The organism is Frateuria defendens, from assembly GCF_001182895.1.
GTDB classification, from domain to species: Bacteria; Pseudomonadota; Gammaproteobacteria; order Xanthomonadales; family Rhodanobacteraceae; genus Frateuria_B; species Frateuria_B defendens.
Genome location: NZ_LFQR01000082.1, coordinates 1 through 55778, shown reverse-complemented (window position 1 = coordinate 55778; position 55778 = coordinate 1). Strand labels below are relative to the sequence as shown.

The following is a 55778-nucleotide window of genomic DNA, read 5'->3' as shown; positions in this document are numbered from 1 at the left end:
GTGAGCTCTACGCCTGGCTGCGCGAGGGCGCCCACCTCTACGTCTGCGGCGACGCCAAGCACATGGCCAGGGACGTCCATGCCGCGCTGATCGAGGTGATCGCCACCCACGGCGCTCTCTCGTCCGAGGACGCCTCCGCCTGGCTCGCCGAACTGCTGCAACAGGGCCGCTACGCCCGCGACGTCTACTGAAGAACGCCATGACCGCCCCCCTTTCCGATTTCGAACGCATCAAGGCCGCGAGCCGCTACCTGCGCGGCACCCTCGAGCAGGGGCTGGCCGACCCGGTCACCGGCGCGATCAGCGAGGACGACAACAAGCTGCTCAAGTTCCACGGCAGCTACCAGCAGGACGACCGCGACCTGCGCGAGGAGCGCCGCAAGCAGAAGCTGGAGCCCGCGTTCTCCTTCATGCTGCGCGCGCGCCTGCCGGGCGGCGTGGTGACGCCGGCGCAGTGGCTGGCCTTCGACCGCATCGCGCGCGAGTACGCCAACGGCAGCCTGCGCATCACCACGCGGCAGACTTTCCAATGGCACGGCGTGATCAAGCGCCGGCTCAAGCCCACCATCGCGGCGATCCACCACGCGCTCGCCACCACCATCGGCGCCTGCGGCGACGTGGTGCGCACGGTGGTGAGCACGCCCAACCCGGTGGAATCCGCCGCGCACGCGCACGCCTACGCCTGGGCGGCGCGCCTGTCCGAGCATCTGGCGCCGCGGACGCGCGCCTACCACGAGATCTGGCTGGACGGCGAGAAGCTCGCCGGCGAGGCGGAGGAGGAGCCGCTGTACGGCGCCACCTACCTGCCGCGCAAGTTCAAGATCGGGCTGGCGATCCCGCCGCTCAACGACATCGACGTGTTCGCCCAGGACCTGGGGCTGATCGCGGTGATCGAGCAGGGCGAGCTGCTCGGCTTCAACGTGGCGATCGGCGGCGGCATGGGCGCCGCGCACGGCGATCCCACTACCTATCCGCGGCTGGGCAGCGTGATCGGCTTCGCCACGCCCGACCAGCTGATCGCGGTGGCCGAGGGCGTGGTGGCGGTGCAGCGCGACTGGGGCAACCGCAGCGAGCGCAAGCACGCGCGGCTCAAGTACACGCTGGACCACCGCGGCCTCGACGCCTTCAAGGCCGAGCTGGAGGCGCGCCTGGGCTTTGCGCTGGAGCCGGCGCGCGCCTTCCGTTTCGACCACAACGGCGACCGCTACGGCTGGACGCAGGGGCAGGACGGTCGCTGGCACCTCACCCTGCACATCGAGGCCGGGCGCCTGGCCGACGTGGGCGCGCGGCGCTGGCTCACCGGCCTGCGCGAGCTGGCGCAGGTGCACCGGGGCGACTTCCGCCTCACCTGCAACCAGAACGTGATCGTGGCCAACGTGGCGGAGCCGGACCGCGCGGGCATCGACGCCCTCGTGCGCGAGCACGGCCTGGACGGCGGCGAGCGCTACAGCGGCATCCGCCGCCACGCGGTGGCCTGCGTGGCGCTGCCCACCTGCGGCCTGGCGATGGCCGAGAGCGAGCGCTACCTGCCGGCGCTGCTGCCGCGGCTCGAAGCCGCGCTGGCACGGCACGGCCTGCGCGAGGCGCCGATCCTGCTGCGCCTGTCCGGCTGCCCCAACGGCTGCTCGCGGCCGTACCTGGGCGAGATCGCCCTGGTCGGGCGCGGCCCGGGCCGCTACGACCTGCGCCTGGGCGCCGACTTCACCGGCCAGCGGCTCAACCGGGTCTACCGCGAGAACGTGGACGAGGACGCCATCCTCGCCGCGCTGGAGCCGCTGTTCGCGCGCTACGCGGTCGAGCGCGACGAAGAGGAGCGCTTCGGCGATTTCCTGCTGCGCGCGGGCGTGCTCGAGCCGGCGCCGTCGCGGGCCATCCCCCTGGAGGTGACGCCATGAGCCGGGCCCTGCTGGAAAGCGCGCGCCACGACACGGCCGCGCGCGCCGAACTCAACCGCTGGCTGGCCGGCCGCCCGGCCGAGGCGCGGGCGGCCTGGGCGCTGGAACAGCTGCCGGGGCCGCAGGTGCTGTCCTCCAGCTTCGGCGCCCAGGCGGCGGTGTCGCTGCACCTGCTGACCCAGCTGCAGCCGGACCTGCCGGTGGTGCTGATCGACACCGGCTACCTGTTCCCGGAAACCTACCGTTTCATCGACGAGCTGGCCGAGCGGCTCTCGCTCAACCTCAAGGTGTACCAGTCGCCGCTCAGCCCGGCCCGCATGGAGGCGCGCTACGGCCGGCTGTGGGAGCAGGGCGTGGCCGGCATCGAGCGCTACAACCGCCTGCGCAAGGTGGAGCCGATGCGCCGTGCGCTGGAGGAGCTGGGCGCCGCCGGCTGGTTCGCCGGCCTGCGCCGAGGGCAGGCCAGGACCCGCGCCGCCATCGACTTCGCCGAATGGCGCGAGGGCCGCTGGAAGTGGCACCCGCTGGCCGACTGGAGCGACCGCGACGTGGGGCTCTACCTCAAGCGCCACGGCCTGCCGTACCACCCGCTGTGGGAGCAGGGCTACCTCTCCATCGGCGACGTCCACACCACCCGGCGCTGGGAACCGGGCATGGACCTCGAAGACACCCGTTTCTTCGGCCTGAAACGCGAGTGTGGCCTGCACGAGTTCGCTTGAGTCCGCTTTAGCCGTATCGTTGCCGCCATGTGCGGCGCTACCCCCGACCAACAAAAGAAAACAGCCATGACCCGTACTGCCCTTGCCGAGGTAATCGGCGACCCGCTCGTCGCGCCGCACGGCGGCGTACTGAAGGAACTCTACCTGCCGAAGGCCGAGGCCGAGGCGCTCAAGCGCCGCAGCGCCGAGCTGCCCGGCCTCGACCTCAACGCCCGCCAGCTGTGCGACCTGGAGCTGCTGCTCAACGGCGCCTTCTCGCCGCTGGAGGGCTTCCTGACCCGGCGCGACTACGACCGCGTGGTGGCCGAGTCGCGTCTGGCCGACGGCACGCTGTGGCCGATGCCGATCACCCTGGACGTGAGCGAGGCCTTCGCCGCCCGGCTCGAGGCCGGCAGCGAGATCGCCCTGCGCGACAGCCAGGGCGTGCCGCTGGCGGTGCTGGAGGTGAGCGACATCTACTGGCCCGACCGCCTGCACGAGGCGCAGCAGGTGTTCGGCACCACCGACCGCCTGCACCCGGGCGTGGCCGAGCTGCTCGACCGCACCGGCCCGGCCTACGTGGGCGGGCGCGTGCGCGGCGTGCAGCCGCCGGCGCACTATGACTTCGGCGAACTGCGCGACACCCCGCGCGGCCTGCGCGAGTGGTTCGCGGCCAACGGCTGGGACCGCATCGTGGCCTTCCAGACCCGCAACCCGATGCACCGCGCGCACCGCGAGCTGACCCTGCGCGCTGCCGAGCTGGCCGGTGCCCGGCTGCTGCTGCAGCCGGTGGTGGGCCGCACCAAGCCGGGCGACGTGGACCACTACACCCGCGTGCGCTGCTACCAGGCGCTGCTGCCGCATTACCCCGAGGACAGCGTGAAGCTCTCGCTGCTGCCGCTGGCGATGCGCATGGGCGGCCCGCGCGAGGCGCTGTGGCACGCGATCATCCGCAAGAACTACGGCGCCAGCCACTTCATCGTGGGCCGCGACCACGCCGGCCCCGGCAAGGACGCCAGCGGCAAGCCGTTCTACGACCCGTTCGAGGCGCAGGCGCTGCTGGAGCGCCACCAGCACGAGCTGGGCATCGCCATCGTGCCGTTCCCGGCGATGGTCTACGCGGCCAACCGCGACGCCTACCTGCCTTCCACCGAAGTGACGCCGCAGGACGAGGTGCGCGACATCTCCGGCACCGAGCTGCGCCGCCGCCTGCACGCGGGCGAGGCGATCCCGGAGTGGTTCACCTTCCCGGAGGTGGTGCGGATCCTGCGCGAGCGGCACCCGGCGCAGGCGCAGCGCGGCTTCGCGCTGTTCTTCACCGGGTTTTCCGGCGCCGGCAAGTCCACCCTGGCGCAGGCGGTGATCGCCCAGCTGCTGGAGCAGGGCAGCCGGCCGGTGACGGTGCTGGACGGCGACGAGGTGCGCAAGCACCTCTCGCGCGGCCTGGGCTTCTCGCGCGAGGACCGCGCCGCCAACGTCACCCGCATCGGCTACGTGGCCAGCGAGATCGTGCGCCACGGCGGCATCGCGGTGTGCGCGCCGATCGCGCCCTATGCCGACGCCCGCGCCGAGGCGCGCGCGCTGGTGGAGGCGCACGGCGACTTCGTGGAGGTCCACGTGGAGACGCCGCTGGAAGTGTGCGAGGCGCGTGACCGCAAGGGCCTCTACGCGCAGGCGCGGGCGGGCAAGATCGCCGGCTTCACCGGCATCAGCGACCCCTACGAGGTGCCCGAGCAGCCGGAGCTGCGCGTGGACGCCAGCAGCGCCGAGCCGGTGACGCTGGCGCGGCACATCCTCACCCTGCTGCGCAACCGCGGCCTGATCGGGGCGTGAGGGCGGGCGGCGTCATGCCGTGCCGCAGGGCATGGGGTGCGCCGCCGGTACACGCTGGCGATGTCGTCGGCACGGAGCGCAAAGGAAAGGCCCGGCATGGCCGGGCCTTTTTGCGGGCGGGCTTCGTGGCGGCGGCTGGTGCGCCGTCGGCGAACTTTAGGCCGCAACCGACAGCGTCGGGCCCGAGCGCTCGCGCCAGTGCGGCACCGCCGGCCAGTCGCGCGGCTCGGCGTCGGCCAGGGCGCGGGCCACGTCGCGGCGGTCCAGATGCGGGGCGAAGCGGGCGATGAACTCCAGCACGTATTCGCGCAGCACCGCGTCCCGCCGCAGCACCAGCCAGGTGGTGCAGGCCGGCAGCAGGTGCTCGGCCGGCAGCCGGCGCAGGTCGGTGTCTTCCGCCTGCAGGGCCATCTCGGCCAGCACGCCGACGCCGAGGCCGGCGCGCACGTAGGTCTTGATGAGGTCGGCGTCGCCGGCGGTCATGGCGATCTGCGGGTGCAGGCCCACGGCCTCGAAGGCGCGCCGCAACGAGGATTCGGGCCGGCGCGAGGAGTCGTAGCTGACCAGCGGATGCGCGGCCAGGTCGTCCAGCGTGAGCGGGCGCTTGAGCGCGGCGAGCGGGTGGCCCTGCGGCGCCACGATCAGGCGCTGCCAGCGGTAGGCGGGCAGGGCGATGCCGCCGCTGGGCGGGGCGCCGACGGTGCTGATCACGGCGAGGTCGGCGCGGCCGGCTTCCAGCTGGGCCAGGATCTCCGCGTCGCGCGCCGGCTGCAGGTGCACGCTCACTTCCGGGTACAGCGTATTGAGCGCCGCGATGGCGGTGGGCAGCGCGAAGCGCGCCTGGGTGTGGGTAGTGGCGATGCGCAGCTCGCCGCGCGCTTCGTTGCGCAGGTTGGCCGCCAGCGAGCGGATGTTGCCGACCTCGCCGAGCACGGTGCGGGCGCGCGCCAGCACGTGCTGGCCGGCGTGGGTCACCGCGTCGAGGCTCTTGCCCTTGCGGACGAACAGCAGGAAACCGAGCTCGTCCTCAAGCTGCCGCAGCTGCTTGCTGAGTCCGGGCTGGGTGGCGTGGACACGCTCGGCGGCGAGCGTGATGTTGAGGCCGGCGTCGGCGATGGCGACCAGGTATCGCAATTGGGTCAGGGTCATGGCGAGGTTCTCGTGGACGGTCGTGGGTGGCGATGGAAACGCGGCAACCGGCCCGGGTACATCGCTTGCGGATCTGGCACGCCAGTGCCTCGAGGGCATAAGCCTCGAGGCGACGGCTCTGACGTGTCCGGATCGGCGAAAACATAAGTAGACGTCTATACGTCCGTAACACTTTTTTGTCAAATCCAACGGACGACATAACCCAGAGGCATATGGCCGCAGGCACAAATCATTTGTGGCGCCGCGGCGTGCGGTCTAGCGTGAAGATGTCCCCGCTCATGCCGCGCAGTACCCGATGAAGCTCTATCCGTTGTTCGCCGACCTCTCCCGACGCGCCGTCCTGGTGGTCGGCGGCGGTGCCGTGGCCGAGCGCAAGGTGGCCGCGCTGCTCGAGGCGGGGGCGCAGGTGACGGTGAACGCGCCCGAACTCACCGCCACGCTGCGGCGCTGGGTGGCCGAACGGCGTATCGCGCATGCCGACGAAGCCTTCCGCGAGAGCTGGCTGGATCGGGTATGGCTGGTGGTGGCCGCCACCGACGATGCCGAGACCAACCGCCTGGTGGCCTCGCTGGCCGGGCTGCGGCGGATCTTCGTCAACGTGGTGGACGACGCGGCGCTCTCCAGCTTCCACGTGCCGGCGGTGATCGACCGCGCGCCGCTCACCATCGCCATCTCCAGCGGCGGCGAGGCGCCAATGCTGGCACGGCTGCTGCGCGAGCGGCTGGAGGCGCTGCTCGATCACTCGCTCGGCGCGCTGGCCGCGCTCGCGGCGCGCCTGCGCGGGCGCATCCGCGCGCAGCTGCCGGCGCCGGCGGCGCGGCGGCGCTTCTACGAGCGGCTGTTTGCCGGCGAGGTCGCCGAGTTGCTGCGCCAGAACCAGCCGCAGGCCGCGCAGGCCGCGGCGGAGCGCGCGCTGGCGCAGGAGCCGGGCGAGCGGCGGGGTTCCGTGGTGCTGGTCGGCGCCGGCCCCGGCGATCCGGGCCTGCTCACCCTGCGCGCGCTGCGCGCCCTGAACGAGGCGGACGTGATCCTGCACGACCGGCTGGTGAGCGAGGCGGTGCTGGCGCTGGCGCGGCGCGACGCCGAGCGCATCGAGGTCGGCAAGCAGGCCGGCAACCATCACACCACGCAGGAGCGCATCCACGCGCTGCTGCTCGAACACGCGCGCGCCGGCAAGCGCGTGGTGCGGCTCAAGGGCGGCGACCCGTTCGTGTTCGGGCGCGGCGGCGAGGAGCTGGAATACCTGCGCGCCCACGGCATTCCCTACGAGGTGGTGCCCGGCATCACTGCCGCGCTCGCTTGCGCGGCCTATGCCGGCGTGCCGCTGACCCACCGCGACCACGCGCAGTCGGTGCGCCTGGTCACCGCGCACTGCCGCGATTCGCTCGACACGCTGGACTGGCCCGCGCTGGCGCAGGAGCGCCAGACCCTGGCCGTGTACATGGGTGTGGGCGAGCTGGACGGCTTGCGCGCGCGCCTGCTGGCCCATGGCCGCGCGCCTTCGACGCCGTTCGCCCTGGTGGAGAACGGCTCGCGCGCCGGTCAGCGCGTGGTGACCGGCACGCTGGCCGAGCTGCCCGAGCGCGCCGCGGCGCACATGGTGCGCTCGCCGGCGCTGCTGATCCTGGGCGAGGTGGCCGCGCTGGCCGAGACGCTGGCCTGGTTCGGCCAGCCGCCGCTGGGCGCCGCCGCGCCGGCGCACGAACTGTCGCCTCCCCGGCGCGGCCGCAAGCCGGTATCGTCGCCGGATGTGCTGGCCGCGCTGCACCGCGCTTGACGAAATCATCAGCCGGGCCCGCGCATCATCGCCGGGCCCGCTTCCCCCTTCCGTCCAAGGAGTGACCATGATCTACGACAGCATCCTCGACACCATCGGCAACACCCCGGTGGTGAAGCTGCACCGGCTGGCGCCCAAGCACGTCGAGCTCTACGTGAAGGTGGAAGCCTTCAACCCCGCAGGCTCCGTGAAGGACCGCCTGGCGCTGGCGATCATTCTCGACGCCGAGCAGCGCGGCACGCTCAAGCCCGGCCAGACCGTGGTGGAGGCCACCTCGGGCAATACCGGCGTGGCGCTGGCGGCGGTGTGCGCGGCGCGCGGCTACCCCTTTGTGGCAGTGATGACGGAGACCTTCTCGATCGAGCGGCGCAAGCTGATCCGCGCCTACGGCGGCAAGGTGCTGCTGACTCCGGCGGCCGAACGCGGCTCCGGCATGGTGCGCAAGGCCAAGGAGCTGGCCGACAAGCACGGCTGGTTCCTGGCCCGCCAGTTCGAGAACCCGGCCAACCCGGCCTACCACCGCAACACCACCGCGGCGGAGATCCTGCGCGACTTCGCCGGCCGGCGGCTGGACTACTTCGTCACCGGCTGGGGCACCGGCGGCACGCTCACCGGCGTGGGCGAGGTGCTCAAGGTGGCGCGCCCGGAAGTGAAGGTGATCGCCAGCGAGCCGGCCGGCGCCGCGCTGCTCTCCGGCAAGGAGTGGCAGCCGCACAAGATCCAGGGCTGGACGCCGGACTTCGTGCCGGCCGTGCTCAACCGCGAGGTGGCACACGAGATCCTGCCGATCGACGACGTGCTGGCCCGCGACACCTCGCGCGCGCTGGCCCAGCAGGAGGGCATCTTCGTCGGCATCTCCGCCGGCGCCACGCTGGCCGCCGCGTTGCACACCGCCTCCACGGCGCCGGAGGGCTCGGTGCTGCTGGCGATGCTGCCGGACACCGGCGAGCGTTACCTCTCCACCTTCCTGTTCGAGGGCGTCAACGAAGGGTCGGACGAGGTGGAGTGAAGCCACGTCACGTTGCGCCGGATACGACAGGGCCCGCTCGCGCGGGCCCTGTCGCAAGAGGGCGGCGTGGCTTCAGATATCGTTCGCCAGCGACTCGGCCAGGCCGGTATAGCCGCCGGGGGTGAGGTCGAGCAGGCGCTGCTTGGCGTCGGCGGGCAGGGCCAGCCCTTCGATGAAGCTGCGCATCGAGGCGCGCGTGATGCCCTGGCCGCGGGTGAGCGCCTTGAGCTGCTCGTAGGGCTCGGGCAGGCCGTAGCGGCGCATCACCGTCTGCACGGCCTCGGCCAGCACTTCCCAGCTGGCGTCGAGGTCGGCGGCGAGGCGCTCGGGGTTCACGTTGAGCTTGCCCAGGCCCTTCTGCAGCGACTCCAGCGCCACCAGCGCGTGGCCGAAGGCGGTGCCCAGCGCGCGCAGCACGGTGGAGTCGGTGAGGTCGCGCTGCCAGCGGCTGATCGGCAGCTTCTCGGCGAAATGGCCCAGCAGCGCATTGGCGAGGCCGAAGTTGCCCTCGGCGTTCTCGAAGTCGATCGGGTTGACCTTGTGCGGCATGGTGGAGGAGCCCACCTCGCCGGCCTCCAGCGCCTGCTTGAAATAGCCCAGCGAGATGTAGCCCCACACGTCGCGCGCCAGGTCGATCAGGATGATGCCGGCGCGGCGCACCGCGTCGCAGTACTCGGCCACGCCGTCGTGCGGCTCGATCTGCGTGGTGTAGGCGTTGTAGTCGAGGCCCAGGCTCTCGACGAAGCGGCGGGAGAACGCGCGCCAGTCCACCTCCGGATAGGCGATGGCGTGCGCATTGTAGTTGCCCACCGCGCCGTTGATCTTGCCGGAGATTTCCACCGCCGCCAGCTGCGCGCGCTGGCGCTCCAGCCGCGCCACCACGTTGGCCAGCTCCTTGCCCAGCGTGCTCGGCGAGGCGGTCTGGCCGTGCGTGCGCGAGAGCATCGGCACCGCGGCATTGGCGTGGGCGAGGTCGCGCAGGGTGGTGATCACCTTGTCCAGCGCCGGCAGCAGCACCTGCCCGCGGGCGTCGCGCAGCATCAGCGCGTAGGAGAGGTTGTTGATGTCCTCGCTGGTGCAGGCGAAGTGCACGAACTCCTTGGCCTGGGCCAGCGCGGCGTCGTTGCCGATGCGCTCCTTGATGAAGTACTCCACCGCCTTGACGTCGTGGTTGGTGGTGGCCTCGATGGCCTTGATGCGGCTGCCGTCCTCCACCGAGAACTCCGCGGCGATGGCGCGCAGCCGCTCCACCTGTTCGGCCGTGAACGGCGGCAGCTCGGCCACGCCCGGCTCGGCCGCCAGCGCCAGCAGCCACTCGATCTCCACGTGCACGCGCCGGTGCATCAGGCCGAATTCGCTGAAGATCGGGCGCAGCGCGCCGGTCTTGCCGGCATAGCGGCCGTCCAGCGGCGACAGGGCGGTGAGGGCGTGGGTGGACATCGGCGCGTTCCGTGAAGCGGGCAAACGCGCATTCTACAACGGCCGGGCGGCCATCCGCCCCGGCCCTTGATTCGCGCCGGGGCGGCGCCCATCGTGGCCCGGGTACGCCGGCGCACGGCCGGCTTCCCCGCAACGCGAAGGAGTCCGGCCGATGAGCGGTTTCCGTATCGAGCACGACAGCATGGGCGAGCTGAAGGTGCCCGCCGACGCCCTCTACGGCGCGCAGACGCAGCGCGCCATCGACAATTTCCCCATCTCCGGCCGGCCGCTGCCGCGCGCCTTCATCCGCGCGCTGGGGCTGATCAAGGCCGCCGCCGCCGAGGCCAACCTGCTGCTCGGGCACCTGAAGAAGGGCCAGGCCGCGGCGATCCGCAAGGCCGCGTTGGCGGTGGCGGAGGGCGAGCACGATAAGCAGTTCCCCATCGACGTGTTCCAGACCGGCTCGGGCACCAGCAGCAACATGAACGCCAACGAGGTGATCGCCCACCTCGCCTCCCGGGGTGGCGCCAAGGTGCACCCGAACGACCACGTCAACTACGGGCAGAGCTCCAACGACGTGATCCCCACCGCCATCCACGTCGGCGCCACCCTGAGCGCCACGGAAGACCTGCTGCCCGCGCTCAAGCACCTGAAGAAGGTCATCGACAAGCGCGCCCGCGAACTGCGCAACGTGCCCAAGACCGGCCGCACGCACCTGATGGACGCGATGCCGGTGACCTTCGGGCAGGAGCTGTCGGGCTGGTCGGCGCAGATCGGCAGCGCCGCCGAGCGCATCGAGGACAGCTTAAAGCGCATGCGGCGCCTGCCGCAGGGCGGCACCGCGGTGGGCACCGGCATCAACGCGGACCCCGACTTCGCGCCTGCGTTGTCGAAGGCGCTCAAGCAACTCACCGGCGTGAAGTTCGAGCCGGCGGAGAATTATTTCGAGGGCATGGCCGGGCAGGACGCGGCGGTGGAGCTGTCCGGCGCGCTGAAGACGCTGGCGGTGGCGCTGATGAAGATCGCCAACGACCTGCGCTGGATGAACTCCGGCCCCCTGGCCGGCCTGGGCGAGATCGAGCTGCCGGCGCTGCAGCCGGGTTCCTCGATCATGCCGGGCAAGGTCAACCCGGTGATCCCGGAGGCCACGGCGATGGTGGCGGCGCAGGTGATCGGCTACGACGCGGCGATCACCGTGGCCGGCCAGTCCGGCAACTTCCAGCTCAACGTGATGCTGCCTCTGATCGCCTACGACCTGCTGGAGTCGATCCGGCTGCTCGCCAACGTGTCGCGGCTGCTGGCCGACAAGGCCATCGCCGGCTTCAAGGTCAACACCGCGCGTGTCAACGAGGCGCTGGCGCTCAACCCCATCCTGGTCACCGCGCTCAACCCGGTGATCGGCTACGAGCAGGGCGCGGCGATCGCCAAGCGGGCCTACAAGGAGAAGCGGCCGATCCTCGACGTGGCGCTGGAGGCCACGGGGCTGCCGAAGGCGGAGCTGGCGAAGTTGCTCGATCCGCTGGCGCTGACCCGCGGCGGCATCCGTGGCGAATGAGCGCAGTGGCGGAAACGACGACGGGCACCGAAGTGCCCGCCGTCATCGGGGAGATCGTCCTGGCCTGATCAGTCGTCCTTGTCGTCATCGTCCTGGCGGCACTCCTTGACGTCGCCGGCGCCGATGAGGCCGGCATAGGGCTTGAACGCCGCGAGTTGCCCGGCGAGGTCGTCCTGTGCGGCCTTGATGCCGTCCAGGTCGTCGCAGATCTTCAGCGCGGCCTGCTGGACTTTTTCGGCCGAGGCATCGACGTCCTTGTCGATCTGGTCGGTGTTGCCGCTGGCCAGGCCCTTGAGCGTGCTGGCCACCGCCTGGCCGGCGACTGCCGCGCCGGCCTTGCCGGTGGCGATGCCGTGCTCGCGCACGGCCAGGGCGTTGCGGTAGTAGCGCTGGATCTGTGCGCGCTGGGCCGGCGTGGTGGCGATCGCCTGGCCGCCGATGCGCAGCGTGCCCGCGGCATCGATCACCGCCTCCGGCGCTCCCTGCGCATGCAGGGCGACTTCGCCGTGCCGCAGCTTGATGGCGCCGTCGGCGATGCTGGTGTCGCCGAGGTTGATGGCGGCGTCGCCCGGGCCCTTGCCGCAGCCGGCGAGCAGGCCGGCTGCGAGCAGGGGGATGAGCAGTGCTTGTTTCGACATGGGGGCCATTCCGTCCGAAAAGGGTTCAGCTGTCGTCGCGCCAGCGGCGCAGCCAGGTTGCGGCGGCCAGCATGGCGGCGGCTGTCGCCACGCCGATCCAGAGCGTCGGCGAGGCCAATGCGCCGTAGGCGTTGAGCAAGCCCAGGCTGGACAGGACTTCGGCGGGGCCATGGCCGCCGATATGCGGTGTCTGGGTATACCAGCCGCCCGGGAACACGCTCAGCAGGATGCGGCCCGCCACGTTGCGCCAGTACCAGCTGTTCTGGACGTTGACCGTGCCCAGCAGGTTGAACCAGCCGAGCGCGATGCCCACGGCCACCGGCAGCACCACCGCCCACAGGAACGGTTTGTTGCGCGCCCAGGCCGAGCAGAGCATCAGCCAGCCCACGGTCGGCAAGGCCCAGAGCAGGTACAGCGGGATCGAGCCGACCAGGTTGGCGATAACCTGCAGCGGGTGCGCCAGGAGCAGCAGGCGCCACACGCTCACACTGTGGAAGGACAGTGCGATGGCGTACATCAGCATCATCAGTACGCCGACCAGCGCGCCGACGATCACGGTGATGAGCGGCGCCAGCACGGTGGCCGCGGCCACCTTGGACAGCACGGTGGCGGTGTCCGAGATCGGTAGCGATTTCCAGAACAGCAGGCTGCGGTCGCGGCGGTCGTCGTACAGTGCGCCAAGGCAGTAGAAGAACACCACGAAGCCCATCACGATGCTGATGATCATGGCCGGCGAGCACATCATCATGTCCAGCCCGGCGCCGACCGCTTCCGCGGATTGCGTGTCCAGTTTTTGGAGCAGTCGCATGTTGTTGTCGGCGCCGCCGAACGCGAAATTGAAGCCGTGCCGGCCGCCCATCACCTCGCCGGTGACGATGCCCATCAGGTTGAGCAGCAGGAACACGCCGCCGGTGATCACCGGCGCCCACAGGAAGCCGCCCCGGTTCTCCCAGAACTCGCGCTTGACCAGCCAGTAGAAGGTTTTCATGCGTAGGTTCCCTTCATGGTGGCGACGAACAGGTCGCTGACGGAGGGGCGGCGCAGCTCGCCCAGGCCCTCCAGCACGGCGCGGTCGGCGCCGTCGTACAGAAAGATGCTCTTGCCGAATACCTGGCGCTCGTCCAGCGGGCCGAGCGCGCGGGCGGCGGCGGCCCTGTCGGCGCCCACCATCACCTCGGCGAAGCGCTCGCCGATGGCGTCCATGTCGGTGTCCAGCACGATCCTGCCGTCGCGGATGAAGATGAGGTCGGTGAGGATGTGCTCGATCTCCTCCACCTGGTGGGTGGTGACGATGATGGTCTTGTGCTCGTCGAAGTAGTCCTCCAGCAGGCTCTGGTAGAACTGCTTGCGGTAGAGGATGTCCAGGCCCAGCGTGGGCTCGTCCAGCACCAGCAGGCGGGCGTCGATGGCCATCACGAGGGCGAGGTGCAGCTGCACGATCATGCCCTTGGACATCTGCTTGACCTTCTGCGCCGGCGTGAGCTTGGTGCGGGCCAGGAAGCGCTCGCACTTGGCGCGGTCGAAGCGCGGGTGCACGTTGGCGACGAAGTCGACCGCCTCGCGCACCCGGATCCAGCGCGGCAGCACCGCCACGTCGGCGATGAAGCAGACCTGTTCCATCAACTTGTCGCGCTGGGTGCGCGGGTCGAAGCCGAGCACGTCGAGCTGGCCGTGGAAGGCGGTGAGCCCCAGGATGGCCTTGAGCGCCGTGGTCTTGCCGGCGCCGTTGGGGCCGATCAGGCCGACGATGCGCCCGGGTTGGATCTGGAAGTTGACGTCGTCCAGCGCCACGGTGTTCTTGTAGCGCTTGCCGAGGCCGCGGGCGGTCACGACGGCGTTCATGGCTGCTTCTCCTTGTCGCCGCCGGGCGCTTCGCGCAGCAGGGCCTTCAGGTCCAGGCCCAGGCGCTGCAGACGGGCGTACAACGCGGGCCATTCCTCGCGCAGGAAACGCTCGCGCTCGGATTTGAGCAGCGCCTCGCGGGCGCCATCGGTGACGAACATGCCAAGTCCCCTCCTTTTTTCCACCAGTTGATCGTCGACCAGCTCCTGATAGGCCTTGGAAACGGTCAGCGGATTGATCTGGAAATCCGCGGCCACCTGGCGTACCGACGGCAGCGGGTCGCCTTCGCTCAAGGCGCCGTCCAGGATCATCGCCACCACGTGTTCACGCAGTTGGCGATAGATCGGGACGCTGTCGTTCCAGGTGATGGACATACGTTATTCCTTGCCTACGGGGACCAGCTTGCTGCCAAACGAATAGTAGGGCATGGCCAGCTGCGCCCCGATCAGCGCGGCGGCGCCGCGCTCGGTCTTGTGCACCAGCGCCGGCGCGGCGCCCAGGCCGGTGGCGGCGACGCCGGCGGCGTGCAGGTCCGCCGCGCTGGGGGTGACCTGCACCGGCGCGAAATCGACGACCTTGGTGCCGTTGACCTCGCGGGGCGGCACGACGGTGGTGTTGGAATGGATCGCGACCAGGCCTGTCAGGGTGAACAGACCGGCAGCAGCCAGGGCGATGAGTTTCTGCGCTTGCATGGCGAGCCTCCTTAGTGATCTCGTGGACCAGTGTTGTAGTGAACTATAACACCAAGGCAGGAGCCGTCAATTATGACCAATGGCCTAGGCGGCCTGCACCCTCGCCGCCACCGGAACCTGGCGAGGGCTGCGGTGGGATGCGCGGAGCGGGCATTGGGTTGAGCGGGGGCGTGCCGCCGGCTAGGTCCTTCGCGGTATGGGGTGCCGGCTGCGGCCGGCGTAGCGTCGGCGTGCTGGAGGCCGCCGAAGGCAGTCCGCCCTTGCGTTCCCCCAGGCCTTGCGACCGCATGAACCCGACGGAGGAACGGCCATGAGCAAGACATCCGTTGCGCTGCTGTGGGCCCTGGCGCTGGCGCCTGCCGCGGCGCTGGCACAAAGCGCTTTCGACGGCACCTGGAAGATCGACCTGGGCAAGCTGCAACTGCCGGCCAAGCCCGACGTGCTGCTGCTCCAGGAGGGCAGGTACGAATGCAGGACCTGTGCGCCGGCCATCGGCGTGACGGCGGACGGCGCCGACCATGCGGTGGGCGGCTATCCGTACTTCGACACCATGGCGGTCAAGGTCGTCGACGAGCACACCGTCCAGGTGACGCAGAAGAAGGCCGGCAAGGTGGTCGCCACCTCGACCACCATGGTCTCGCCGGACGGCCGCCGGGCCGACTTCGAATTCAGCGACCGCAGCAACAGCGACAGCGCCCCGGTGACAGGCAAGGGCAGCATGGCGCGCGAGGGCAAGGCGCCGGCGGGCGCACACGCGCTGTCGGGCACCTGGCGCACCACGGGCTACCAGGCCGTTTCCGACAATGCCCTGGTCTTCAGCCTGCACATGGACGGCGACAGCCTGAGCATGAGCAGCCCCACCGGCCAGGCCTACACCGCGCGGCTGGACGGCATCCGGGCACCGTACCGCGGCGACCCGGGCATCACCGCCGTGGCGCTGAAGAAGCTCGGCCGGCAGGCGGTGGAGGAAACCGACTTCCGCGACGGCAGGGTGGTCGGCGTGACTCGGATGACGGTGGCGCCGGACGGCAGGAGCATGACGCTCTCGATCGACGACAAGCTGCGCGGGAAGACCATGTCGGCCGTGGCGATCAAGCAGTGAGCCGGAGGTGGCCGCACGATGCGGCGTGCTGCGGAGGCTCGATACGGCGTGGCACACGAAGGCGGCGCAGCCCGGACGCGCCCGCCCTCGAATGGCCGTCATGCCGGACGTGGCAAGAACGGCGCCGCTCTGAAGCCGGGGCGGGCACTGCCACCCGGCGCCTCGACGCCACGCGATGCCGGCCTTCGCCGGCATGACGGCGCATTGGCGCGCCGGCCGGTCTGCGGCACGCCGCCCGCGGCTCGGCGGCGCCTGGCCTACTGCGCGCGATAGACCTGCCGGCCGCCCACCCAGGTCTCCAGCACCCTGGTCTTCCACAGGTCCGCCGGCGGGCCTGCGAAGATGTCGCGGTCGACCAGGATGAAGTCGGCCCACTTGCCCGGCTCCAGCGTGCCCTGCGTGCGCTCGGCGTGCGAGGCGTAGGCGGCGTCGAGCGTGAAGGCGCGGAAGGCTTCGGGCAGGGTCATCGCCTGTTCCGCGTGCCAGCCACCGGGCGGCTGGCCGGCGTGGTCCTGGCGGGTCACCGCCGAGTACAGGCCGTAGAACGGATTGGGCGATTCCACCGGGAAGTCCGAGCCGCCGGCGATCATCGTGCCCAGCTTGAGGAAGCTGTGCCAGGCGTAGGCGCCCTTGAGCCGCTCCGGCCCGATGCGCGCCTCGGCCATGTTCATGTCGGAGGTGGCGTGGGTGGGCTGCATCGAGGCGATCAGGTGCAGCGCGGCGAAGCGCTGGATGTCCCCGGGCGCCACCACCTGGGCGTGCTCGATGCGGTTGCGCAGGTTCTGCCCGCCGTGCTGCGCGTAGGCCGCGGCGAAGCTGTCCAGCACCTCGCGGTTGGCGCGGTCGCCGATGGCGTGCACGCCCACCTGGTAGCCCTTGCCGAGCGCCTTGCCGATCGCCGCGGTCATCTGCGCGGGGGTGAGGAACAGCAGGCCGCTGTTGCGCGGGTCGTCGGTGTAGGGGGCGAGCATGGCCGCGCCGCGGCTGCCCAGTGCGCCGTCGGCGAACAGCTTCACCGCACGCACGGTGAGGAAGCCGCCGCCGTAGCCGGCCAGCTTGCCCTCGGCGCTGATCGCGTCGAAGTCCGCGTCGGTGCCGTGGATCATGGCGTAGACGCGCGCGGTGAGCTTGTGCTGGTCGGCGTACTGCCGGTACAGGCGGTAGGTGGCGAGGTCGATGCCGGCGTCGTCCACGCCGGTCAGGCCTACGCTCGCCAGTTCGGCTTGCGCGGTGTCGAGTGCGGTGGCCATGTCCTTGGCGGTCGGCGGCGGGATCTTGCGGGCGACCAGGGCGGTGGCGGCGTCCACGAACACGCCGGTGGGGTTGCCCTGGGCGTCGCGCTCGATGCGCCCGCCCGGCGGGTCGCGGGTGTCGCGGGTGATGCCGGCCGCACGCATCGCGGTGGTGTTGGCCCAGGCCGCGTGGTAGTCCACGCGGTTCAGCCACACCGGCCGGTCGGCGACCACGGCGTCGAGGTCTTTCGCGGTGGGGAAGCGAGCGGGCGTCCAGCCGGCCTGGTTCCAGCCGCCGCCGAGGATCCACGGTCGATCCGGATGGCCGGCCGCGTAGGCCTTCACCTTCGCCAGCACCGCGTCGAGGGAGCCGGTGCCGGAGAGATCGACCTGGTTGCGCACGTAGCCCAGGTCGATCACGTGGCCGTGGGCGTCGATCAGGCCCGGCAGCAGGGTGCGGCCCTGGCCGTCCACCACCCGGGTCTTGCCGGCGTGTTTGGCGAGGTCGGCGCCGCGGCCGGTGGCGACCACCTTGCCCTGGTCCACCAGCAGCGCGTCGAAGCGCTGCAGCGTGCCCTGGCCGTCCAGCGTGTAGCCGTTGACGTGGCGCACCAGCAGGTCGGCCGCGTGGAGCGCCGGCGCCATCGCCAGCAGGGCGAGCAGGGAGAAACGCAGCGGGCGGTTCATGCGTGGATTCCGGTGGCGGCACGGGCACGCAGTGTGTCGGCCGGCGGCGGATTTTTCCATCGTGCCGCGCAAGAAAACGCCCCGCTCCTGGGGAAGAGCGGGGCGAAGGGGATCGATGCGGGGAAGCGATCGGGGGTTGCGGTGAAGGTCAGGCCGCCTCGGCCACCAGGGCGTCGATGGCTTCGCGCGCCGCGGCGATCGACTGGGCCTTCTGCTCCTCGCCCAGCGCCACGCCCTCGGCGCGGATGTACTCGATGTCGGTGATGCCGATGAAGCCCAGCGCGGCGCGCAGGTACGGCTCCTGGAAATCCATCGGGGCGGCCGGGCCGCTGCTGTACACGCCGCCGCGGCTGGAGGCGACGATCACGCGCTTGCCGCCGGCCAGGCCCTCGGGGCCGTTGGCGCCGTACTGGAAGGTCTTGCCCGCCACCAGCACGCGGTCGATCCAGGCCTTCAGCTGGCTGGAGATGGAGAAGTTGTACATCGGCGCGCCGATCACGATCACGTCGGCGGCGAGGAATTCTTCCAGCACTTCGCCGCCCAGCAGCGCGCCCGGATCGCTGGCGTCGGCGACCGGCGTCCAGTGCGGCAGGGGCTGTGCGGCGAGGTCGCGATAGGTCACGTCCAGGTCGGGGTTTGTGCGCTTGAGGAGGGCGACGATGTCGGCGCTGAGGAGGCGCGAGACGGAATGGGCGCCGAGCGCGCTGGAGTCGAGATGCAGCAGTTTCATGGGAGGTGCTCCGGGAGCCGAGCCGGACCAGCCGGCGACGGTTGCCACGATAAAAGCGACACAATCGGCCGATAAGTCGGCTAGGATGGAACGTGTCGTTTCGCGAAGGAAACAGTCATGGCCGTACTCGAAGGCGCCCTGCAGGATCTCAACGACCTGTATTTCTTTGCCGCGGTGGTCGAGCACGGCGGCTTCTCCGCCGCGGGCCGGGCGCTCGGCATCCCCAAGTCGCGCCTGAGCAAGCGCATCGCGCAGCTGGAGGAACGCCTGGGCGTGCGGTTGCTGCAGCGGACCACGCGCCGCTTCGTGGTCACCGAGGTCGGCGAGCGTTTCTACGGCCACTGCCGCGCGGTGCTGGAAGAGGCGCGCGCGGCGCAGGACGCGGTGGACGAGTTGCGCGTCGAGCCGCGCGGCGTGGTGCGGATCAGCTGCCCGATCTCGCTGGTGCAGACGGTGCTGGCGGACGTGCTGCCGGATTTCCTCGCGCAGTACCCCAAGGTGCAGGTGCGCGTGCAGGCCAGCAACCGCCGGGTGGACGTGGTGGGCGAGGGCGTGGACATCGCCATCCGCGTGCGCACCAAGCTCGACACCGACGCCAACCTGGTCATGCGCACCTTCGGCATGTCGCGCGTGCTGGCGGTGGCGAGCCCCGCGCTGCTGAACAGCCTGGGCCGGCCGCAGACGCCGGCCGAGCTGGCGCGCCTGCCGGCGCTGTCGATCCAGGAGCACGAGGGCGCGCAGGTGTGGGAGCTGTCCGACGCCGACGGCCAGCGCGCCTCGGTGGAGATGGGCGCACGGCTGATCAGCGGCGACTTCGTGATCCTGTTGGAGGCGGCGCGCCGCGGCATGGGCGTGGCGCTGCTGCCCGAATTCGTCTGCGCGCCGCTGATCACCAGCGGCGAGCTGGAAGTGGTGCTGCCCGACTGGAGCGCGCCGGATGGCACCATGCACTTCGTCTACCCCAGCCGCCGCGGCATGCTGCCCGGCGTGCGCGCGCTGGTGGACTTCCTGGCCGAGCGGCTGCCCGACGCCACCCGCCGCAACCACGAGGAATGCTCCAAGCGTCCGCCCGACCGGCCCTCCGCCCCGCATGGCCAGCCATACCTGTCGTGATAGTCTTGCCGTTTGGACTTCCAAACCGCCGAGCCGAATGAACATCGAAACCAAGCTGCCCAAGGTGGGCACCACCATCTTCAGCGTGATGAGCCAACTGGCGGTGGAGCACAAGGCCGTCAACCTTGGGCAGGGCTTTCCCGACTTCGAGCCGCCCGAGCCGTTGCGCGAGGCGCTGGCCCGCGCGATGGCCGAGGGCCGCAACCAGTACGCGCCGGGCATCGGCACCGCGCCGCTGCGCGAGCAGATCGCGCTCAAGACCGTGCGCCTGTACGGCCGCACGGTGAACCCGGACACCGAGGTCACGGTGACCTCCGGCGCCACCGAGGCGCTGTTCGCCGCGATCGCCGCGGTGGTACGCGCGGGCGAGGAGGTGATCGTGTTCGACCCGGCCTACGACAGCTATGAGCCGGCGATCGAGCTGCAGGGCGCGCGCACGGTGCACATCCCGCTGGTGGCGCCGAGCTTCGCGGTGGACTGGCAGCGCGTGCGCGAGGCGATCACGCCGAAGACACGCATGATCCTGATCAACAGCCCGCACAACCCCTCCGGCGCGGTGCTCTCGGCGGCCGACCTCGACGAGCTGGCCGCGATCGTGCGCGACACGCCCATCGTGGTGCTCTCCGACGAGGTGTACGAGCACATCGTCTACGACGGCGCCGCGCACCAGAGCGTGCTGCGCCACGCGGAACTGGCCGCGCGCAGCATCGTGGTGTCGAGCTTCGGCAAGACCTACCACTGCACCGGCTGGAAGGTGGGCTACGCGGTGGCGCCGGCGGCGCTGTCGGCGGAGTTCCGCAAGGTGCACCAGTACCTGACCTTCTGCACCTTCCACCCGGCGCAGGCGGCGTTCGCCGAATTCCTCGCCAGCACGCCGGAGCATTACCTGGAGCTGCCGGCGTTCTACCAGGCCAAGCGCGACAGTTTCCGCGCGCTGCTCGCCCCTTCGCGCCTCAAGCTGCTCGACGTGCAGGGCGGCTACTTCCAGCTGGTCGACTATTCGGCGATCCGCGACGAGGACGACGTGGCCTTCTGCGAGTGGCTGGTGAAGGAGGGCGGCGTGGCGGCGATCCCGCTGACGCCGTTCTACGAGACCGCGCTGGACACGCGCCTGGTGCGGCTGTGCTTCGCCAAGAGCGACGCCACCATGCAGGCCGCCGCGGAGCATCTATGCAGCCTCTGAACGTCTCGCTGGTGCAGGGCGCCACGCGCTGGCACGACGCGCCGGCCAACCGCGACTACTACGGCGCCCTGGTGCGCGGCGTGGCGGGGCGGAGCGACCTGGTCGTGCTGCCGGAGACCTTCCTCTCCGGCTTCAGCAACGACACCGGCGCCAGCGCCGGCAGCATGGACGGCGAGGGCGTGGCCTGGCTGCGCGCGCTGGCTGCGGAAACCGGCGTAGTGATCACCGGCAGCCTGGCGATCCGCGAGCACGGCACCGTCTACAACCGCCTGCTGTGGGCGCGGCCGGACGGCAGCTACGCGCAGTACGACAAGCGCCACCTGTTCCGCATGGCCGGCGAGCACACCCGCTACGGCGGCGGCAGCGAGCGGCTGATCGTGGAGCTGAAGGGCTGGCGCATCCTGCCGCAGGTCTGCTACGACCTGCGCTTCCCGGTGTGGCTGCGCAACCGCCGGCTGGAAAGCGCCGCGGGCGGCATGGACTACGACCTGGCGCTGTTCGTCGCCAACTGGCCGGCGCCGCGCCGGCAGCCGTGGCGCACCCTGCTGCGCGCGCGGGCGATCGAGAACCTCGCCTACGTGGTCGGCGTGAACCGCGTGGGCGTGGACGGCAACGACTTGCCCTACGCCGGCGACAGCGCGGTGATCGACCCGGTGGGCGAGCCGCTGGTCGAGCTGGGCGCGCAGGAGCAGGTGGTCACGGTGCAGCTGGACCCCGCCCCGCTGCTGGCCCACCGCGAGCGCTTCCCGGCCTGGATGGACGCCGACACGTTCACCGTCGAGGTGGATTGAGTCGAGACGGGTCGGGCCGCCGTCGTGGTGGCGAATGGGCATCGGGCCTGATGCCGCAAGCAAGCCACCACCCGCAACACGAACCCGTTATGCCGGCGTAGACCGGCATCCAGTAGCGTGCGTTGAAGCGCCGGCTGGAGCGTCAGCTCCAACTGGCGGCGGTGCGGCCGCGCCCGGCTTGCGCCGCGGCCGCGAGGGTTCTGCTCGCCGCTCCTAAAGCAACGTGAGCACGGCTTCCGGCGGCCGCCCGAGCGCGGCCTTGTCGCCGGACACCACGATCGGGCGCTCGATCAGGCGCGGATGCGCCGCCATCGCGGCGATGATCGCCTCATCGCCCAGCGTGGGATCGGCCAGGCCCAGTTCCGCGTACTCGGCCTCGCCGGTGCGCAACAGCTGGCGCGGCGTCATGCCGAGCCGGTCCAGCAGCTGGCGCAGTTCGGCGGTGCTGGGCGGCGTGTCCAGGTAGTGGACGATCTCCGGGTGCAGGTCGCGCTCTTCCAGCAGGGCCAGCGCCGCTCGTGACTTGGAGCAGCGCGGGTTGTGGTAGATGCGCAGGGGCCTGCCCATGGCGCGTGGGTTCAGCGGTTGCCGCGGCGGTTGCCGCCGCGGCCGCCGCCACCCTGCGGACGATTGCCGCCCTGGCCCTGCGGACGGCTGCCCTGGGGACGTCCGCCCTGTGGCCGGCCCTGGCCCTGCGGGCGACCGCCCTGACCCTGAGGGCGTCCACCTTGACCCTGGCCTTGCGGCCGGCCGCCCTGGCCCGGACGGCCACCGCCGCCACCGCCGCGGCCGCGATTGCCGCTGTTGGGCGCATAGCCGCCGGCGCGGCCGCCTTCGCGGCTTTCGCCGGCGAACCAGCTGCGCACCGAGGGCAGTTCCTGCCCAGGGGCCACGCCACCGCGCTTGCGGTTGCCGCCGGGCTTGGCCGGGCGTTCCGGGCGGGCCACGTTGCCGTTCACTTCCTTGCCGGGACGGCGCTGCTTGGCGCGGCCGCGCGGCGGTTCCTCGCGGATGCGGTCGAAGGCGCGCAGTTCGCGGGCCTCGTCGTGGTAGGCGCCGCTCCAGGCCGTGCCGGCGCCGCGCTCGGGGCGGTATTCGGTGACGTGGCGGCTGGCGCGGCGCTGGTGCAGCACCGGGCTCAGCGTGAGCACCGGCTGCGGCGCGCCGAGGCCGGCGACCTGGCGCAGCTCCTTCACCGACTCCTCGCCCAGCGTCTCGCAATCGCCACGGCGCAGCAGGCGGGGCAGTTCGACGTTGCCGTAGCGGATGCGCTTCAGGCGGCTGACCAGGAAGCCCTGCGAATCCCACAGGCGGCGCACCTCGCGGTTGCGGCCTTCGCGGATCACCACGCGGAACCAGCTGTGGCTGCCGCCGCGGCTGATGATGGCGATCTCGTCGAAGCGGGCGGGACCGTCGTCCAGTTCCACGCCGGCCTTGAGCTTCTCGATCACCTCGTCCGGCACTTCGCCGTGCACGCGGCACAGGTACTCGCGCTCCAGCCCGCTGCTCGGGTGCATCAGGGCGTTGGCCAGCGCGCCGTCGGTGGTGAGCAGCAGCAGGCCGGTGGTGTTGATGTCCAGGCGGCCCACGGCGACCCAGCGCGCGCCTTTCAGGCGCGGCAGCTGCTCGAACACGGTGGGGCGGCCCTCGGGGTCTTCGCGGGTGGTCACCACGCCATCGGGCTTGTGGTAGAGCAGCACCTCGGCCTCGTCGCGGCTGTCGGTGGCGACCACGAACTGCTTGCCGTCGAGGGTGACGCGGTCGCCCGCGTGCACGCTGGCGCCGATGCCGGCGGGCGTGCCGTTGAGCTCGACCTCGCCGGACTGGATACGCTGCTCCAGCATGCGGCGGGAGCCCAAGCCCGCGTTGGCCAGCACCTTGTGCAGGCGCTCCTCCAGCGGCGGCGTGTTGTCGGTGCGCGGTTCGCGCTTCAGGGTCAAAACGGCTTTCTGTGGCGCATTCATGCGCGGTACTCCTCGGTGTCCTGCTCGTCGGCGTCGCCGGTTTCTGCGGCGTCTGCACGGGTCGCTGCCTCGTCGGCAGTGGGGTGGATGGTCGGTGATGGGTCGGACGCCTCGCCGGCGATGGCGGGCGTGGCGTCGTCGGCCCCGGCTTGCGGGGCGGTGTCTTCGGCGGCGGCCGTGGTCAAGGCCTCCGTGGTGGTGGCGGGTGCGGCCTCGTCGTCGCCCGTTGTGCTCGCAGCGGCCACGTCGATGGCGGCCTCGGCTTCGGCTTCCGCCTCGGGGTCGATCGGCAGGTCGCGCGCCACGCGGGCGGGCACCGGCTCCTCGTCCAGCCGCAGCTGCGGGTCTTCCATGTCGCGGATCTCCGACAGCGGCGGCAGCTCGTCCAGCGACTTCAGGTTGAAGTAGTCGAGGAAGAGGCGGGTGGTGCCGAACAGCGCCGGCCGGCCGGGTACGTCGCGGTGGCCCACCACGCGGATCCACTCGCGCTCCTCCATCGTCTTGATGATGTTGGAGGACACCACCACGCCGCGGATCTGCTCGATCTCCGGGCGGGTGATCGGCTGGCGGTAGGCGATCAGCGCCAGCGTTTCCAGCAGGGCGCGCGAGTAGCGGCTCGGCCGCTCGGTCCACATGCGCGACACCCACGGGTGCATGCCCTGGCGCACTTGGTAGCGGAAGCCGGAGGCGACCTCCTTCAGCTCGACGCCGCGCCCGGCGCAGTCCTCGGCGAGCGATTGCAGCGCCTGGGCGATCTGCTGCCGGTCGACCCCGTCTTCCTCCACGAACAGCTCGCCCAGCTGCGCGACGGTGAGCGGCTGCGAGGCGGCCAGCAGGGCTGCCTCGATGATCGCTTTGAGTTGCTCGATCTGCATAGACTCGGGGTCGATGGGTGAATGGTCAGCGCGGCGTCATTCGGCCGCGGAGGCGGCGGAGAGGCCGTCCGCCGCGTCGGCGCCGGCAGCCTCCGTGTCTTCCTCGGCCAGCGAGGCCTTGGCCTTGAGGTAGATCGGCGCCAGGGGTTCTTCCTGCACGATCTCGACCAGCATTTCCTTGGCCAGCTCCAGCATGGCGAGGAAGGTCACCACCACGCCGAGCCGGCCTTCCTCCACCTCGAACAACGTCTCGAAGCGGTGAAAGACGCCGCCCTGCAGCCGCCCCAGCAGCTCGCCCATGCGCTGGCGCACGCTGAGCGCCTCGCGCTTGATGGCGTGGTGGCCGAACAGCTCGGCGCGATGCAGCACGTCCTTGAGCGCCAGCAGCAGTTCCTTGAGGTCCAGCGGCGGCGGCAGCTTGATCACGTTGCGCTCGCCGGTGTCCGCCTGCGCCACCGCCATGTCGCGCTCCAGGCGCGGCAATGCGTCGATGTCCTCCGCGGCCTTCTTGAAGCGCTCGTACTCCTGCAGGCGGCGCACCAGTTCGGCGCGCGGGTCCTCCTCGATGCCTTCCTCCGCGGGGGGGCGCGGCAGCAGCAGCCGCGACTTGATCTCGCCGAGGATGGCGGCCATCAGCAGGTACTCGGCGGCCAGCTCCAGCCGCATGTCCTGCATCATGTCGATGTAGTTGAGGTATTGCTTGGTGATCTCGGCGACCGGGATGTCCAGGATGTCCAGGTTCTGCCGGCGGATCAGGTACAGCAAGAGGTCCAGCGGGCCCTCGAACGCCTCCAGGATGACTTCGAGCGCGTCCGGCGGGATGTACAGGTCCTGCGGCATCTGCAGCAACGGCTCCCCGCGCACGATGGCCAGCGGCATTTCCTGCTGCTGCGGCACCGATGCGAAGGCATCCTGTTTGTCTGCGGGCTGAGGCGCTGGCGCGGTGCTCATCAATGCCTGTCGTCGGGCCGCCCTGGGCGGCAGCAATGCTTCAACACGTTCGTTACCCGCGATGGCTTGCCTGGACGGTTCCCCGGGATGCCCCTGTTTCGGCCGCGCCTTCCGCGGCGGCCTATGGAACGGTCGACGGCTTACCCGATGCCCGACCCAAGCCGGTCGGTCGGTACGGCGGCGGCTGGATGGAACGCCCCTCAGGGTTCCGGTCCGGCTGGCCGCAGGCAACCACTGCGGTACCTTTTTGCCAAGGCTGCGGTCGGGGTCATGGCAATAGCCGAACCCTGCGACGCAGGCGCCACTGGCGGTTCAACGGTTCAACGGTTTGCTGGGTGCGGCCGGGGCAGTGCGCCTGAAACCCGGATCGGCTGTGACGAGCCGCGTGCGCGGACCCTTGCATGGCCCACAGGTTAGCCGCTGCGAAGCGGCAAGTCCATAGCCGCCATGCGCCGGCGTGCCGTGCCGGCGGCGGGGCTCGTCGGCGCTTCGCGGGCAGGGCAGGAAGTGACACGGCACGTCGGCCCGCCGCCCGCAAGGCCGGCCGCAACGCGGCCGCCAGCCCGCCCGTGTCCACAGCGAGCCTCGCCTGCGCGTTTCCCGGCGTGGCGGGCGCCGCCGGCGCGGCATCCGGGGCAGGTGGCACGCCGATTGCTTTATCGGGCCGGGGCCGCCGTGCGGCGCGCGGCGGGCGCCGTCTTCCGCCCCGGTCGAAACCGAGCAGTCCCGCAACGGAAGCGCGACAATCGGCGACATTGGGGTTGGCGGTATGGCCGTCCGCAATCGCGGCGCGGGGTTCGGAGTTCCGGTGCAGACCGGGGATGCCAGGACTTTGGAGAGCAGATGACGATCAACGACAGCGGCAGGGACGGCCCGGATTCCAGGCACCTGCGTTCCGCGCGCATGCGCATCGAGACCACGGTGCTGATGAGTCACGGCGAGCAGTCGCATCCCACCGAGTTGGTGGACATCTCGGCCACCGGCGCGATGCTGCGCCGACCGCTGGGCTGGGTGGGCGAGCTGGGGCAGCCGTGGATGCTCGACATGATCTTCGGGCGCGACCTGCACATCCACCTCGAGGCGGTGGTCGCGCGCATCTCCGACCGGCACATCGGCATGGCCTACAGCCGCATCCCGGAAGAGAAGCAGGCGCCGCTGTGGAATCTGCTGGGCGGCTACGCCGACATCCTGGAGCAGTGGCGCGAGGAATGACGACCGGGCACCCGCCGCGGCAGCGTGACGGGCGCCCGCGCCGCAGGTGTCAGGCGGCCTGGCCCTTGCCCTCGTTGCGCAGCTCGCGGCGGAGGATCTTGCCCACGTTCGACTTCGGCAGGCTGTCGCGGAACTCGATCAGCTTCGGGCGCTTGTAGCCGGTGAGGTTGTCGTGGCAGAACTGCCTGAGCGCCTCGACGGTGAGCGCGGGATCCTTCTTCACCACGAACAGCTTGACGATTTCGCCGGAGTGCTCGTCGGGCACGCCCACCGCGGCCACCTCGGCCACGCCCGGGTGCTGCATCAGCGTGTCCTCGATCTCGTTCGGGTACACGTTGAAGCCCGACACCAGGATCATGTCCTTCTTGCGGTCGACGATGTAGAAGTAGCCGTTCTCGTCCATGCGGGCGATGTCGCCGGTATGCAGCCAGCCGTCGGCGCCGAGCACCTTGGCGGTCTCCTCCGGCTTGTTCCAGTAGCCCTTCATCACCTGCGGGCCGCGCACCATCAGCTCGCCCACCGCGCCGACCGGCAGCGGCTGGTTCTCCTCCGACCAGATCGCCACGTCGGTGGAAGGCACCGGCAGGCCGATCGAGCCGTTGTAGGCCGCGAGGTCCAGCGGGTTGATGCAGGCCGCGGGCGAGGTCTCGGTGAGGCCGTAGGCCTCGACCAGGGTGCAGCCGGTCACTTTCTTCCAGCGTTTGGCCACCGGGCGTTGCACGGCCATGCCGCCGCCCAGGCTCAGGTGCAGGCGGGAGAAGTCCAGCCCGGCGAAGCCCGGGGTGTTGAGCAGGCCGTTGAACAGCGTGTTGACGCCGGTGATCGCGGTGAAGCCGGAGGCCTTCAGCTCCTTGACGAAACCGGGCATGTCGCGCGGGTTGGTGACCAGCCAGTTGAGGCCGCCCAGGCGCATGAACACCAGGCCGTTCGCGGTCAGCGAGAAGATGTGGTAAAGCGGCAGGGCGGTGATGATCACCTCCTCGCCCAGCTTCGCGTTGGTGCCGATCCAGGCGCCGGCCTGCAGCATGTTGGCGATCATGTTGCCATGGGTCAGCATGGCGCCCTTGGCGATGCCGGTGGTGCCGCCGGTGTACTGCAGGAAGGCGATGTCCTCGTGGCCCAGCTCCAGCCGTGGCAGCGGGTGCGGCGCGCCCTGTGCCAGCGCGTCGCGGAAGCGCACCGCCTGCGGCAGGCTGTAGTCCGGCACCAGCTTCTTGACGTGCTTGAGCACGAAGTTGACCAGCGCGCCCTTGGGGAAGCCGAGCAGGTCGCCGATGCCGGTGGTCACGACGTGTTTGACCGGCGTCTCGGCCACCACCTCCGCCAGCGTGCCGGCGAAGTTGTCCACCACCACGATGGCCTTGGCGCCGCTGTCCTCCAGCTGATGCTTAAGCTCGCGCGCGGTGTACATCGGGTTGGTGTTGACCACCACCAGGCCGGCGCGCAGCGCGCCGAACAGCACGATCGGGTATTGCAGGATGTTGGGCAGCATGATCGCGATGCGGTCGCCGCGGCCGAGCTTGAGCACGCCCGTGAGGTAACCGGCGAACTGCCGGCTCAGCGTGTCGAGCTCGCCGTAGCTGAGCTGCTTGCCGAAGTTGGCGAAGGCGGGGCGGCTGCGGAAACGCTCGAACGCTTCGTCGAGCAGGGCCACGATCGAGGCATATTGGCCGATGTCGATCTCGGCAGGGACGCCGGCTGGATACTGGGCCAGCCAGGGACGCTCAAGGCTCATGTTCGATCCTGTTTCCGATTCGCGAAGGGGCGCGCAAGTGATCATCAAATTGGAGCATACGGCCGCGTATAGCAGCAAGCCGCGGCGCAGCGAGGATGCCGCGCCACGGCGCGGTCTGGAAAGGGTGCGGCGGCTGTTGGCTGCCGCCGCCATGCTGGCCTGCCTGGCCGGCTGTCACCGCCCGCCCGACGAGGCGCGGCTGCGCGCGGCGATCGACCGCGTGGCGCAGGCCGCCGAGGCCGCGGACGTGGGCGGCGTGACGGCGCCGCTCAGCGAGGACTTCGACGGCAACCACGGCGAACTGGATCGCCGCGCGCTGGGCAACCTGGTGCGCGTGTTCCGGCTGCGCCACGAACGCATCGGCGTGACCATGGGCCCGGTCGAGATCGAGGCGCGCGGCGAGCGCCGGGTGGCGCGCGTGACGGTGACGCTCACCGGCGGCGGCGGGCTGCTGCCGGACCAGGCCGGCATCTACCGCATCGAGTCGGCCTGGCGGGTGGAGGACGGCGACTGGCACTGCTATGCGGCGACCTGGGAGCGCGCAATGTAGCGCGGCACGGCGAAGGCCCGGCTCGTACCGTGGCCTCGCCGTGCCGGCCGGCGGCCGTTTCAGGCCGCCTTCTTGCTCGCCAGCTGGCGCAGCACGTACTGCAGGATGCCGCCGTTGCGGAAGAACTCGCGCTCCTTCGGCGTCAGCAGCAGTACCTTGACGGTGAAGGTCTTGGCGCTGCCGTCGGCGGCGGTGGCGACCACCGTGGCGAGCTTCGACTCGCCGCCTTCCAGGCCGGTGATGTCGAACGACTCCCTGCCGGTGAGGCCCAGCGACCTGGCGCTCTCGCCCTCGCGGAACTGCAGCGGCAGCACGCCCATGCCGACCAGGTTGGAGCGGTGGATGCGCTCGAAGCTCTCGGCGATCACCGCCTTCACGCCCAGCAGCAGGGTGCCCTTGGCCGCCCAGTCGCGCGAGGAGCCGGTGCCGTATTCCTTGCCGGCGATCACCACCAGCGGCGTGCCTTCGGCCTTGTATTTCATCGCCGCGTCGTAGATGGCGAGCTGCTCGCCCGAGGGCACGTGCAGGGTGTAGCCGCCCTCCACGCCGTCCAGCATCAGGTTCTTGATGCGGATGTTGGCGAAGGTGCCGCGCACCATCACGTCGTCGTTGCCGCGGCGCGAGCCGTAGGAGTTGAAGTCCTTCGGCTCCACGCCCTTGCCGATCAGGAAGCGGCCCGCCGGGCTGTCCTTCTTGATCGAGCCGGCCGGCGAGATGTGGTCGGTGGTGATGGAGTCGCCGAACAGGCCGAGCACGCGGGCGCCGTGGATGTCCTCCACCGTGCCCGGCTCCATCGTCATGCCTTCGAAGTAGGGCGGGTTCTTGATGTAGGTGGAGTCGTCCCAGCGGTACACCGAGCCGTCCGGCGAGGCGATCTGGTTCCAGCGGCTGTCGCCCTTGAACACGTCGGCGTAGTTCTTCTCGAACATGGCCGGGCTGACCGCGCCGGCGATGGCGTCGGAGATCTCCTTGTTGGTGGGCCAGACGTCCTTGAGGTACACGGGCTGCCCGTCGCTGCCGGTGCCGAGCGGGTCGCGGCTCAGGTCCACGTCCAGCGAGCCGGCCAGCGCGTAGGCCACCACCAGCGGCGGCGAGGCCAGGTAGTTCATCTTCACCTCGGGGTGCACGCGGCCCTCGAAGTTGCGGTTGCCGGAGAGCACCGAGGCCACCGCGAGGTCGCCCTCGGCGATGCCCTTGCTGATCTCGGCCGGCAAGGGGCCCGAGTTGCCGATGCAGGTGGTGCAGCCGTAGCCGACAATGTAGAAGCCGACCTTCTCCAGCTCGGCCAGCAGGCCGGTCTTCTCCAGGTAGTCGGTGACCACCAGCGAGCCCGGGCCGATCGAGGTCTTCACCCACGGCTTGGCCTTGAGGCCCCGGGCCGCGGCCTTCTTGGCGAGCAGGCCCGCGCCCAGCATCACCGCCGGGTTGGAGGTGTTGGTGCAGGAGGTGATGGCGGCGATCACCACCGAGCCGTCCTTCAGCTCGAAGCTGGCGCCGTCCTTCTCCACCTGCACGCTGCCGTCGTCGATCACGTTGGCCTCGTTGCCGATCGCGGTGGCGCCGCCTTCGTCGGCGAAGCGCGCGGAGTCGCCGTTGCGCGGCTTGCGGTTGACGGTCAGCGGGCCCACCGCGTCGCGGAAGCTCTGCTTGACGCCCTCCAGCAGCACGCGGTCCTGCGGGCGCTTGGGGCCGGCCAGGGACGGCTTGACGTCGGCAAGGTCGAGCTCGAGCACGGTGGTGTAGTCCGAATGCGGCGTGTGCTCGTCGTGCCACAGGCCCTGCGCCTTGGCGTAGGCCTCGACCAGGGCGATCTGCGCTTCGTCGCGGCCGGACAGGCGCAGGTAGTTGATGGCCTCCTGGTCGATCGGAAAGATGCCGCAGGTGGCGCCGTACTCGGGCGCCATGTTGCCGATGGTGGCGCGGTCGGCGAGCGCGAGGTTCTTGAGGCCGGGGCCGAAGAACTCCACGAACTTGCCCACCACGCCGAGCTTGCGCAGCATCTGCGTCACGGTGAGCACCAGGTCGGTGGCGGTGACGCCCTCGGACAGCTTGCCGGAGAGCTTGAAGCCCACCACCTGGGGGATCAGCATCGAGGACGGCTGGCCGAGCATCGCCGCCTCCGCCTCGATGCCGCCCACGCCCCAGCCCAGCACGCCCACGCCGTTGATCATGGTGGTGTGCGAGTCGGTGCCGAACACGGTGTCGGGATAGGCCCAGGCCTCGCCGTCCTTCTCCGCGGTGAACACCACCCGGGCCAGGTGCTCGAGGTTCACCTGGTGCACGATGCCGGTGCGCGGCGGCACCACCTTGAAGTTGTCGAAGGCCTTCTGGCCCCAGCGCAGGAAGGCGTAGCGCTCCTGATTGCGCTGGAACTCGATCGCCACGTTCTGCTCCAGCGCCGACTTGGAGCCGTAGACGTCCACCTGCACGGAGTGGTCGATCACCAGCTCGGCCGGTGCCAGCGGATTGATCTGGGTGGCGTCGCCGCCGAGCTTCACCACCGCGTCGCGCATCGCGGCCAGGTCCACTACGCAGGGCACGCCGGTGAAGTCCTGCAGCACCACGCGGGCCGGCATGAAGGCGATCTCGGTGTCGGGCTCGGCCTTGGCGTCCCACTCGGCCACCGCCTCGATCTCCTTGGCGGTGACGTTCACGCCGTCCTCGTGGCGCAACAGGTTTTCCAGCAGGATCTTCAGCGAGTAGGGCAGGCGCTTCAGGTCGAAGCGCTGGCCGAGCTTGGCGAGGCTGGCGTAGTGGTAGCGCTTGCCGTTGACGACGAGGGTGTCGCGGGTGGCGAATGTATCCAGCATGGGATGACTCCTTGTTGCGTAACTTGGCTACTGCACGAAGCGTGGCTGGGAAACCGTCAGGAGCGCGCGGCGGTCGGGGCGGGGAAACCTGCCTGCCAGCGATGCGGCAAGAGTTTGGGCCCTTGAGCGTGGCATGCAAGTGATTTGTGCGCCAGCGAGCCCCGTTGCCCGTTGCAAGTTTTCGAACGCTGCCGGAAACGTTGCTTTGCATTGCGGCGCCTTGCGGCCGGCTGGCAAAATTGTCAGCCGAATATGCCGCCCCCGGCGGTATGGAGAGCGGGTCCGAGCGGGCCCGTTCCGGTTTCCGCAGAGGCTGCGCTGGCCCATTCCCACGGGCCGTCCGCACCATGGGAAGCAGGCTCTGCGCCCTACGCTTTTCAACGGATGAGACCTCATGCTCACTGCCTATCGCCAACACCTCGCCGAGCGCGCCGCGCTGGGCATCCCGCCGCTGCCGCTCACCGCGCTGCAGACCGCCGAGCTGATCGAACTGCTCAAGCAACCGCCGGCGGGCGAGGAAGCGTTTCTCGTCGATCTCATCGCCCACCGCGTGCCGGCCGGCGTGGACGACGCGGCCAAGGTCAAGGCGTCCTACCTCGCCGCGCTGGCCTTCGGCAGCGAGCGGAGCGCGCTGATCAGTCGCGAGCGCGCCACCGAGCTGCTGGGCACCATGTTGGGCGGCTACAACATCCATCCGCTGATCGAGCTGCTGGACGATGCGCAGGTGGGCGCCATCGCCGCCGAGGCGCTCAAGAAGACCCTGCTGATGTTCGACGCCTTCCACGACGTCAAGGACAAGGCCGACCAGGGCAACGCCAACGCCAAGGCGGTGCTTGAGAGCTGGGCCGACGCGGAGTGGTTCACCAGCCGCCCGGAAGTGCCCGAGAGCCTCACCGTCACCGTGTTCAAGGTGCCGGGCGAGACCAACACTGACGACCTTTCGCCCGCGCCCGACGCCACCACCCGCCCGGACATCCCGCTGCACGCGCTGGCGATGCTGAAGAACAAGCGCGAGGGCGCGCCGTTCCAGCCGGAGGAGGACGGCAAGCGCGGCCCGATCCAGCAGATCCTGGACCTCAAGGACAAGGGCCACCTGGTGGCCTACGTGGGCGACGTGGTGGGCACCGGCTCCAGCCGCAAGTCGGCCACCAACTCGGTGCTGTGGTGGACGGGCGAGGACATCCCGTTCATCCCGAACAAGCGCTTCGGCGGCGTGTGCCTGGGTTCGAAGATCGCGCCGATCTTCTACAACACCATGGAAGACGCCGGCGCGCTACCGATCGAACTCGACGTCTCCAAGATGGAGATGGGCGACGTCATCGAGCTGCGCCCCTATGAGGGCAGGGCGCTCAAGAACGGCGAGGTGGTCGCCGAGTTCCAGGTCAAGTCCGAGGTGCTGTTCGACGAGGTGCGCGCCGGTGGCCGCATTCCGCTGATCATCGGCCGTGGCCTCACCGCCAAGGCGCGCGAGGCGCTGGGCCTGCCGGTGTCCACCCTGTTCCGCCTGCCGCAGCAGCCGGCCGACACCGGCAAGGGTTTCACCCTGGCGCAGAAAATGGTCGGCCGCGCCTGCGGCCTGCCGGAAGGCCAGGGCGTGCGCCCGGGCACCTACTGCGAGCCGAAGATGACCTCGGTGGGCTCGCAGGACACCACCGGCCCGATGACCCGCGACGAGTTGAAGGACCTGGCCTGCCTGGGCTTCTCGGCCGACCTGGTGATGCAGTCGTTCTGCCACACCGCGGCCTACCCCAAGCCGGTGGACGTGAAGACCCACCACGAGCTGCCCGCCTTCATCGCCACCCGCGGCGGCATCAGCCTGCGCCCGGGCGACGGCGTGATCCACTCCTGGCTCAACCGCATGCTGCTGCCCGACACCGTGGGCACCGGCGGCGACAGCCACACGCGCTTCCCGATCGGCATCTCCTTCCCGGCCGGCTCCGGCCTGGTCGCCTTCGCGGCGGCCACCGGAGTGATGCCGCTGGACATGCCCGAGTCGGTGCTGGTGCGCTTCAAGGGCGAGCTGCAGCCGGGCGTCACGCTGCGCGACCTGGTCAACGCGATCCCGCTCTACGCCATCAAGCAGGGCCTGCTCACGGTCGCCAAGCAGGGCAAGAAGAACATCTTCTCCGGCCGCATCCTGGAGATCGAGGGCCTGCCCAAGCTCAAGGTGGAGCAGGCGTTCGAGCTGTCCGACGCCTCGGCCGAGCGCTCGGCCGCCGGCTGCACCGTGCACCTCGACAAGGCGCCGATCATCGAGTACCTCAACTCGAACATCACCTTGCTCAAATACATGATTGCGCAGGGCTACCAGGACGCCCGCAGCCTGCAGCGCCGCATCAAGGCGATGGAGGCGTGGCTGGCCAACCCGCAGCTGCTCGAGCGCGACGCCGACGCCGAATACGCCGCGGTGATCGAGATCGACCTGGCCGACGTGCACGAGCCCATCGTGGCCTGCCCGAACGACCCGGACGACGTGAAGACGCTCTCGGAGGTGGCCGGCGCCAAGATCGACGAGGTGTTCATCGGCTCGTGCATGACGAATATTGGTCATTTCCGGGCGGCGTCCAAGCTGCTGGAGGGCAAGCGCGACATCCCCACCAAGCTGTGGGTGGCCCCGCCGACCAAGATGGACCAGCAGCAGCTCACCGAGGAAGGCCACTACGGCGTGCTCGGCACCGCCGGCGCGCGCATGGAGATGCCCGGCTGCTCGCTGTGCATGGGCAACCAGGCGCAGGTGCGCGAGGGCGCCACGGTGTTCTCCACCTCCACCCGCAACTTCCCCAACCGCCTGGGCAAGAACTCCAACGTGTATCTGGGTTCGGCCGAACTGGCGGCGATCTGCTCGCGGCTGGGCCGCATCCCGACCAAGGCCGAGTACATGGCCGACATCGGGGTGATCAACGCCAACGGCGAGAAGATCTACCGCTACATGAACTTCGACCAGATTGCGGACTTCAAGCAGGCGGCCGACACCGTCGCCGCCTGATCCGCAGGCGGGACCGTTCCGCGAAGCCCGGCGCATGCCGGGCTTCGTCGTTTGGCGCCGGCGGCGTAGCATGCACGCCTTCGGCCGCATGGGCGGCCAAGGTCCTGGCGGATGATCTCGAGCAGTCTCTCGGCGGTGTCCCTGCGCGATCTCGCGCTGGTGCAGGCGGTGCACCGCTACGGCAGTTTCAACAGCGCCGCGCGCGCCATGCACATCAGCCCCTCGGGCCTGTCGCACCAGGTACAGAAGGTGGAGCAGGCGCTGGGCGCGCCGCTGTTCGAGCGCGGCGGCCGGCAGGTGGTGCCCACCGCGGGCGGGCAGCGGCTGCTGGTGCAGATCGCGGCGGTGCTGGCCGCGGGCGAGCAGCTGCAGCAGGTGGCCCGTGCCGGCGCGGTGGCCTTCGGCGGCGAGCTGCGCCTCGGCGTGCCGGTAACGCTGGGGCCGTACCTGCTGCCGCACCTGGTCGGGCCGTTTCCGCAGCATTTCCCCGGCGCCCGGCTCAGCCTGTCGGAGGGCAAGCCGCGCGGCCTGCTGCGCCGGCTGCACGAGGGCGAGCTGGATGCGGTGCTGGGGCCGCCGGCGAACCCGGCCAGCGGCATCGCCATGCGGCCGCTGTTCTTCGAGCCGTGGGAGCTGGTGCTGCGCGCCGACCACCCGCTGGCCAACCGGCGCAGCGTGGACCTGGACCAGCTCGACGCCGCCGACGCCACGCTGATGGCCGAAAGCCACGACGAGGCGATGGCCGGCCGCGGCGCCCACGTGCAGGACGTGAGCCTGGAAAGCCTGGCCGCGCTGGTGGTGCTGCGCGGCGGCTACGCGCTGGTGCCGGCGCTGGCGCGCGAGCGGCTCGCCTCGATGCCCGGCATCGTGCTGGCGAAGCTCAAGGGCCAGGCGCCGGGGCGCACGATCACCCTGTACTGGCGCGAGGCCTCGCCCTGGCACGAGGACCTGCAGCGCTTCGCCGAGCTGCTGCGCAAGCTGGCGCGGCAGCGGCCGGGGCTCAAGCCCGTCGACGTGGAGTGAGCGGGCGCCGCCGGCCGGGTAGGCGGCGCGGCCTCAGCCGTTGTCGAGGGTGGCCCCGGTCAGCAGGCCGCGGGCGAGCATGATGCTCTGGCGGCGGCTCACGATCAGCTGCCACTGCCGCCCGCCCAGCTGCCGCCACAGCACCGCCGAGCGCACCGCCGCCAGCAGGTTGGCGCGCACCTTCTCCACCACCGCCGGCTGCTGCAATTGCTGCGGATCGCCGGTGACCATCACCCGCGGCTTGAGCGTGGACAGCGTCTGCACGTAGAGGTCGGCCAGCCGGCGTATGACCTGTGGCGAATCCTGCCCGAAATGGGCCACCTGCCGCTGCGCCAGCTGGATGCCGTCGCGCAGCTTGTCCCGCAGCGCATGATGCCGCGCCAGGCTGCGCTCCAGCCGCATCACGGTGACCGCCATGCGAGTCACCGCCATGTCGCGGCTGCCGTCGTCGAGCTGGGTGATCAACTCGCGCAGCCCTAGGCGCACGCCGGCCGCGTTGCCGTACACCGCCGCGACCGACGGCGAGTCGAGGCGGAACACGCTAGCCACGCCGGCGGCCATGGCGAACTCGTCGCAGCGGCCCTCGCTGGCCAGCTGCTGCGCCAGGCGCACGGCCTGGAACAGGCCGGCCAGCGCCAGCACGCGCTTTTCGTTGGTTGCAAAGGTTTCAAGCACGAATCAGATCCCGTGAGGGGTGGGGAGGCCCCCGAACGGCGCGTCGGTGGCGGCGATCACCGCGCCGCCCAGGCACGCCTCGCCATCGTAGAGCACCAGCGACTGGCCGGGCGTCACCGCACGCTGCGGCACGTCGAACATCACCTCCAGCCCGTCGCCGAGCACGTTGACCGTGCAGGCCTGGTCGTGCTGGCGGTAGCGGGTCTTGGCGGTGCAGCGGAACTGCGCCGCCGGCGGCCCGCCGGCCACCCAGCTGGGCGCCTCGCTGCGCAGCCGGCGCGAGTACAGCCAGCGGTTCTCGCCGCCCTGCGCCACGTAGAGCACGTTGGCGGCGACGTCCTTGCCGACCACGTACCACGGCGCGCCGCCGACGCCGGCGCGCCCGCCGATGCCCAGCCCGTTGCGCTGGCCCAGGGTGTAGTACATCGCGCCCTGGTGCTCGCCGATGCGCACGCCCTCGGGCGTGCGCATCTCGCCCGGGCGGGCCGGGATGTACTGGCCGAGGAAGGCGCGGAAGTCGCGCTCGCCGATGAAGCAGATGCCGGTGGAGTCCTTCTTGGCGTGGGTGGGCAGGGCGGCCGCGCGGGCCATCTCGCGCACCCGGGCCTTCTCGATCTCACCCACCGGGAACAGCGTGGCGGCGAGTTGGGCCTGGCCCAGCGCGTGCAGGAAATAGGTCTGGTCCTTGGCCTGGTCGACCGCGCGCAGCAGCCGGTACTGCCCGTCGCGGAAGTCCACGCGGGCGTAGTGGCCGGTGGCGATCTTCTCGGCGCCGAGCGCGCGGGCCTCGTCCAGGAAGGTCTTGAACTTGATCTCGCGGTTGCACAGCACGTCCGGGTTGGGCGTGCGGCCGGCGCGGTATTCGGCCAGGAAGTGCTCGAACACGCCGTCCCAGTACTCGGCGGCGAAATTGCGGGCGTGGAAGGGGATGCCCAGGCGGCCACACACGGCTACGGCGTCCTTGCGGTCGGCGTCGGCGGTGCAGGGGCCGGTACGCTCGTCTTCCTCCCAGTTCTGCATGAACAGGCCCTCGACCTCGTGGCCGGCCTGCTGCAACAACAGGGCGGCGACCGAGGAATCGACGCCGCCGGACATGCCCAGCATCACCTTCATGGCGCGGGCGGTTCGGGCAGTAGGCTGGCCACGCAGGACAGCGGCAGGCGCTGGCCGGCGAGCCAGGCGTCGATGCTGAGCAGCACCAGCGGGCTGCGCACGCGCTCGCCCAGCGCGGCGATCTCGCCGCGGGTCAGCCACAGCGCGCGGTGGATGCCGGTGTCCAGCGGCCGGCGCGGGTCGTGGGACAGCGCGCGGGCGGCGAAGCTGAAGCGCACTACGCCGTCGCCATGCTCGGTGCTGCGCCACTGGTGCACGCCGATCAGGTCGGTCAACGCCACCGTCCAGCCGGTTTCCTCCAACGTCTCGCGCACGGCGGCGCTGGCGAGGCTTTCATGGTCGTCCAGATGGCCGGCCGGCTGGTTGTAGACCAGCCGGCCGCCGACCTCCTCCTCGACCATGAGGTAGCGGTCGCCGTCGGCGACCACGCAGGCCACGGTTACATGGGGGCGCCAGATCTCGGCGGCGGAAGCGGAAGAGGTCATTTAGGCAGGGGACGGCGAGAGGCACTGGAAATGGCGACATTGTGCCATCACCTCAAGCCGACGACGCCCGAACGGCCCGAAAGCCGCGGCGTATACTGACTCCGAAGGCGAGCTATCCACGGTGACCATGGCGCACGAACCCGAACAAGAGCACGGCAGCGGACACGGTCTGGCGGTCGAAACGGCCAAGCCGGAGGTGGTGCGGCCGCCGCTGTATCAGGTCCTACTGCTGAATGATGATTTCACTCCCATGGACTTCGTGGTAGAGGTGTTGCGAAGCTTCTTTGGCATGGATCAGGAGAAAGCCGTACAGGTGATGTTGCATGTCCATACGCGCGGCAAGGGCGTATGCGGCGTGTTTACCCGCGAGGTGGCGGAGACCAAGGTGACGCAGGTGAACGATTATTCACGCGCCAACCAACATCCTCTGTTGTGCACTATGGAAAAGCTCTGAACGACCCCACTTTGTAGCCATCGCGGCAGTTGCCGCCCAGGTCTTGAAACGGAGACGGTCCGGATGTTCAGCAAGGATCTCGAAGTAACCATCGGCCAGTGCTACAAGCGGGCCCGCGAGCAGCGCCATGAATTCATGACGGTGGAGCACCTGCTGCTTGCACTTACCGAAAACCAGTCCGCGCTCGGCGCCCTGCGCGCCTGCGGCGTGGACCTGCCGCGGCTCAGCGCGGACCTCGAGCGGATCATCGCCGAGACCGTGCCGGTGCTGCCGCCCGGCGACGAGCGCGACACCCAGCCCACGCTGGGCTTCCAGCGGGTGCTGCAGCGCGCGGTCTACCACGTGCAGTCCTCCGGCCGTAAGGAGGTCACCGGTGCCAACGTGCTGGTGGCGATCTTCGGCGAGAAGGACTCCCACGCCGTGTACTTCCTGCACCAGCAGGAGATCACCCGGCTGGACGTGGTCAACTACATCTCCCACGGCATCGCCAAGATCGGCGACGAGTCGCCGGGCATGGCCTCCGGCGAGCGCGAGAGCGAGGAAGGCGGCGAGCCGAAGGGCAACCCGCTCAGCGAGTACGCCAGCAACCTCAACGAGTTGGCGCTGGAAGGCAAGATCGACCCGCTGATCGGCCGCCAGGACGAGATCGAGCGCACCATCCAGGTGCTGTGCCGCCGCCGCAAGAACAACCCGCTCTACGTCGGCGAGGCCGGCGTGGGCAAGACCGCGCTGGCCGAGGGCCTGGCCAAGCGGATCGTGGACGGCGAGGTGCCCGAGGTGCTGGAGAGCGCCACCATCTGGTCGCTGGACCTCGGCGCCCTGGTGGCCGGCACCAAGTACCGCGGCGACTTCGAGAAGCGCCTGAAGGCGGTGATCACCCAACTCAAGAAGCAGCCGGGCGCGATCCTGTTCATCGACGAGATCCACACCATCATCGGCGCGGGCTCGGCGTCGGGCGGCACCATGGACGCCAGCAACCTGATCAAGCCAATGCTGGCCTCGGGCGAGCTGCGCTGCATCGGCTCCACCACCTTCCAGGAATTCCGCGGCATCTTCGAGAAGGACCGCGCGCTGGCCCGGCGCTTCCAGAAGATCGACGTGGTCGAGCCCAGCGTGGCCGACAGCCTGGAGATCCTGAAGGGCCTCAAGACGCGCTTCGAGGAGCACCACGGCGTGGTCTACACCGCCGACGCACTGAAGGCGGCGGTGGACCTGTCGGTCAAGCACATTCCCGACAGGCTGCTGCCGGACAAGGCGATCGACGTGATCGACGAGGCCGGCGCCCGCCAGCGCCTGCTGCCCGAAGACCAGCGCACCGGCAAGGTCGACGTGGCCGAGGTCGAGTACATCGTGGCCAAGATGGCGCGCATCCCGGCCAAGCAGGTGTCCGCCTCCGACCGCGACGTGCTGAAGAACCTCGAGCGCAACCTCAAGATGGTGGTGTTCGGCCAGGATGCGGCGATCGAGGCGCTGGCCGCCTCGATCAAGATGGCCCGCTCCGGCCTGGCCGACCCGGCCAAGCCGATCGGCAGCTTCCTGCTGGCCGGCCCCACCGGCGTGGGCAAGACCGAGGTCACCCGCCAGCTGGCGATGCAGCTGGGCATCGAGATGATCCGCTTCGACATGTCCGAGTACATGGAGGCGCACTCGGTGTCGCGGCTGGTCGGCGCGCCTCCGGGCTACGTCGGCTTCGACCAGGGCGGCCTGCTCACCGAGGCGGTCACCAAGCATCCGCACGCGGTGCTGCTGCTGGACGAGATCGAGAAGGCGCATCCGGACGTGTTCAACATCCTGCTGCAGGTGATGGACCGCGGCGTGCTCACCGACACCAACGGCCGCGAGGCCAACTTCAAGAACGTGGTGCTGGTGATGACCACCAATGCCGGCGCGCAGCAGGCGGCGCGGCGCAGCATCGGCTTCGTGGAGCAGAGCCATGCCACCGACGCGAAGGAAGTGATCCGCCGCACCTTCACGCCGGAGTTCCGCAACCGGCTGGACGCGATCATCCAGTTCAACCCGCTGGACTTCGAGCACATCCTGCGCGTGGTGGACAAGTTCCTGATCCAGCTGGAGGCCCAGCTCAGCGAGAAGCACGTGTCGCTGGACGTGTCCGCCGACGCCCGCCGCTGGCTGGCCGAACACGGCTTCGACCCGCAGATGGGCGCTCGCCCGATGGCGCGGGTGATCCAGGAGAAGGTCAAGCGCGCGCTGGCCGACGAGCTCCTGTTCGGCAAGCTGTCCGAGGGCGGCAAGGTCACCCTGAGCGTGCGCGACGGCGAGCTCAAGGTGGAGACCGAGGCGGCGCAGACGCTGCCGGCGGTGGTCGGGTAAACCCGGCCGTTTTGCGGGCATGGCAGAAGGCCGCGTCCATGGACGCGGCCTTCTCGTTTCGGGCGCTGCCGGATGTCGCTTTGCGGGTCACTCGCGCCGCAGGCGCGCTCCCGCGGCGGGCATCACTTCATGCGGTAGGTGATGCGACCCTTGGTCAGGTCGTACGGGGTCATCTCGACCTTGACCTTGTCGCCGGTCAGGATGCGGATGTAGTGCTTGCGCATGCGGCCGGAGATATGGGCGATGATCACGTGCCCGTTTTCCAGCTGCACGCGGAACATGGTGTTGGGCAGGGTCTCGAGGACCGAGCCTTCCATTTCGATGACGTCGTCTTTGGCCATGCGTTCCGTCGGATGTGTGCGAGCACGGCCGACATGGCCGCGTTAGCATGCCATTATGGCATGTCCTGGCGCCTGGTTGAAGAATGCTCAGGCCAGGCCGCCGAAATGCTCGTCCAGCTTGCGGCGGATTTCCTCTTCCACCATGCCCTTGAGGGGCGCTAGCAGCAGGCCCAGCCTGGCGCTGACGTGGACCGCGTCGGCGCTCACCGCGATCGATCCGTCCACGCCCTGGCGCGAGAAGAGCAGGGTGTCGCCCTGCCAGCGGCTCTCCACGCCGAGCTTCTCGCGCATGCGCGCGGCGACCTGCTCGACCACGGCGCGGGCGTCGGCGAGCGGGAGCTGGTGGGGGCGATGGATGTCGATGCTGGGCATGGGTGGTCTCCGGATGCGTAGCCGGCCATCATAAGCGACGCGCGGCGTCGTTCGCCGGCACGCTTCGCCGGCGCGGCGCGCGCATCTGTTAGAGTCCGGCCGTTCGCCGAGCGGTTTACCGATGCGCATCGAGTTTCCCCATTCCACCCGCGAGGATTTCCGCTGGACGCAGGCGTCGCTGCGCCTGGGCAGCGCGCCCGACAACGATCTGGTGCTGGCTTCGCCGCAGGTGGCCGCCCACCACCTGCGCATCGAGCAGGACCGGCGCGGCTGGGTGCTGCAGGTGCTGCCCGCCGGCGGCCGCATCTACGTGAACGCGCGCCCGGTGCGCGAGCGGGCGCTGCTGCGCGCCGGCGACGTGCTGAGCATCGGCGAATGCCGCCTCCAGCTGCGCGCGGACGAGGATCCGGGCCGGCGCGCGCCGCAGGCCCTGGCCGACGCCGCCCGCTGCACGGCGGCGCTGCGCGCGGTGGCCGGGCCGCTGTCGGGGCGGGTGTTTCCCCTGCGCGAGCGTCTGGAGCTGGGCTCGTCCGGCGAGGTGCCGCTGGAGTTGCCGCAGGGCGCCAGCGCCGACCTCGTGCTCGGCTGGCGCGACGGCCAGTTGGAGGTTGAGGCGCGCAGCCTGCCGGAGCGCTACCCGCTGCGGGTCAACGGCGCGCCGGTGCGCCAGGCGAGGCTGCGGCCGGACGACCAGCTCGGCATCGGCGTCCACCGCTTCGTGATCGACGCGCCCGGGCTGCGCCCGATACCCAAGATCGTGATGCCCGACCCGCCCGCGCCGCCATCGCCCGAGGCGCAGGCCGGCCCGCGCGGCGAGGTCTGGTGGCTGATCCTCACGGCCGCCGTGCTGGCGCTGGGCATCGCCCTGGTCCTGCTGTTCCGGTTCTAGAAGCCGCCGGAGCCTGCGGCCAAGGCCCGGCAGGCCGGCATCGACGCCGGTGCTGCCCCGCCCGCTTGCGACATGCCGTGCATTGACCCGGGCTTGTTGCGCAGCGTCATAATGCCGGCCTGTTTCTCAGGCTAGGAAAACCGAACGTGGGCAGGGCGTGGAACTTCAGTGCGGGACCGGCGGCGCTGCCGCTGGCGGTGCTCGAGCGGGCGCAGCGCGAGCTGCTGGACTGGGGCGGCAGCGGTTCCTCGGTGATGGAACAGTCCCATCGCGGCAAGCGCTTCATCGCCATGGCCGAGCAGGCCGAGGCGGACCTGCGCGAGCTGCTGGCGGTGCCCGAGGACTACGCGGTGCTGTTCCTGCAGGGCGGCGCCACTCAACACTTCGCCCAGATCCCGATGAACCTGGCCGGCCAGGGCGAGCGCGCCGACTACGTCATCACCGGCCATTGGAGCGAGAAGGCCGCCAGCGAGGCGGCGCCGTACGTGAAGGTGAACATCGCCGCCAGCAACCGCGCCGACGACTACCGGCAGGTGCCGGCCCGCGACGGCTGGCAGCTCGATCCCGGCGCGGCCTACGTGCACGTGGTCGCCAACGAGACCATCCACGGCGTCGAGTTCCATGACATCCCCACCGCCGGCGACGTGCCGGTGGTGGTGGACATGTCCTCCAACATCCTGTCCGGTCCGCTGGACGTCGGCCGCTACGGGCTGATCTACGCCGGCGCGCAGAAGAACATCGGCCCGTCCGGCCTGGTGGTGATGATCGTGCGGCGCGACCTGCTCGAGCGCGCGGGCCGGCCGATGGCGAAGATCTTCCGCTACGCCGCGCACGCCGCGCAGGGCTCGATGCTCAACACGCCCAACACTTGGGGCTGGTACCTGGCCGGGCTGACCTTCGAATGGCTGAAGGCGCAGGGCGGCCTGGCCGCGATGGCGGCGCGCAATGAGGCCAAGGCCGGGCAGCTCTACGCGGCCATCGACGGCTCCGGCGGCTACTACCGCAACCCGATCGACCCGGCCTCGCGCTCGCGCATGAACGTGCCCTTCACCCTGCACGATACCGCGCTCGATGCACTGTTCCTGCAGGAATCGGAGGCGGCGGGCCTGCTCGCGCTCAAGGGCCACAAGGCGGTCGGCGGCATGCGCGCCTCGCTCTACAATGCGGTGCCACCGGAGGCGGTTGAGGCGCTGGTGGCCTTCATGCGCGACTTCGCGACGCGCCACGGTTGAGATTGCCCGTGCACACAAGCCGCCGGTTTTGCGGCACCATTGGCGGTCCCCTTGGACGGCTTTACGCCTGGACATCCATCCCATGAACGAACCGAAGCTCTCGCTCGGCGAGGTGCGCGAGCGTATCGACAGCATCGACCGGCAGATCCAGGAACTGATCTCCGAGCGCGCCAACTGGGCGCGCGAGGTGGCCAGGGTGAAGGGCGAGGGTCTCTCGGCGATCGACTATTACCGCCCCGAGCGCGAGGCCCACGTGCTGCGCATGGTGGTGGACCGCAACCAGGGGCCGCTGTCGGACACCGAGATGGTGCGGCTGTTCCGCGAGATCATGTCTTCCTGCCTGGCGCAGGAGGACCCGCTCAAGGTCGGCTTCCTCGGCCCCGAGGGCACCTTCAGCGAGCAGGCCGTGCGCAAGCACTTCGGCCATGCCGCCTACGGCCTGCCGCTGGGCAGCATCGAGGAGGTGTTCCAGGAGGTCGCCGCCGGCCATGCCGACTTCGGCGTGGTGCCGGTGGAGAACTCCGGCCAGGGCATGATCCAGGTCACGCTGGACATGTTCCTCACCTCCGAGGCGCGCATCTGCGGCGAGGTGGAGCTGCGTGTGCACCAGTGCCTGCACTCGGTGAGCGGCCGGCTGGAGGACATCCGCCGCGTCTACGGCCACGCGCAGTCGCTGCAGCAGTGCAAGACCTGGCTGCGCCTGAACCTGCCCAACGCCGAGTGCATCGCGGTCAGCAGCAATGCGGAAGGCGCGCGGCTGGCGCGGCACATCGACGACGCGGCCGCCATCGCCGGCGAGACGGCGGGCAAGATCTACGGCCTGAAGACCGTCGCCTCGGCGATCGAGGACCGCGCCGACAACACCACTCGCTTCCTGGTCATCGGCCGCTCGCTGTTCCCGCCCTCGGGCAACGACCGCACCTCCCTGCTCATCACGGTGAACGACAAGCCCGGCGCGCTGTACGACGTGCTCAGCCCGTTCGCCCGCCACGGCATCAGCATGAACCGCATCGAATCCCGCCCCGCCCACACGGGCAACTGGCAATACGCCTTCTTCATCGACGTCTCCGGCCATGTCGACGACGAGCAGATGAAGGTTGCGCTGGCCGAAATAGAACCAGCCGCTGCGCACGTGCGCGTGCTCGGCTCCTACCCCGTGGCCCTGCCGTGAGCGGCGGCGGCCTCGACTGGACCAGCCGCCCGGCCGGTCCCCTGCACGGCAGCGTGGACGTTCCCGGCGACAAGTCCGTCTCGCACCGCGCACTGATGTTCGGCGCGCTGGCCGAGGGCAGCTCGCACATCAAGGGCTTCCTGGAGGGCGAGGACACCCGCGCCACCGCCGCGGTGCTGGCGCAGCTCGGCGTGCGTTTCGAGACGCCGGCCGAGGGCGAGCGCGTGGTGCACGGCGTGGGCCTGCATGGCCTGCGCGCTTGCGCGCAGCCGCTCGATTGCGGCAACGCCGGCACCGGCATGCGCCTGCTCGCCGGCCTGCTGGCGGGGCAGGCGTTCGACAGCACGCTGGTCGGCGACGAGTCCCTCTCCAAGCGCCCGATGCGCCGCGTCACCGAGCCGCTGGCGCGCATGGGCGCGCAGATCGACAGCCACGACGGCCTGCCGCCGCTCACCGTGCGCGGCGGCCGCGCGCTGCACGGCATCCGCTACGAGTTACCGGTGGCCAGCGCGCAGGTGAAGTCGGCGCTGCTGCTGGCCGGCCTGTACGCCGAAGGCGAGACCGAGGTGATCGAGCCGCACCCGACCCGCGACTACACCGAACGCATGCTGGCCGCCTTCGGCTGGCCGATTACTTTCGCGCCCGGCCATGCCAGGCTTGGCGGCAACCATCGGCTGCGGGCGACCGACATCACGGTGCCGGCGGACTTCTCCTCCTCGGCCTTCTTCCAGGTCGCCGCCAGCATCGTGCCGGGCTCGCAGCTGCGCCTTGCCGCGGTGGGCCTCAATCCGCGCCGCACCGGCCTGTTGCAGGCGCTGCGCCTGATGGGCGCGGACATCGTCATCGAGAACGAGCGCGAGAGCGGCGGCGAGCCGGTGGGCGACCTGGTGATCAGCCACGCGCGCCTGCACGGCATCGAGCTGCCGGAGGCGCTGGTGCCGGACATGATCGACGAGTTCCCCGCGCTGTTTGTCGCCGCCGCGGTGGCGGAGGGCGCCACGGTGATCCGCGGCGCGGCCGAGCTGCGGGTGAAGGAATCGGATCGCATCGCCAGCATGGCCGCCGGCCTGCGTGCGCTGGGCGTGGCCATTGAGGAGACGCCGGACGGCGCGATCATCCAGGGCGGACGCCTCGGTGCCGGCCGGGTCGAGAGCCACGGCGACCATCGCATCGCCATGAGCTTCGCGGTGGCCGGCCTGGTGGCGGAAGGGCCGGTGACCATCGGCGACTGCCGCAACGTCGCCACTTCCTTCCCCGGCTTCATCGAACTGGCGAATGGCTGCGGCTTCGCGCTCGCCGCGGCGGAGTGAGGCCGCGGTGACCGCCAAGAGCCTGCCTTGTGCAAGGCGGGTTCTTGGCGCCGGTTCATATGCTCTTGCCGCTGGCGTGCCGGACCTGTAGCGCGCTTGCTCGGCGGCAACGCCGCGACGCCCGGTTGCGGGGCAAGGTGCGCGCGTCTCGCAAGGCATCGTGAACAGTTCCTGGGGCGACCGGGGCTCGAACGCCGCCGCCGCAACGGGTAGGCTTGCGCGCTCACGCCATGAGGTAGCCATGCCGGCCGTCCCACCCTTCATCGTCGCCATTCCCGCCCGCTACGGCTCCACCCGTCTGCCGGCCAAGCCGCTGCGCGCCATCGCCGGCGTGCCGATGGTGGTGCGGGTGGCGCAGCGCGCCTTGCAGGCGGGGGCGGCGCAGGTGGTGGTGGCGGTGGACGATGCGCGCATCGCCGAGGCGCTGGCGGGGCAGGGCGTGGACGTGTGCATGACGCGCGTCGACCACGCCTCCGGCAGCGACCGCCTGGCCGAGTGCGCCGCGCATTACGGCTGGGCCGACGAGGCCATCGTGGTGAACTTGCAGGGCGACGAGCCGTTCGCGCCCGCCGCCGGCATCCGCGAGGTGGCGCGCGCGCTGGCCGAGGACGCGGCGCCGATGGCCACGCTCGCCACGCCGATCGCCGACGCTCATGAGCTGTTCGACCCCAATGTGGTGAAGCTGGTGCGCGCAGCGAACGGCCGGGCGTTGTACTTCAGTCGTGCGCCGCTGCCGTGGGCGCGCAATGCCTTTGCCGCCGGCCGCGAGGCGCTGCCGGCCGGGGTGCCGTTCCTGCGCCACATCGGCATCTACGCCTACCGCGCCGGCTTCCTGCGCCGCTACACGCGGCTGGCGCGCACGCCGCTGGAGCAGGCCGAGTCGCTGGAGCAACTGCGCGTGCTCGAACACGGCCACGCCATCGCCGTGCGGCTGACGCCGGAACCGTTCCCGCCGGGCATCGACACCGAGGCCGACCTGCAGCGCGCCGAGGCATGGCTGCACGGACCGGGCTGAGCGCCTGGCCGGCAGGCGAAAACATCCGGGATTGACGGCAAGCCAGGTGGCAGGAGCGCGGCCGCGAGATGGTGAGCCCGCGTCGACGGCTTGGCAGGCCGTCGACTGGCCGCCTCGCCATGCCCTGTGGACCTTCATGGCGCCGAATCTACGCAGCAGGTCCGCCAGCCGGCGTGGACTGTTCCGCTAGAATGGGGGGCATGCAGTCCCTTCCGATGCCCGCCTTCGACGGCAAGGCCTTCGTCCGCACCCTGACCACTTCGCCCGGCGTCTACCGCTATTTCGACGGGGACGACGAGCTGCTCTACGTGGGCAAGGCCGGCAACCTCAAGAAGCGCGTCGGCAGCTATTTCCTCAAGCCGCGGATGGAGCCGCGCATCGGTGCGATGGTGGCGCAGATCGCGCGCTGCGAGATCACGGTGACGCGCACCGAGGGCGAGGCGCTGCTGCTGGAATCGCAGCTGATCAAGTCGCTCAAGCCGCGCTACAACATCCTGCTGCGCGACGACAAAAGCTACCCCTACATCTACCTCTCCGGCGGCGAGGACTACCCGCGGCTGGCCTTCCACCGTGGTGCGCGCAACCAGCCCGGGCGCTACTTCGGGCCGTATCCCAGCACCTTCGCCGTGCGCGAAAGCCTCAGTCTGATGCAGAAGCTGTTCAAGGTGCGCCAGTGCGAGGACAGCTATTTCCGCAACCGCTCGCGGCCGTGCCTGCAGCACCAGATCGGCCGCTGCACGGCGCCGTGCGTCAAGCTGATCGGCGTGGAGGACTACCGCAGCGACGTGCGCCACGCCGAGATGTTCCTGGAAGGGCGCAGCAGCGCGGTGATCGACGAACTGGTCGGCGCCATGGAGCGCGCCAGCGCCGCCCTGCATTTCGAGCGCGCGGCGGCGCTGCGCGACCAGGTGGCCGCGCTGCGCCGCCTGCAGGCGCAGCATCACGTGCAGGGCGCCAGCGCGGACATGGACGTGATCGCCTGCCGCATCGAGGCGGGCCTCGCCTGCGTCAGCGTGCTGTTCTTCCGCAACGGCATCAGCCTGGGCACGCGCGACTTCTTCCCGCGCCTGCCGCTGGATGCCGAGCCGGCCGACGTGTTGGCGCAGTTCGTGGCGCAGTATTACCTCGATCGCCCGGTGCCGTATGAGCTGGTCCTGGGCGAGGCGATTTCCGACCAGGAGATCCTCGCCGAACTGCTCGCCGGGCAGGCGGGGCATGCGGTGGAACTCAAGACCCGCGTGCGCGGCGAACGCGCGCAGTTCCTGCAGATGGCCGAGCGTAACGCGCAGGCCTCGCTCACCTCGCGCCTCGCCAGCCGGCAGACGCTGGGCGCGCGCTTCGCCGACCTGCAGCGCGTGCTGGAGCTGGCCGAGCCGCCACGGCGCATCGAGTGCTTCGACATCAGCCACACGCGCGGCGAGGCCACGGTGGCCTCGTGCGTGGTGTTCGGTCCGGAAGGCCCGGAGAAATCGCACTACCGCCGCTTCAACATCGCCGGCATCACGCCGGGCGACGATTACGCGGCCATGCACCAGGCGCTCACACGCCGCTTCCGCCGGGTGGCAGAAGGCGAGGGCGCCAAGCCCGACGTGCTGCTGATCGACGGCGGCAGCGGCCAGGTGGCGCAGGCGCTGGACGTGCTGCGCGAGTTGGGCGTGACCGGCATCGAAGTAGTCGGCGTCGCCAAGGGACCGGGGCGGCGCGCCGGCGAGGAAACCCTGATCCTCGCCAGCGCCGGGCGCGAGATCCATCCGGGCCCGGCGTCGCCGGCGCTGCACCTGGTGGCGGCGGTGCGCGACGAGTCGCACCGCTTCGCCATCAGCGGCCACCGCAAGCGGCGCGAGAAGGCGCGCGAGCGCAGCGTGCTGGAGGACGTGCCCGGCATCGGCGCGCGCCGCCGCACCGCGCTGCTGAAAGCCTTCGGCGGCCTGCCCGGCGTGGAGGCCGCCGGCGTCGAGGAGCTGACCCGGGTGAAGGGCATCGACCGCGGCCTGGCCGAGCGCATCTATGCGGCCCTGCACGGGTGATCGTAGCCGCGCGTTCCATGCGACACTGACGGCGGAGTAAAGGACACGCTGCATGCACATCAACCTGCCGACCTGGCTCACCCTGTTCCGCGTGGCATTGCTGCCGGTGATGGTGGTGGTGTTCTACCTGCCGTTCCGCGGCCACAACTTCACGGCGGCGGTGGTGTTCGTGCTGGCGGCGATCACCGACTGGTTCGACGGCTACCTGGCGCGCCGGCTCAACATGACCTCGGCCTTCGGCGCCTTCCTCGACCCGGTGGCCGACAAATTGATGGTGGCGGTGACACTGTTCCTGCTGGTGGAATCGCACCGCGGCGGCTGGCCGGGCATCGTGATGGCAGTGACGGCGGCGATCATCGTGGGGCGCGAGATCAGCGTGTCGGCCCTGCGCGAATGGATGGCCGAACTGGGCATGCGCGCCACCGTCAGGGTGGCCTTCATCGGCAAGCTGAAGACCGTGATGCAGATGGTGGCGCTGGTGGTGCTGATCCTGCAGCACGAGAAGGATGCCGAGGCGCTGCGGCTCTACCACATCGGCGAGGCGTTGCTGGTGCTGGCCGGCATCCTCACGATCTGGTCCGGCCTCTACTATCTGGTCGCCGCATGGCCCTACCTGCGGGGCGATGCGCCGCATACGGCCGTGTCCGGTACGAAGTCCGACGATTGAAACGAGAGGGCTTGACGATTCCGTGCCACGCATTAGAATGCGCGGCTCCGATGCGGGAATAGCTCAGTTGGTAGAGCACGACCTTGCCAAGGTCGGGGTCGCGAGTTCGAGTCTCGTTTCCCGCTCCAAATACCGGCTCGTGGGGTTCGAACGAATCCACCGAGTCTTCGAAAAAAGGGCCTTAAGGCCCTTTTTTCGTTTCTGCGGCTGTCGTGAAGCCGGGTGCCTCTCATGTATGTGCGCCATGCCAGGTGTGCTTCGGACGGCCTTCGTTTTTTGAGTCGTTTTGGGCGGCATCTGCCATGGCATCATCGGAGGCTTCTTCAAGCGCGCGGACCATGCGCGTATGGGAGGGCGATGTCGCGCCGAGGGCAGGGTGAAGATGTCGAAAAGATGAAAAATTTCCCCGCAAGGGCTTCACATCCGCCGCTGTTCTGCTATGCTTTCTAGCTCTGACGCGGGAATAGCTCAGTTGGTAGAGCACGACCTTGCCAAGGTCGGGGTCGCGAGTTCGAGTCTCGTTTCCCGCTCCAGTTCACGTGAAACCTCGGATCGCCGGGGTTTTATTTTATCGGCGGATCATGATGGCGTTGCCGTAGTGATCCGTGCGCAATGGCCAGGTGGCAGAGTGGTCATGCAGCGGCCTGCAAAGCCGTGTACGCCGGTTCGATTCCGACCCTGGCCTCCATTGCGAATGCGGAATCAGGCGGCCTCGTGCCGCCTTTTTCGTTTTCGGTGATCGAATCTCCGCGCTGGCTTCTGCCCGTGGCGTTCTGGCGGGAGGAATCGGGCGGCGACCCCATGGCCATTCGGATCGAGGCGACGGGAGCAAGGTCTGGCGCATTGAAGCCGCAACCGCCGACCCCATATACTTGCCATGCTGACCAGCTCTTTTCCCCGGGGGTGTCCTGGCTTCGACGGGGGTAGTGAGATGGCTTGGTGCATGCCGAGGGGGCAGCTTTCCTCGTTAATCCAGCCGCAAAACTTATAGTTGCCAACGACGACAACTACGCTCTGGCCGCTTAAGGCCTAGCCCCGAACCCACTTGTGCCTGTGCTCGTGGATGTAGGGTCATCATCACAGGATCGCCCGAAGCCGCCGCCTGTCGGCAAGGGTCAAATCAAGCAGGCTGGTCCTTCGATGCGCTTCGCACACTGTGCTGTCGCGGGACGAGATCCAACGGTGCGCTAAGCATGTAGTACCGGGCGTCAAACGCCTTCGGACGCGGGTTCGACTCCCGCCACCTCCACCAATAACAAAACCCCAACCGTTCTCGGTTGGGGTTTTTTCTTGCCCGATCGCGCCGGTTCCCGCGTGTTGCTGGGGGTTCCTGCGGAAGCCTGCGGACTTCGCCAGCCGCCCGAATTGGCCGTTCCCGGCCACATTCCACTCTCTCCTGGCCATCCCTCGCTCCGGCCTCGCTCCCTGGAACTGGCCCGAAGTCCACAAAGGCCACAAGTCAGCGCCATATAGATCAAAGGGTTACGCGCGGACGAATCAAGCGGTTGGATTACAGCATCGGATAGCAAAGGAAACCGCTTACGTTGTGTTTTGTCGGTAGATATTGACAACTACCGACGTAATGCAACATCATGGCGGCATGGAAACTTCACATCAGACCATTCTGGATCTCGCCGCCCAGCGCGGCCTGATACGCCCGCGCGATCTCGATGCGCTGGGTCTGCCCAGTGTCGCCCTCACGCGGCTGGTTCGGCAGGGCCTGCTCACCCGCGTGGGTCGCGGTCTGTATGCCCGTCCTGATCGCAGCGTATCCGAGCATGGCACGCTGGCCGAGGTGGCACGCAAACACCCGCAAGCCATCGTCTGCCTGCTGTCGGCTCTGCGGTTGCACGACCTCACCACGCAGTCACCGTTCGAGGTCTGGCTCGCCATACCCAACAAGGCTCGTGCGCCGAAGATGGATTACCCGCCGCTGCGCATCGTGCGCTTTTCTGGCCCCGCGCTGACCGATGGGATTGAAGAACACCAGATCGATGGCGTGACCGTGCGCGTGACCAACATTGCTCGCACCGTGGCCGACTGCTTCAAGTTCCGCAACAAGATCGGCCTCGATGTGGCGATGGAAGCGCTGCAGGAAGCCTGGCGTGCCAAGCGCGTGAGCATGGACGAACTCTGGCGCTATGCCACCCTGTGCCGCGTGGCCAATGTGATGCGCCCCTACATGGAAAGCCTGTCATGAATGAACGAAACGTGGCGGCATCAGTACGTGCCCGTCTGCTCAACCGCGCCCGCGAGACCAAGCAGGATTTCAACTTGGTCCTCACGCGCTATGCGATTGAGCGGCTGCTGTACCGGATCAGCATCTCGAAGCACGCGGATCAGTTTCTGCTCAAGGGTGCCTTGCTGTTTGACCTGTGGTTCGACATTCCACATCGCCCAACCAGGGATGCTGATTTTCTGGGATTCGGCTCGGCAGAGCTGCCGCACATCGAAGCCGTCTTCAGGGATATCTGCGCGATCGAAACGCACGACGGCGTGGCGTTTCAACCCGACACCGTGCACGCCGCCGAGATTCGCAAGGAGGCGAACTACGCTGGTGTGCGCGTGACGTTGCTCGGTGTGATCGATGGCGCGCGCTGCCAGATCCAGATCGATATCGGCTTCGGCGACGCCGTGACGCCTGGCCCGGAGGATGTCGAATACCCCGTCATGCTGGCGGAGTTCGCAGCACCCAAGCTGCGGGTCTATCCGCGCTACACCGTGGTGGCCGAGAAATTCGAGGCGCTGTCGTCCCTTGGCATCGCCAACAGTCGCATGAAGGATTATTTCGATCTGTGGATATTGGCGCAGCACACCGACTTCGATGGCGACACCCTTCGCCAAGCGATTCAGGCGACCTTCGGTCGACGTAAAACCGCTCTGACTGGGGAGGTCCCATTCGGCCTCACCGATGCGTTTGCGCAAGATGCGCAGAAACAGGCGCAGTGGCAGGCCTTCCTGAAAAAGAACCGCCTGGAAGCGCTGGCGCTGAATGACGTCATTGCTGCACTGGTCGCGTTCATGCTTCCCGTCATCAAGGCGGCCAATGCCAGCGCGGTGTTTTCAGCCCGCTGGCAGGCAGGTGGTCCGTGGTCGCCTGCAGACGCGGGTTGATTTTCAACGCGGAAGCCCGACTCGCTCCCGCTGCTCATCCCACAGCGCTGGCGGATCAACCGCCAGATCAAACAGCGTGATGTGGTTCGGCAATGCGTCGTCCAGGATGGCCGCCACGATGTCGGGGGCCAGCGTGGTCAGGTTGACCATCCGGCTGACGTAGCTGTTGTCGATCCCTTCCCGCGTGGCGATCTCCTTCAAGGACTTCGCTTCCCCTGATTCCAGCATGGCCAGCCACCGATAGCCCCTGGCCAGCGCCAGTTGGATGGAGGTTGGCGCCACGTCCCACGGTCTGACTGGTGCAGTCTCACCGTTCGGGAGAGTGACCAACTTGCGGCCACTGCGGCGCTTGATCTGGATCGGCACGGACAGGGTCAGCCTGCCGTCGCTGGTCTGCAGGATGTCCGGCTCACCGTCAGCGGATTGAACCTCTTGGTACAAGCGGCCCTCGGCTACTCCGGAGCCACGTTGACCACGCCGGCGGCCAAGATGGTCGGCATCACCAACCTGAAGCGGCTGGGCGCCGTCGTCAGCCTGTCGGTCAAAGACCGCGATCTGGCGACCCCGCCGGCTAGCCCGGTGAATGGCGATCGCTACCTCATTCCCGCTGGCGCAACCGGCGTCTGGAGCGGCAAGACCGACCAGATCGCGGCACGCATCGCGGGCGTCTGGGAATACCACATCCCCAAAGTCGGCTGGCTGTGCTTCATCGAGGACGAGGCAGTGCTCTCGGCCTACAAGGCCCCCGGTTGGAGTCCCGGCATCGCCATCTGATCCATTTCCCCTGAACCCCGGAAACCCGCCCAAGTGGCGGGTTTTGCATTTCTGGAGCCTGCCCTATGACTGACCCACAAAATCCCGCGCTGGTCGACAACATGCTCCTCCTGCGCAAGGAGGACTTCGAAGACCTTCTGGATCGCGCCGCCGAACGCGGCGCCAAACGTGCCCTGGCCGATGTTGGCCTGGACGGTGACGACGCCGCCCACGACATCCGCGAACTACGCGGCCTGCTCGATGCCTTCAACACCGCCAAGCACACCGCCTGGCAGACCGTCATCAAGATGGTCACCACCGGATTCCTGCTGGCCTTGGTGGCGGGCGCCCTCATCAAGTTCAAGGTGTTCGGAGGTGGCCAATGATCGAGACCCTTCTTGGTGGTCTGCTCGGCGGCGCGTTTCGCCTGGCACCTGAACTTCTCAAGTGGCTCGACCGCAAGAGCGAACGCGGCCACGAGCTGTCGATGCAGGACAAGGCGCTCGAATTCGAGAAGCTACGCGGTGCGCAGCGCATGCACGAAATCGGCGCCGGAGCCGATGCAGCGTGGAACGTGGGCGCAATCGAGACGCTGCGCGAAGCCGTCCGCACCCAGGGCGAGAAAACTGGCGTCCGCTGGGCCGATGCCCTGTCGAGCAGCGTCCGCCCAGTCATCACGTATTGGTTCATGGCGCTGTACTGCGCTGCCAAGACGGCCGCCTTCGTTGCTGCTATTGAAGGCGGTGCCGACTGGAGTGTTGCCATCCTCCACGCATGGACTGAAGCCGACCAAGCCCTGTGGGCCGGCGTGCTGAACTTTTGGTTCATCGGGCGCGTGTTCGACCGGGTGAAGCCATGAGCCAGATTTCCCAGGCAGCTATCGCCCTTGCCAAGCGCTTCGAGGGATTTCATCGAATTCCGAGGTCAGATCCGCTGCGCCGGGCCCATCCCTATATCTGCCCGGCCGGCTACTGGACGATCGGCTACGGCCGTTTGTGCAAGCCAGACCATCCACCGATCAACGAGGAAGAGGGCGAGATCTACTTGCGTCAGGACCTGCGCACAGCACTCACCGCCACGCTTCGCTACTGCCCGGTGCTGGCCGCTGAACCAGAGGGGCGACTCGCGGCCATCGTCGACTTCACCTTCAACCTCGGCGCGGGGCGGCTTCAGACATCGACCCTGAGGCGACGGATCAATCAGCGGGACTGGCACGCTGCGGGCAAGGAGCTGCGGCGCTGGGTCTATGGCGGCGGCAAGATTCTTCCGGGCCTCGTTGCCCGACGAGAGGCAGAGGTCATGCTCCTCATCGCCGAACCGAAGACTGCAATCTAGCTACGAAGAACCGCAGCTGCCGCCCCTACCACGTCATGGGTTGTTCCAGCATCCAGGGCTTCGCGAGTCGAAGAACTTCACCTCTGTGTCAGGCAAGGACCGGCCAGCAGCCTTCAGAACCTGGTGGCAGAACGCTTGCTGATCTTCATCTGCCTGACCAGCAAACACGGAGACCGCCATTCGCTTCAGCGGATTCGCCGAGATGGCATCAAGCACATGCTGGTCCCGTTCGTCAAAACTCCAGCCATAAACGACCAAACTCTCGCCGATCGCTGGCAGGACTTCCTCGTACACGTTCGTCAGGTAGTGACTCCGGCGAATCGCGGCGACCTTCTCCTTGCTGGTTCCTTCGCTAACAAACACTGGCACGTAGTGCCCGGACGACCACTTTCGGGTTATCGCTTCGAGCAAATCGCCCGTCGCGCCAGTGGATGCCGCGATCTTTGTCTCGTCACCAATGTAGTCGCGAGCCACAGAAAGACTGCCGTGCGGGTAGAACACCAGCGTTGCTCCGGCAGCGTGCCCATATGGCCTCCGCAGGTACTCCCAGTTCGTCTGAAATTCACCGTGATGGAAGGCATCCTTGAACCAACTACCGTTTGCTGCATTGAACAGCAGCATGGCCCAGTACAAGGTGAGGTCGTAGTTCAGGCTGACGACAGTCGGGAAAGCGCTCGCGAATGTACCGACCCGTTGTAGGTCGGCGGCGACATCGGCATGTACCGGATGGACGCTGTGCACAGCTTCGATCAGTGCTGTTCGCACTTCCGCATAAGCCGCAGAGATGTCGGCCGATGGTGTCCCCAATGCTCCGTTGACGTGCTCTGCATACCAGCAGGCGAGCAGAACATGCTCGAAGTCGGTCGTCCCCAATTTCGCAAAGATTGGCGCGGTGGTCGGAAGCAAACCTTTCGCGTCGGCGACGCTATGAAGCGTTGGATATGCGAATTCGCTATGAATGGCAATGCTGGCCCCGTTCCCTAGGGATGGTCTGATCATCCACCGTTCGTGACGGGCGCCACCATGTTCTTCGTCGTCTGTTGT

General features: G+C 69.3%; 52 protein-coding genes, 3 tRNA genes and 1 other RNA gene (1 of these 56 running past the window's edge). 34 read left to right on the top strand and 22 right to left on the bottom strand.

All coding sequences use genetic code 11. The features are described from left to right. The 4 genes from ACH65_RS12140 to ACH65_RS12125 all read left to right on the top strand — a co-directional run. Positions 1-191, top strand: partial view of an assimilatory sulfite reductase (NADPH) flavoprotein subunit gene (locus ACH65_RS12140; RefSeq protein ID WP_049622864.1) — the final stretch only. Its footprint begins 1606 nt before the window's first position; only the last 191 of its 1797 coding nucleotides appear in the window; its start codon lies off the left edge, out of view; the stop codon is at positions 189-191. An 8-nt stretch (positions 192-199) separates the two neighbouring features. Next, the gene (gene cysI, locus ACH65_RS12135; protein ID WP_049622863.1) at positions 200-1894 is read left to right on the top strand and encodes an assimilatory sulfite reductase (NADPH) hemoprotein subunit; all 1695 of its coding nucleotides are present in this window, start codon (positions 200-202) and stop codon (positions 1892-1894) included. Beyond that, positions 1891-2613, top strand: coding sequence for a phosphoadenylyl-sulfate reductase (locus ACH65_RS12130; RefSeq protein WP_049622862.1), 723 nt, complete (start codon positions 1891-1893; stop codon positions 2611-2613). The genes cysI and ACH65_RS12130 overlap by 4 nt, the downstream gene beginning before the upstream one ends. 66 nt (positions 2614-2679) lie before the next feature. Continuing rightward, entirely contained in the window at positions 2680-4425 is a 1746-nt protein-coding gene (locus ACH65_RS12125) for a bifunctional sulfate adenylyltransferase/adenylylsulfate kinase (RefSeq protein ID WP_049622861.1), read from the top strand. A 156-nt stretch (positions 4426-4581) separates the two neighbouring features. Here ACH65_RS12125 and ACH65_RS12120 read toward each other — a convergent pair whose 3' ends face one another. After that, positions 4582-5574 (bottom strand): LysR substrate-binding domain-containing protein, encoded by a 993-nt coding sequence (locus tag ACH65_RS12120; protein WP_049622860.1) that lies wholly within the window; start codon positions 5572-5574, stop codon positions 4582-4584. Between the two features lie 295 nt (positions 5575-5869). Here ACH65_RS12120 and cysG point away from each other — a divergent pair, with 295 nt between their 5' ends. Together cysG and cysK are read left to right on the top strand one after the other, a co-directional pair. Continuing rightward, a complete protein-coding gene (gene cysG, locus ACH65_RS12115; protein ID WP_049622859.1) occupies positions 5870-7351 on the top strand; it encodes a siroheme synthase CysG in 1482 nt (493 codons plus the stop codon). A gap of 67 nt (positions 7352-7418) precedes the next feature. Further along, positions 7419-8360 carry a cysteine synthase A gene (cysK, locus tag ACH65_RS12110; RefSeq protein WP_049622858.1) on the top strand — a complete coding sequence of 314 codons (942 nt, stop codon included), beginning with the start codon at positions 7419-7421 and terminating at the stop codon, positions 8358-8360. 72 nt (positions 8361-8432) lie between these two features. On the opposite strand, the gene purB is transcribed toward cysK, so the two are convergent. Beyond that, positions 8433-9800 carry an adenylosuccinate lyase gene (gene purB, locus ACH65_RS12105; RefSeq protein ID WP_049622857.1) on the bottom strand — a complete coding sequence of 456 codons (1368 nt, stop codon included), beginning with the start codon at positions 9798-9800 and terminating at the stop codon, positions 8433-8435. 151 nt (positions 9801-9951) lie between these two features. On the opposite strand from purB, the gene ACH65_RS12100 reads away from it, so the two are divergent. After that, complete coding sequence (locus ACH65_RS12100) at positions 9952-11334, top strand: class II fumarate hydratase (RefSeq protein WP_049622856.1); 1383 nt, start codon at positions 9952-9954, stop codon at positions 11332-11334. Between the two features lie 68 nt (positions 11335-11402). Here the strand turns inward: ACH65_RS12100 and ACH65_RS12095 are convergent, their stop codons facing one another. From ACH65_RS12095 to ACH65_RS12075, 5 genes are read right to left on the bottom strand one after another with little or no spacing between them, the layout of a single operon-like run. Then, on the bottom strand, positions 11403-11972 hold the full coding sequence (locus ACH65_RS12095; protein ID WP_049622855.1) for a hypothetical protein: 570 nt from the start codon (positions 11970-11972) through the stop codon (positions 11403-11405). 25 nt (positions 11973-11997) lie between these two features. Next, positions 11998-12960 (bottom strand): ABC-2 transporter permease, encoded by a 963-nt coding sequence (locus ACH65_RS12090; protein WP_049622854.1) that lies wholly within the window; start codon positions 12958-12960, stop codon positions 11998-12000. Further along, positions 12957-13814, bottom strand: a complete 858-nt coding sequence (locus tag ACH65_RS12085; RefSeq protein WP_049622853.1) for an ABC transporter ATP-binding protein — start codon at positions 13812-13814, stop codon at positions 12957-12959. The genes ACH65_RS12090 and ACH65_RS12085 overlap by 4 nt, the downstream gene beginning before the upstream one ends. Beyond that, positions 13811-14188: a GntR family transcriptional regulator gene (locus tag ACH65_RS12080; protein ID WP_049622852.1), complete on the bottom strand. Its 378-nt coding sequence runs from the start codon at positions 14186-14188 to the stop codon at positions 13811-13813. Before ACH65_RS12080 ends, ACH65_RS12085 begins: the two co-directional genes overlap by 4 nt. Before the next feature lie 3 nt (positions 14189-14191). Further along, positions 14192-14506 (bottom strand): hypothetical protein, encoded by a 315-nt coding sequence (locus tag ACH65_RS12075; protein ID WP_049622851.1) that lies wholly within the window; start codon positions 14504-14506, stop codon positions 14192-14194. Positions 14507-14816: 310 nt separating this feature from the next. Here ACH65_RS12075 and ACH65_RS12070 point away from each other — a divergent pair, with 310 nt between their 5' ends. After that, complete coding sequence (locus ACH65_RS12070; RefSeq protein WP_049622850.1) at positions 14817-15608, top strand: hypothetical protein; 792 nt, start codon at positions 14817-14819, stop codon at positions 15606-15608. A gap of 257 nt (positions 15609-15865) precedes the next feature. Here ACH65_RS12070 and ACH65_RS12065 read toward each other — a convergent pair whose 3' ends face one another. Then, complete coding sequence (locus ACH65_RS12065; protein WP_049622849.1) at positions 15866-17527, bottom strand: amidohydrolase; 1662 nt, start codon at positions 17525-17527, stop codon at positions 15866-15868. A 148-nt stretch (positions 17528-17675) separates the two neighbouring features. Beyond that, positions 17676-18257, bottom strand: a complete 582-nt coding sequence (locus ACH65_RS12060; RefSeq protein ID WP_049622848.1) for an FMN-dependent NADH-azoreductase — start codon at positions 18255-18257, stop codon at positions 17676-17678. A 117-nt stretch (positions 18258-18374) separates the two neighbouring features. Between ACH65_RS12060 and ACH65_RS12055 the strand changes: the two genes are divergently transcribed. From ACH65_RS12055 to ACH65_RS12045, 3 genes are read left to right on the top strand one after another with little or no spacing between them, the layout of a single operon-like run. Next, entirely contained in the window at positions 18375-19370 is a 996-nt protein-coding gene (locus ACH65_RS12055) for a LysR substrate-binding domain-containing protein (RefSeq protein ID WP_049622847.1), read from the top strand. A gap of 37 nt (positions 19371-19407) precedes the next feature. Then, on the top strand, positions 19408-20553 hold the full coding sequence (locus tag ACH65_RS12050) for a pyridoxal phosphate-dependent aminotransferase (protein ID WP_049622846.1): 1146 nt from the start codon (positions 19408-19410) through the stop codon (positions 20551-20553). Then, positions 20541-21344, top strand: a complete 804-nt coding sequence (locus ACH65_RS12045) for an amidohydrolase (protein WP_049622845.1) — start codon at positions 20541-20543, stop codon at positions 21342-21344. Before ACH65_RS12050 ends, ACH65_RS12045 begins: the two co-directional genes overlap by 13 nt. Before the next feature lie 213 nt (positions 21345-21557). On the opposite strand, the gene arsC is transcribed toward ACH65_RS12045, so the two are convergent. The 4 genes from arsC to ACH65_RS12025 are packed head-to-tail and all read right to left on the bottom strand — an operon-like array spanning position 21558 to position 25134. Further along, positions 21558-21911 carry an arsenate reductase (glutaredoxin) gene (gene arsC / locus ACH65_RS12040; protein ID WP_049622844.1) on the bottom strand — a complete coding sequence of 118 codons (354 nt, stop codon included), beginning with the start codon at positions 21909-21911 and terminating at the stop codon, positions 21558-21560. Positions 21912-21922: 11 nt separating this feature from the next. Beyond that, positions 21923-23308 (bottom strand): pseudouridine synthase, encoded by a 1386-nt coding sequence (locus ACH65_RS12035; RefSeq protein ID WP_053096257.1) that lies wholly within the window; start codon positions 23306-23308, stop codon positions 21923-21925. Beyond that, positions 23305-24183 (bottom strand): SMC-Scp complex subunit ScpB, encoded by an 879-nt coding sequence (scpB, locus tag ACH65_RS12030; protein ID WP_049622842.1) that lies wholly within the window; start codon positions 24181-24183, stop codon positions 23305-23307. Before scpB ends, ACH65_RS12035 begins: the two co-directional genes overlap by 4 nt. Positions 24184-24219: 36 nt before the next feature. Beyond that, complete coding sequence (locus ACH65_RS12025) at positions 24220-25134, bottom strand: segregation and condensation protein A (RefSeq protein WP_049622841.1); 915 nt, start codon at positions 25132-25134, stop codon at positions 24220-24222. 843 nt (positions 25135-25977) lie between these two features. Between ACH65_RS12025 and ACH65_RS12020 the strand changes: the two genes are divergently transcribed. After that, on the top strand, positions 25978-26346 hold the full coding sequence (locus ACH65_RS12020) for a PilZ domain-containing protein (RefSeq protein WP_049622840.1): 369 nt from the start codon (positions 25978-25980) through the stop codon (positions 26344-26346). Positions 26347-26395: 49 nt separating this feature from the next. Here the strand turns inward: ACH65_RS12020 and ACH65_RS12015 are convergent, their stop codons facing one another. Then, positions 26396-28081: an AMP-binding protein gene (locus tag ACH65_RS12015; RefSeq protein WP_049622839.1), complete on the bottom strand. Its 1686-nt coding sequence runs from the start codon at positions 28079-28081 to the stop codon at positions 26396-26398. A 136-nt stretch (positions 28082-28217) separates the two neighbouring features. Between ACH65_RS12015 and ACH65_RS12010 the strand changes: the two genes are divergently transcribed. Continuing rightward, positions 28218-28631 (top strand): hypothetical protein, encoded by a 414-nt coding sequence (locus ACH65_RS12010; RefSeq protein ID WP_336884810.1) that lies wholly within the window; start codon positions 28218-28220, stop codon positions 28629-28631. 59 nt (positions 28632-28690) lie between these two features. Here the strand turns inward: ACH65_RS12010 and acnA are convergent, their stop codons facing one another. Then, positions 28691-31441 carry an aconitate hydratase AcnA gene (acnA, locus tag ACH65_RS12005; protein ID WP_049622837.1) on the bottom strand — a complete coding sequence of 917 codons (2751 nt, stop codon included), beginning with the start codon at positions 31439-31441 and terminating at the stop codon, positions 28691-28693. 394 nt (positions 31442-31835) lie between these two features. Between acnA and ACH65_RS12000 the strand changes: the two genes are divergently transcribed. Together ACH65_RS12000 and ACH65_RS11995 are read left to right on the top strand one after the other, a co-directional pair. Beyond that, a complete protein-coding gene (locus ACH65_RS12000; protein ID WP_049622836.1) occupies positions 31836-34427 on the top strand; it encodes a bifunctional aconitate hydratase 2/2-methylisocitrate dehydratase in 2592 nt (863 codons plus the stop codon). 111 nt (positions 34428-34538) lie between these two features. Further along, complete coding sequence (locus ACH65_RS11995; protein WP_049622835.1) at positions 34539-35450, top strand: LysR family transcriptional regulator; 912 nt, start codon at positions 34539-34541, stop codon at positions 35448-35450. 33 nt (positions 35451-35483) lie between these two features. Here ACH65_RS11995 and hflD read toward each other — a convergent pair whose 3' ends face one another. From hflD to ACH65_RS11980, 3 genes are read right to left on the bottom strand one after another with little or no spacing between them, the layout of a single operon-like run. After that, on the bottom strand, positions 35484-36125 hold the full coding sequence (gene hflD, locus ACH65_RS11990; RefSeq protein WP_049622834.1) for a high frequency lysogenization protein HflD: 642 nt from the start codon (positions 36123-36125) through the stop codon (positions 35484-35486). A gap of 3 nt (positions 36126-36128) precedes the next feature. Then, entirely contained in the window at positions 36129-37238 is a 1110-nt protein-coding gene (mnmA, locus tag ACH65_RS11985; RefSeq protein WP_049622833.1) for a tRNA 2-thiouridine(34) synthase MnmA, read from the bottom strand. Next, positions 37235-37723, bottom strand: a complete 489-nt coding sequence (locus ACH65_RS11980; protein ID WP_049622832.1) for an NUDIX hydrolase — start codon at positions 37721-37723, stop codon at positions 37235-37237. Before ACH65_RS11980 ends, mnmA begins: the two co-directional genes overlap by 4 nt. A 127-nt stretch (positions 37724-37850) precedes the next feature. On the opposite strand from ACH65_RS11980, the gene clpS reads away from it, so the two are divergent. Together clpS and clpA are read left to right on the top strand one after the other, a co-directional pair. Beyond that, positions 37851-38177 (top strand): ATP-dependent Clp protease adapter ClpS, encoded by a 327-nt coding sequence (gene clpS, locus ACH65_RS11975; protein WP_049622831.1) that lies wholly within the window; start codon positions 37851-37853, stop codon positions 38175-38177. Positions 38178-38240: 63 nt separating this feature from the next. Then, positions 38241-40508, top strand: coding sequence for an ATP-dependent Clp protease ATP-binding subunit ClpA (gene clpA / locus ACH65_RS11970; protein ID WP_049622830.1), 2268 nt, complete (start codon positions 38241-38243; stop codon positions 40506-40508). Positions 40509-40630: 122 nt separating this feature from the next. On the opposite strand, the gene infA is transcribed toward clpA, so the two are convergent. Both infA and ACH65_RS11960 read right to left on the bottom strand, forming a co-directional pair. Beyond that, positions 40631-40849, bottom strand: coding sequence for a translation initiation factor IF-1 (gene infA, locus ACH65_RS11965; protein ID WP_049622829.1), 219 nt, complete (start codon positions 40847-40849; stop codon positions 40631-40633). Positions 40850-40936: 87 nt separating this feature from the next. Further along, positions 40937-41221 carry a polyhydroxyalkanoic acid system family protein gene (locus tag ACH65_RS11960; protein ID WP_049622828.1) on the bottom strand — a complete coding sequence of 95 codons (285 nt, stop codon included), beginning with the start codon at positions 41219-41221 and terminating at the stop codon, positions 40937-40939. 121 nt (positions 41222-41342) lie between these two features. On the opposite strand from ACH65_RS11960, the gene ACH65_RS11955 reads away from it, so the two are divergent. The 13 genes from ACH65_RS11955 to ACH65_RS11900 all read left to right on the top strand — a co-directional run bounded on the left by ACH65_RS11955 (position 41343) and on the right by ACH65_RS11900 (position 52646). Beyond that, entirely contained in the window at positions 41343-42110 is a 768-nt protein-coding gene (locus ACH65_RS11955; protein WP_049622827.1) for an FHA domain-containing protein, read from the top strand. Positions 42111-42256: 146 nt separating this feature from the next. Next, positions 42257-43342, top strand: coding sequence for a 3-phosphoserine/phosphohydroxythreonine transaminase (gene serC / locus ACH65_RS11950; protein WP_049622826.1), 1086 nt, complete (start codon positions 42257-42259; stop codon positions 43340-43342). An 82-nt stretch (positions 43343-43424) separates the two neighbouring features. Continuing rightward, complete coding sequence (gene pheA / locus ACH65_RS11945) at positions 43425-44513, top strand: prephenate dehydratase (RefSeq protein ID WP_049622825.1); 1089 nt, start codon at positions 43425-43427, stop codon at positions 44511-44513. Next, positions 44510-45823 carry a 3-phosphoshikimate 1-carboxyvinyltransferase gene (gene aroA / locus ACH65_RS11940; protein WP_049622824.1) on the top strand — a complete coding sequence of 438 codons (1314 nt, stop codon included), beginning with the start codon at positions 44510-44512 and terminating at the stop codon, positions 45821-45823. Before pheA ends, aroA begins: the two co-directional genes overlap by 4 nt. Before the next feature lie 241 nt (positions 45824-46064). Then, positions 46065-46838: a 3-deoxy-manno-octulosonate cytidylyltransferase gene (gene kdsB, locus ACH65_RS11935; RefSeq protein ID WP_049622823.1), complete on the top strand. Its 774-nt coding sequence runs from the start codon at positions 46065-46067 to the stop codon at positions 46836-46838. A 200-nt stretch (positions 46839-47038) separates the two neighbouring features. Next, positions 47039-48865 (top strand): excinuclease ABC subunit UvrC, encoded by a 1827-nt coding sequence (gene uvrC / locus ACH65_RS11930; RefSeq protein ID WP_049622822.1) that lies wholly within the window; start codon positions 47039-47041, stop codon positions 48863-48865. A gap of 52 nt (positions 48866-48917) precedes the next feature. Further along, complete coding sequence (gene pgsA / locus ACH65_RS11925) at positions 48918-49532, top strand: CDP-diacylglycerol--glycerol-3-phosphate 3-phosphatidyltransferase (RefSeq protein WP_049622821.1); 615 nt, start codon at positions 48918-48920, stop codon at positions 49530-49532. A gap of 52 nt (positions 49533-49584) precedes the next feature. Continuing rightward, positions 49585-49660, top strand: a tRNA-Gly gene (locus ACH65_RS11920). A gap of 329 nt (positions 49661-49989) precedes the next feature. Further along, positions 49990-50065: transfer RNA gene (locus ACH65_RS11915), tRNA-Gly, on the top strand. An 81-nt stretch (positions 50066-50146) separates the two neighbouring features. Further along, positions 50147-50220 (top strand) — tRNA-Cys (locus ACH65_RS11910). A 211-nt stretch (positions 50221-50431) separates the two neighbouring features. Next, positions 50432-50784: a transfer-messenger RNA gene (gene ssrA, locus ACH65_RS18575) on the top strand. Positions 50785-51132: 348 nt separating this feature from the next. Continuing rightward, positions 51133-51732: a type IV toxin-antitoxin system AbiEi family antitoxin domain-containing protein gene (locus ACH65_RS11905; protein WP_049622820.1), complete on the top strand. Its 600-nt coding sequence runs from the start codon at positions 51133-51135 to the stop codon at positions 51730-51732. Next, complete coding sequence (locus tag ACH65_RS11900) at positions 51729-52646, top strand: nucleotidyl transferase AbiEii/AbiGii toxin family protein (protein WP_082190292.1); 918 nt, start codon at positions 51729-51731, stop codon at positions 52644-52646. Before ACH65_RS11905 ends, ACH65_RS11900 begins: the two co-directional genes overlap by 4 nt. A gap of 3 nt (positions 52647-52649) precedes the next feature. On the opposite strand, the gene ACH65_RS11895 is transcribed toward ACH65_RS11900, so the two are convergent. Further along, positions 52650-53087 carry a hypothetical protein gene (locus tag ACH65_RS11895; RefSeq protein WP_049622819.1) on the bottom strand — a complete coding sequence of 146 codons (438 nt, stop codon included), beginning with the start codon at positions 53085-53087 and terminating at the stop codon, positions 52650-52652. 27 nt (positions 53088-53114) lie between these two features. On the opposite strand from ACH65_RS11895, the gene ACH65_RS11890 reads away from it, so the two are divergent. The 4 genes from ACH65_RS11890 to ACH65_RS11875 all read left to right on the top strand — a co-directional run bounded on the left by ACH65_RS11890 (position 53115) and on the right by ACH65_RS11875 (position 54734). Beyond that, a complete protein-coding gene (locus tag ACH65_RS11890; protein WP_049622818.1) occupies positions 53115-53420 on the top strand; it encodes a DUF2793 domain-containing protein in 306 nt (101 codons plus the stop codon). A 65-nt stretch (positions 53421-53485) separates the two neighbouring features. Beyond that, a complete protein-coding gene (locus tag ACH65_RS11885) occupies positions 53486-53785 on the top strand; it encodes a DUF6127 family protein (RefSeq protein WP_049622817.1) in 300 nt (99 codons plus the stop codon). Beyond that, complete coding sequence (locus ACH65_RS11880; RefSeq protein WP_049622816.1) at positions 53782-54258, top strand: hypothetical protein; 477 nt, start codon at positions 53782-53784, stop codon at positions 54256-54258. Before ACH65_RS11885 ends, ACH65_RS11880 begins: the two co-directional genes overlap by 4 nt. Then, entirely contained in the window at positions 54255-54734 is a 480-nt protein-coding gene (locus tag ACH65_RS11875) for a lysozyme (RefSeq protein WP_049622815.1), read from the top strand. The genes ACH65_RS11880 and ACH65_RS11875 overlap by 4 nt, the downstream gene beginning before the upstream one ends. 33 nt (positions 54735-54767) lie before the next feature. On the opposite strand, the gene ACH65_RS19060 is transcribed toward ACH65_RS11875, so the two are convergent. Beyond that, positions 54768-55778 (bottom strand): DUF4917 family protein (locus ACH65_RS19060; protein ID WP_237561505.1); only part of this gene is annotated, 1011 nt, incomplete at its 5' end.

Bases quoted from the DNA above. Each gene is read 5' to 3' on its own strand.
- cysI (WP_049622863.1), top strand. From the start codon at position 200: ATGACCGCCCCCCTTTCCGATTTCGAACGCATCAAGGCCGCGAGCCGC.
- ACH65_RS12130 (WP_049622862.1), top strand. From the start codon at position 1,891: ATGAGCCGGGCCCTGCTGGAAAGCGCGCGCCACGACACGGCCGCGCGC.
- ACH65_RS12125 (WP_049622861.1), top strand. From the start codon at position 2,680: ATGACCCGTACTGCCCTTGCCGAGGTAATCGGCGACCCGCTCGTCGCG.
- ACH65_RS12120 (WP_049622860.1), bottom strand. From the start codon at position 5,574: ATGACCCTGACCCAATTGCGATACCTGGTCGCCATCGCCGACGCCGGC.
- cysG (WP_049622859.1), top strand. From the start codon at position 5,870: ATGAAGCTCTATCCGTTGTTCGCCGACCTCTCCCGACGCGCCGTCCTG.
- cysK (WP_049622858.1), top strand. From the start codon at position 7,419: ATGATCTACGACAGCATCCTCGACACCATCGGCAACACCCCGGTGGTG.
- purB (WP_049622857.1), bottom strand. From the start codon at position 9,800: ATGTCCACCCACGCCCTCACCGCCCTGTCGCCGCTGGACGGCCGCTAT.
- ACH65_RS12100 (WP_049622856.1), top strand. From the start codon at position 9,952: ATGAGCGGTTTCCGTATCGAGCACGACAGCATGGGCGAGCTGAAGGTG.
- ACH65_RS12095 (WP_049622855.1), bottom strand. From the start codon at position 11,972: ATGTCGAAACAAGCACTGCTCATCCCCCTGCTCGCAGCCGGCCTGCTC.
- ACH65_RS12090 (WP_049622854.1), bottom strand. From the start codon at position 12,960: ATGAAAACCTTCTACTGGCTGGTCAAGCGCGAGTTCTGGGAGAACCGG.
- ACH65_RS12085 (WP_049622853.1), bottom strand. From the start codon at position 13,814: ATGAACGCCGTCGTGACCGCCCGCGGCCTCGGCAAGCGCTACAAGAAC.
- ACH65_RS12080 (WP_049622852.1), bottom strand. From the start codon at position 14,188: ATGTCCATCACCTGGAACGACAGCGTCCCGATCTATCGCCAACTGCGT.
- ACH65_RS12075 (WP_049622851.1), bottom strand. From the start codon at position 14,506: ATGCAAGCGCAGAAACTCATCGCCCTGGCTGCTGCCGGTCTGTTCACC.
- ACH65_RS12070 (WP_049622850.1), top strand. From the start codon at position 14,817: ATGAGCAAGACATCCGTTGCGCTGCTGTGGGCCCTGGCGCTGGCGCCT.
- ACH65_RS12065 (WP_049622849.1), bottom strand. From the start codon at position 17,527: ATGAACCGCCCGCTGCGTTTCTCCCTGCTCGCCCTGCTGGCGATGGCG.
- ACH65_RS12060 (WP_049622848.1), bottom strand. From the start codon at position 18,257: ATGAAACTGCTGCATCTCGACTCCAGCGCGCTCGGCGCCCATTCCGTC.
- ACH65_RS12055 (WP_049622847.1), top strand. From the start codon at position 18,375: ATGGCCGTACTCGAAGGCGCCCTGCAGGATCTCAACGACCTGTATTTC.
- ACH65_RS12050 (WP_049622846.1), top strand. From the start codon at position 19,408: ATGAACATCGAAACCAAGCTGCCCAAGGTGGGCACCACCATCTTCAGC.
- ACH65_RS12045 (WP_049622845.1), top strand. From the start codon at position 20,541: ATGCAGCCTCTGAACGTCTCGCTGGTGCAGGGCGCCACGCGCTGGCAC.
- arsC (WP_049622844.1), bottom strand. From the start codon at position 21,911: ATGGGCAGGCCCCTGCGCATCTACCACAACCCGCGCTGCTCCAAGTCA.
- ACH65_RS12035 (WP_053096257.1), bottom strand. From the start codon at position 23,308: ATGAATGCGCCACAGAAAGCCGTTTTGACCCTGAAGCGCGAACCGCGC.
- scpB (WP_049622842.1), bottom strand. From the start codon at position 24,183: ATGCAGATCGAGCAACTCAAAGCGATCATCGAGGCAGCCCTGCTGGCC.
- ACH65_RS12025 (WP_049622841.1), bottom strand. From the start codon at position 25,134: ATGAGCACCGCGCCAGCGCCTCAGCCCGCAGACAAACAGGATGCCTTC.
- ACH65_RS12020 (WP_049622840.1), top strand. From the start codon at position 25,978: ATGACGATCAACGACAGCGGCAGGGACGGCCCGGATTCCAGGCACCTG.
- ACH65_RS12015 (WP_049622839.1), bottom strand. From the start codon at position 28,081: ATGAGCCTTGAGCGTCCCTGGCTGGCCCAGTATCCAGCCGGCGTCCCT.
- acnA (WP_049622837.1), bottom strand. From the start codon at position 31,441: ATGCTGGATACATTCGCCACCCGCGACACCCTCGTCGTCAACGGCAAG.
- ACH65_RS12000 (WP_049622836.1), top strand. From the start codon at position 31,836: ATGCTCACTGCCTATCGCCAACACCTCGCCGAGCGCGCCGCGCTGGGC.
- ACH65_RS11995 (WP_049622835.1), top strand. From the start codon at position 34,539: ATGATCTCGAGCAGTCTCTCGGCGGTGTCCCTGCGCGATCTCGCGCTG.
- mnmA (WP_049622833.1), bottom strand. From the start codon at position 37,238: ATGAAGGTGATGCTGGGCATGTCCGGCGGCGTCGATTCCTCGGTCGCC.
- ACH65_RS11980 (WP_049622832.1), bottom strand. From the start codon at position 37,723: ATGACCTCTTCCGCTTCCGCCGCCGAGATCTGGCGCCCCCATGTAACC.
- clpS (WP_049622831.1), top strand. From the start codon at position 37,851: ATGGCGCACGAACCCGAACAAGAGCACGGCAGCGGACACGGTCTGGCG.
- clpA (WP_049622830.1), top strand. From the start codon at position 38,241: ATGTTCAGCAAGGATCTCGAAGTAACCATCGGCCAGTGCTACAAGCGG.
- infA (WP_049622829.1), bottom strand. From the start codon at position 40,849: ATGGCCAAAGACGACGTCATCGAAATGGAAGGCTCGGTCCTCGAGACC.
- ACH65_RS11960 (WP_049622828.1), bottom strand. From the start codon at position 41,221: ATGCCCAGCATCGACATCCATCGCCCCCACCAGCTCCCGCTCGCCGAC.
- ACH65_RS11955 (WP_049622827.1), top strand. From the start codon at position 41,343: ATGCGCATCGAGTTTCCCCATTCCACCCGCGAGGATTTCCGCTGGACG.
- pheA (WP_049622825.1), top strand. From the start codon at position 43,425: ATGAACGAACCGAAGCTCTCGCTCGGCGAGGTGCGCGAGCGTATCGAC.
- kdsB (WP_049622823.1), top strand. From the start codon at position 46,065: ATGCCGGCCGTCCCACCCTTCATCGTCGCCATTCCCGCCCGCTACGGC.
- uvrC (WP_049622822.1), top strand. From the start codon at position 47,039: ATGCAGTCCCTTCCGATGCCCGCCTTCGACGGCAAGGCCTTCGTCCGC.
- pgsA (WP_049622821.1), top strand. From the start codon at position 48,918: ATGCACATCAACCTGCCGACCTGGCTCACCCTGTTCCGCGTGGCATTG.
- ACH65_RS11905 (WP_049622820.1), top strand. From the start codon at position 51,133: ATGGAAACTTCACATCAGACCATTCTGGATCTCGCCGCCCAGCGCGGC.
- ACH65_RS11900 (WP_082190292.1), top strand. From the start codon at position 51,729: ATGAATGAACGAAACGTGGCGGCATCAGTACGTGCCCGTCTGCTCAAC.
- ACH65_RS11885 (WP_049622817.1), top strand. From the start codon at position 53,486: ATGACTGACCCACAAAATCCCGCGCTGGTCGACAACATGCTCCTCCTG.
- ACH65_RS11880 (WP_049622816.1), top strand. From the start codon at position 53,782: ATGATCGAGACCCTTCTTGGTGGTCTGCTCGGCGGCGCGTTTCGCCTG.
- ACH65_RS11875 (WP_049622815.1), top strand. From the start codon at position 54,255: ATGAGCCAGATTTCCCAGGCAGCTATCGCCCTTGCCAAGCGCTTCGAG.